The organism is Aeromicrobium sp. Root344 (assembly GCF_001425755.1).
Lineage (GTDB): Bacteria > Actinomycetota > Actinomycetes > Propionibacteriales > Nocardioidaceae > Aeromicrobium.
The window spans coordinates 2,556,915-2,597,624 of record NZ_LMDH01000001.1; the positions used below are offsets into that span (position 1 = coordinate 2,556,915).

Annotated in this window: 39 protein-coding genes (1 of these 39 cut by a window edge); 16 read left to right on the forward strand and 23 right to left on the reverse strand. The window is 69.7% G+C overall.

The genetic code is table 11. From position 1 onward, the window contains the following. The 7 genes from ASC61_RS12575 to ASC61_RS12605 all read right to left on the reverse strand — a co-directional run. Nucleotides 1-1,500, reverse strand: the 5' end (the start) of a protein-coding gene (locus tag ASC61_RS12575; protein ID WP_056212404.1) for a LamG-like jellyroll fold domain-containing protein. 2,163 nt of this gene lie to the left of the window's left edge; the window shows 1,500 of its 3,663 coding nt (coding positions 1-1,500); the start codon lies at nt 1,498-1,500; its stop codon lies beyond the left edge, outside the window. Nucleotides 1,501-1,502: 2 nt separating this feature from the next. Then, nucleotides 1,503-3,467: a glycoside hydrolase family 127 protein gene (locus ASC61_RS12580; protein WP_056212405.1), complete on the reverse strand. Its 1,965-nt coding sequence runs from the start codon at nt 3,465-3,467 to the stop codon at nt 1,503-1,505. After that, on the reverse strand, nt 3,464-5,470 hold the full coding sequence (locus tag ASC61_RS12585) for a glycoside hydrolase family 31 protein (RefSeq protein WP_056212407.1): 2,007 nt from the start codon (nt 5,468-5,470) through the stop codon (nt 3,464-3,466). Before ASC61_RS12585 ends, ASC61_RS12580 begins: the two co-directional genes overlap by 4 nt. A gap of 33 nt (nt 5,471-5,503) precedes the next feature. Further along, nucleotides 5,504-6,322 carry a carbohydrate ABC transporter permease gene (locus ASC61_RS12590; protein ID WP_056212409.1) on the reverse strand — a complete coding sequence of 273 codons (819 nt, stop codon included), beginning with the start codon at nt 6,320-6,322 and terminating at the stop codon, nt 5,504-5,506. Next, the gene (locus tag ASC61_RS12595; RefSeq protein ID WP_056212411.1) at nt 6,319-7,275 is read right to left on the reverse strand and encodes a carbohydrate ABC transporter permease; all 957 of its coding nucleotides are present in this window, start codon (nt 7,273-7,275) and stop codon (nt 6,319-6,321) included. The genes ASC61_RS12590 and ASC61_RS12595 overlap by 4 nt, the downstream gene beginning before the upstream one ends. Nucleotides 7,276-7,304: 29 nt before the next feature. Next, on the reverse strand, nt 7,305-8,558 hold the full coding sequence (locus ASC61_RS12600; RefSeq protein ID WP_056212412.1) for a sugar ABC transporter substrate-binding protein: 1,254 nt from the start codon (nt 8,556-8,558) through the stop codon (nt 7,305-7,307). Nucleotides 8,559-8,630: 72 nt separating this feature from the next. Next, nucleotides 8,631-9,635: a LacI family DNA-binding transcriptional regulator gene (locus ASC61_RS12605; RefSeq protein WP_056212414.1), complete on the reverse strand. Its 1,005-nt coding sequence runs from the start codon at nt 9,633-9,635 to the stop codon at nt 8,631-8,633. A 180-nt stretch (nt 9,636-9,815) separates the two neighbouring features. Between ASC61_RS12605 and ASC61_RS12610 the strand changes: the two genes are divergently transcribed. Continuing rightward, nucleotides 9,816-10,439, forward strand: coding sequence for a class I SAM-dependent methyltransferase (locus ASC61_RS12610; protein WP_056212415.1), 624 nt, complete (start codon nt 9,816-9,818; stop codon nt 10,437-10,439). 7 nt (nt 10,440-10,446) lie between these two features. Here the strand turns inward: ASC61_RS12610 and ASC61_RS12615 are convergent, their stop codons facing one another. Both ASC61_RS12615 and ASC61_RS12620 read right to left on the reverse strand, forming a co-directional pair. Next, nucleotides 10,447-10,653 (reverse strand): hypothetical protein, encoded by a 207-nt coding sequence (locus ASC61_RS12615; RefSeq protein WP_056212418.1) that lies wholly within the window; start codon nt 10,651-10,653, stop codon nt 10,447-10,449. Between the two features lie 140 nt (nt 10,654-10,793). After that, nucleotides 10,794-11,153, reverse strand: coding sequence for a hypothetical protein (locus tag ASC61_RS12620; protein ID WP_056212420.1), 360 nt, complete (start codon nt 11,151-11,153; stop codon nt 10,794-10,796). Nucleotides 11,154-11,268: 115 nt separating this feature from the next. Between ASC61_RS12620 and ASC61_RS12625 the strand changes: the two genes are divergently transcribed. Further along, nucleotides 11,269-11,775, forward strand: a complete 507-nt coding sequence (locus tag ASC61_RS12625; protein WP_056215633.1) for an OsmC family protein — start codon at nt 11,269-11,271, stop codon at nt 11,773-11,775. Between the two features lie 37 nt (nt 11,776-11,812). Next, a complete protein-coding gene (locus ASC61_RS19765; RefSeq protein ID WP_157439486.1) occupies nt 11,813-11,974 on the forward strand; it encodes a hypothetical protein in 162 nt (53 codons plus the stop codon). A gap of 3 nt (nt 11,975-11,977) precedes the next feature. Here the strand turns inward: ASC61_RS19765 and ASC61_RS12630 are convergent, their stop codons facing one another. Continuing rightward, a complete protein-coding gene (locus ASC61_RS12630) occupies nt 11,978-13,228 on the reverse strand; it encodes a YibE/F family protein (RefSeq protein WP_056212421.1) in 1,251 nt (416 codons plus the stop codon). A 9-nt stretch (nt 13,229-13,237) separates the two neighbouring features. Here ASC61_RS12630 and ASC61_RS12635 point away from each other — a divergent pair, with 9 nt between their 5' ends. Both ASC61_RS12635 and ASC61_RS12640 read left to right on the forward strand, forming a co-directional pair. Beyond that, nucleotides 13,238-13,996: a phosphotransferase gene (locus ASC61_RS12635; RefSeq protein WP_235503551.1), complete on the forward strand. Its 759-nt coding sequence runs from the start codon at nt 13,238-13,240 to the stop codon at nt 13,994-13,996. Next, the gene (locus tag ASC61_RS12640) at nt 13,993-14,412 is read left to right on the forward strand and encodes a cupin domain-containing protein (RefSeq protein ID WP_235503552.1); all 420 of its coding nucleotides are present in this window, start codon (nt 13,993-13,995) and stop codon (nt 14,410-14,412) included. Before ASC61_RS12635 ends, ASC61_RS12640 begins: the two co-directional genes overlap by 4 nt. A 27-nt stretch (nt 14,413-14,439) precedes the next feature. Here ASC61_RS12640 and ASC61_RS12645 read toward each other — a convergent pair whose 3' ends face one another. From ASC61_RS12645 to ASC61_RS12655, 3 genes are read right to left on the reverse strand one after another with little or no spacing between them, the layout of a single operon-like run. Then, nucleotides 14,440-15,222: a YqjF family protein gene (locus ASC61_RS12645; protein WP_056212428.1), complete on the reverse strand. Its 783-nt coding sequence runs from the start codon at nt 15,220-15,222 to the stop codon at nt 14,440-14,442. Nucleotides 15,223-15,273: 51 nt separating this feature from the next. Further along, on the reverse strand, nt 15,274-16,527 hold the full coding sequence (locus ASC61_RS12650; RefSeq protein ID WP_056212430.1) for an FAD-binding protein: 1,254 nt from the start codon (nt 16,525-16,527) through the stop codon (nt 15,274-15,276). 21 nt (nt 16,528-16,548) lie between these two features. Beyond that, the gene (locus tag ASC61_RS12655; protein ID WP_056212432.1) at nt 16,549-18,120 is read right to left on the reverse strand and encodes an ABC-F family ATP-binding cassette domain-containing protein; all 1,572 of its coding nucleotides are present in this window, start codon (nt 18,118-18,120) and stop codon (nt 16,549-16,551) included. Between the two features lie 210 nt (nt 18,121-18,330). Here ASC61_RS12655 and ASC61_RS12660 point away from each other — a divergent pair, with 210 nt between their 5' ends. Further along, nucleotides 18,331-18,597 (forward strand): hypothetical protein, encoded by a 267-nt coding sequence (locus ASC61_RS12660; protein ID WP_056212434.1) that lies wholly within the window; start codon nt 18,331-18,333, stop codon nt 18,595-18,597. Nucleotides 18,598-18,670: 73 nt separating this feature from the next. On the opposite strand, the gene ASC61_RS12665 is transcribed toward ASC61_RS12660, so the two are convergent. After that, nucleotides 18,671-20,752, reverse strand: a complete 2,082-nt coding sequence (locus tag ASC61_RS12665) for a S9 family peptidase (protein ID WP_056212435.1) — start codon at nt 20,750-20,752, stop codon at nt 18,671-18,673. A gap of 55 nt (nt 20,753-20,807) precedes the next feature. Here ASC61_RS12665 and mshB point away from each other — a divergent pair, with 55 nt between their 5' ends. The 4 genes from mshB to ASC61_RS12685 are packed head-to-tail and all read left to right on the forward strand — an operon-like array spanning nt 20,808 to nt 24,665. Beyond that, on the forward strand, nt 20,808-21,713 hold the full coding sequence (mshB, locus tag ASC61_RS12670) for an N-acetyl-1-D-myo-inositol-2-amino-2-deoxy-alpha-D-glucopyranoside deacetylase (RefSeq protein WP_056212437.1): 906 nt from the start codon (nt 20,808-20,810) through the stop codon (nt 21,711-21,713). After that, entirely contained in the window at nt 21,713-22,048 is a 336-nt protein-coding gene (locus tag ASC61_RS12675) for a hypothetical protein (protein WP_056212439.1), read from the forward strand. The genes mshB and ASC61_RS12675 overlap by 1 nt, the downstream gene beginning before the upstream one ends. Continuing rightward, nucleotides 22,045-22,578: a flavin reductase family protein gene (locus ASC61_RS12680; RefSeq protein ID WP_056212441.1), complete on the forward strand. Its 534-nt coding sequence runs from the start codon at nt 22,045-22,047 to the stop codon at nt 22,576-22,578. The genes ASC61_RS12675 and ASC61_RS12680 overlap by 4 nt, the downstream gene beginning before the upstream one ends. Beyond that, the gene (locus ASC61_RS12685; RefSeq protein ID WP_056212443.1) at nt 22,575-24,665 is read left to right on the forward strand and encodes a VanW family protein; all 2,091 of its coding nucleotides are present in this window, start codon (nt 22,575-22,577) and stop codon (nt 24,663-24,665) included. The genes ASC61_RS12680 and ASC61_RS12685 overlap by 4 nt, the downstream gene beginning before the upstream one ends. Nucleotides 24,666-24,671: 6 nt before the next feature. Here the strand turns inward: ASC61_RS12685 and ASC61_RS12690 are convergent, their stop codons facing one another. Continuing rightward, nucleotides 24,672-25,514: a dioxygenase family protein gene (locus ASC61_RS12690; protein WP_056215636.1), complete on the reverse strand. Its 843-nt coding sequence runs from the start codon at nt 25,512-25,514 to the stop codon at nt 24,672-24,674. A gap of 42 nt (nt 25,515-25,556) precedes the next feature. Continuing rightward, nucleotides 25,557-26,525, reverse strand: a complete 969-nt coding sequence (locus ASC61_RS12695) for a GNAT family N-acetyltransferase (protein WP_056212445.1) — start codon at nt 26,523-26,525, stop codon at nt 25,557-25,559. Between the two features lie 94 nt (nt 26,526-26,619). Between ASC61_RS12695 and fdxA the strand changes: the two genes are divergently transcribed. Together fdxA and dapC are read left to right on the forward strand one after the other, a co-directional pair. Further along, nucleotides 26,620-26,943, forward strand: coding sequence for a ferredoxin (gene fdxA, locus ASC61_RS12700; RefSeq protein WP_056215639.1), 324 nt, complete (start codon nt 26,620-26,622; stop codon nt 26,941-26,943). A gap of 10 nt (nt 26,944-26,953) precedes the next feature. Next, complete coding sequence (dapC, locus tag ASC61_RS12705; protein ID WP_056212447.1) at nt 26,954-28,060, forward strand: succinyldiaminopimelate transaminase; 1,107 nt, start codon at nt 26,954-26,956, stop codon at nt 28,058-28,060. A gap of 79 nt (nt 28,061-28,139) precedes the next feature. Here dapC and ASC61_RS12710 read toward each other — a convergent pair whose 3' ends face one another. The 3 genes from ASC61_RS12710 to ASC61_RS12720 are packed head-to-tail and all read right to left on the reverse strand — an operon-like array spanning nt 28,140 to nt 31,057. Beyond that, nucleotides 28,140-28,964: a hypothetical protein gene (locus ASC61_RS12710; protein WP_056212448.1), complete on the reverse strand. Its 825-nt coding sequence runs from the start codon at nt 28,962-28,964 to the stop codon at nt 28,140-28,142. 5 nt (nt 28,965-28,969) lie between these two features. Next, nucleotides 28,970-29,914 carry a 2,3,4,5-tetrahydropyridine-2,6-dicarboxylate N-succinyltransferase gene (gene dapD / locus ASC61_RS12715; RefSeq protein WP_056212450.1) on the reverse strand — a complete coding sequence of 315 codons (945 nt, stop codon included), beginning with the start codon at nt 29,912-29,914 and terminating at the stop codon, nt 28,970-28,972. A 24-nt stretch (nt 29,915-29,938) separates the two neighbouring features. Next, on the reverse strand, nt 29,939-31,057 hold the full coding sequence (locus ASC61_RS12720) for an LCP family protein (protein ID WP_056212452.1): 1,119 nt from the start codon (nt 31,055-31,057) through the stop codon (nt 29,939-29,941). 157 nt (nt 31,058-31,214) lie between these two features. On the opposite strand from ASC61_RS12720, the gene ASC61_RS12725 reads away from it, so the two are divergent. Then, nucleotides 31,215-32,648, forward strand: coding sequence for an LCP family protein (locus ASC61_RS12725; protein ID WP_056212454.1), 1,434 nt, complete (start codon nt 31,215-31,217; stop codon nt 32,646-32,648). A 110-nt stretch (nt 32,649-32,758) separates the two neighbouring features. After that, nucleotides 32,759-34,162, forward strand: a complete 1,404-nt coding sequence (locus tag ASC61_RS12730; protein ID WP_056212456.1) for an LCP family protein — start codon at nt 32,759-32,761, stop codon at nt 34,160-34,162. Nucleotides 34,163-34,287: 125 nt separating this feature from the next. Here ASC61_RS12730 and ASC61_RS12735 read toward each other — a convergent pair whose 3' ends face one another. From ASC61_RS12735 to ASC61_RS12750, 4 genes are all read right to left on the reverse strand, one after another. After that, on the reverse strand, nt 34,288-35,076 hold the full coding sequence (locus ASC61_RS12735; protein ID WP_056212458.1) for an ABC transporter ATP-binding protein: 789 nt from the start codon (nt 35,074-35,076) through the stop codon (nt 34,288-34,290). Beyond that, nucleotides 35,066-35,941: an ABC transporter permease gene (locus tag ASC61_RS12740; protein WP_056212461.1), complete on the reverse strand. Its 876-nt coding sequence runs from the start codon at nt 35,939-35,941 to the stop codon at nt 35,066-35,068. The genes ASC61_RS12735 and ASC61_RS12740 overlap by 11 nt, the downstream gene beginning before the upstream one ends. A gap of 82 nt (nt 35,942-36,023) precedes the next feature. After that, entirely contained in the window at nt 36,024-36,689 is a 666-nt protein-coding gene (locus tag ASC61_RS12745) for a TIGR03089 family protein (RefSeq protein ID WP_056212463.1), read from the reverse strand. Then, nucleotides 36,686-37,459 carry a 2-phospho-L-lactate transferase CofD family protein gene (locus ASC61_RS12750; protein ID WP_056212465.1) on the reverse strand — a complete coding sequence of 258 codons (774 nt, stop codon included), beginning with the start codon at nt 37,457-37,459 and terminating at the stop codon, nt 36,686-36,688. Before ASC61_RS12750 ends, ASC61_RS12745 begins: the two co-directional genes overlap by 4 nt. A 116-nt stretch (nt 37,460-37,575) precedes the next feature. Here ASC61_RS12750 and ASC61_RS12755 point away from each other — a divergent pair, with 116 nt between their 5' ends. Beyond that, nucleotides 37,576-37,830: a WhiB family transcriptional regulator gene (locus ASC61_RS12755; RefSeq protein ID WP_056212467.1), complete on the forward strand. Its 255-nt coding sequence runs from the start codon at nt 37,576-37,578 to the stop codon at nt 37,828-37,830. A gap of 36 nt (nt 37,831-37,866) precedes the next feature. Then, nucleotides 37,867-40,665 (forward strand): glycosyltransferase family 2 protein, encoded by a 2,799-nt coding sequence (locus tag ASC61_RS12760; RefSeq protein ID WP_056212470.1) that lies wholly within the window; start codon nt 37,867-37,869, stop codon nt 40,663-40,665. Nucleotides 40,666-40,710: the final 45 nt, after the last annotated feature.

Consider the following 40,710-nt stretch of genomic DNA (forward strand, 5'->3'; position numbering starts at 1 on the left):
CTTGAAGTAGTCCGTGGGGTCGTCGAGCCAGCTGACCTTGTCGTAGCTCCAGTCGCCGGTGCCGAACATGTTGCCCTCGGGCTCGTTGAACGGCACGAACACCACGTGCTTCTGGTACGCCTTGGGCAGCGTCAGTACCTGGTCGACCTGGGTGGCGATCTTGGCCTTGAAGTCGTCCAGCTTGGCCTCAGGGGTGTCGCCGGGCCACTGGTACGGGAACCCGCGATAGATGTCGGTCATGTAGATGTAGGTGTCGCCGCCGGAGCTGTCGGCGAGGGGCTTCACGACGTCGAGCGCGTCCGCGCCCGGGTGCTGCTGGCCGTCCTGCGCCTTGGTCGCGACCGTGCGCAGGCGCATGCCCTCGAGCAGGTTGCTGGTGGGCACGCCCGCGCCGTACACGCCGTAGAGGGTGCCGGAGGCGCCGCCGTGGAACGCGCCGGTGTTCTTGCTGAGGTCGACCGTGAGCTGGTTGGGCTTGGTGACGGTGACCTCGGCCGTGATGTCCTGGCCGCCCGCGCTGCCGTGCACCGTGAACGTGCCCAGGGCCGCGTACTTCGCCGGGTCGACGTCGTCCCACGTGGTCGGCACGTTGCGGTCGAACCCGTCGCTGTACGTCGCACGGATGTTGGCCGGCAGGCTCGGCGCCTCGCCGATGTTGGTGCGGACGTCGAACGACGTGTCGGCCAGCTTGGTCAGGGTCGGCGGGGTGTCGACGAGCTGTGCGACCTGGTCGGCCGGCAGCGACGTGTCGTAGACCTGGAAGTCGTCGACGGCACCGCTGAACAGCGGATCGGCGCCGAACTGCGACTTGCCGATGTAGCCGCCACGCGTCGCGGAGCTGTTGAGCAGCTGTGCCGCCGTGACGTCGGTCGCCGCCTGGTCGACGTACGCGCCGTCGAGGTAGAGCGAGATGCGGTGCTTGGCCGTGTCGAGGGTGACCGTCACGGTCTTCCATGCGTCAGAGGGCAGCGCGGCATAGCCGGTCGTGTAGGACTCGTCGCCCGGCGGCGCGGCCTTGACGGCGGCACGCAGGTTGCCGTCGCCGTTGGTCGGCGCGGCGAACAGGTAGTGGCTGGTGTCCTGGCCGATGTCGAAGATGCGCTGCCACGAGCCGCCGGAGCCGTCCCACTTCACGCGGGCGGAGACCGTGAGGTCGGTGGCGCCGTCCAGCAGGTTCTTGGGCAGGTCGACGTACGCGCCGGTCGAGCTCTGCGAACCACCCGGCAGGTCGAGGGCCGAGTCGCCGGCCTCGGCACCCGGTACGGCCGACGCGGTCGCCTTGTTGACGACCGTGGCGTCGTGGCTGTGACCGCTGCGGTCGACGACCGTCCCGGTGGTGGCCGGGTCGCCGTCGAAGTCGTAGTGGGCGAGGAGATGCGCCGGATCCGGTTCGGCCGACGCCAGCGTGGCGTGAGCCGGTGCCGAGCCCAGGGTCATGGCGGCGAGCGCGCCTGCGGCGGTCACCGCGATTCCCCGTGCCCCCCGATTGAGATGTTTCATGGTTACTCCATTCCTGTTGTCAACCGTTGAAAACTGTCCGGCTCCTGGTCGCCGGCGTGGGCCGGTGTCCAGACCCGCATGGTGGAGGGCCCTCGATTGGCCCACTGGTGGTACGGCCGGAACGTCGCGACCGAGGGATCGTCGAGCGGTGCCCGGTCGACCGGGAGCTCGTCGCCGTACGGGAGCTCGCCGTCGGGCACGGTCACCTTGGTGAGCTGCACCGGCACGGTGGCGCCGCCACCCTCGGCGGCAACGACGCCCGCCGGGTCGACCGCGATGTCGTTGACCGTGACCCCGTCGGGCAGGTCGACGTCCTCGACGGCGAGGACGAAGGGTCCGCGCTCGAGCGCGACCTGGCCCCGGACTGCGTCGATGCGTGGATCGGGATGGGTGACACGGGGCGGCATCGGCAGCTGGAGGACGTACGGGCTGCCGGCGGGTCGAGGGCCCTTGATGACGACGGCGTCACCGGTGACCTCGACCTGCTCGAGCCCGTCCGACAGCACGGCGGTGCCGCGCGCCCAGGCCGGTATCCGCAGGCTCACCGAGGTGCCGGCGTCGAGGTCGCGCAGCAGCGTCACGGACACCGACGGCTCGTACGGATATCCGGTGCGCACCTGCACGGCGACCTCCGCGCCGCCGGCGAGCTGCGCCTCGATCGTCATGTCGCCGTACTGGTGGAGGTGCAGCGCATGGTCCGACGTGCTGGCGAAGTAGAGGCCGACGTTCGCGAGTGTCCGGGCCACGTTGGTGGGGCAGCAGGACACCTCGAACCACGGCGCTCGCAGGCTCGCAAGGGCCCGGGCGCTGTGACGGTCCTCGTCCGGCACGGTCCCGGCGACCCGCTGGTGGAGCGTGTTGACGTAGAAGAACGCCTTGCCGTCGGCGCGCGGCGAGCTGATGACGTTGTTGTAGAGGGTGCGCTCGATCAGGTCGGCATGCCGGGGATCACCGGTCGCGAGGAGGAGGCGCCAGCTGAGCATGACCGATGCGATGCCGGCACACGTCTCGGCGTACGCGCGGTCGGGCGGCAGCTCGAAGTCCTCGCCGAACGCCTCGTCCTGGTGGTGCGCACCCATGCCGCCGGTCAGGTACGTCCGGCGGGCCACGGTGTGCTCCCACTGGCGACTGACCGCCTCGAGCAGCTGCTCGTCGTCATCCTCGACCGCCACGTCCACGGCGCCGGCCGCGAGGTAGAGCGCTCGTACGGCGTGACCCCGCAGGGTGTCGGCGTCACGGACCGGGACGTCGTCCTGGAAGTACGCCGCGCCGAACTCGATCTCGCCGAGCGTGCCGTGGCCGCGCCGGTCGACGAAGCAGCGGGCCAGCTCGAGCAGCTCGCCGGTCGAGCCCGTCGAGCCGGTCGAGGGGGTCGAGCCGGTCGAAGCCAGCGCCCGGTGCAGCTCGACCAGGGCCAGCTCGATCTCCGGGTGCCCGCACACGGCGTTGCGGCCGGCCGGCCCGAACTCCGCGTGGACGTGGTCGGCCAGCGTGAGCGCGACCCGCGGCAGGTCGCTCTCGATCCCGGCACGGAGCGCGGCCGCAGCGGCCTGGAACAGGTGACCGAAGCAGTAGAGCTCGTGCCCCCACTCGAGGTCGGAGTAGCGGGCTCGCTGGCCGGGATGCCCGAACGCCGTGTGGAGATAGCCGTCGTCGTCCTGGGCCGCGGCGACCCGCGCGACGAGGTCCTTGTACTGCGTCGACAGGCCGGGCTCCGGCGCCCGACGCAGCTCCCAGGCCATGGCCTCGAGCAGCTTGTAGACCTCGGAGTCGACGAACTCGACGCCGGCGTGGGCGTACGGGCCCCCTCGCGCGACCGCGTCGAAGTTGCCGGCCCAGCCGATCCGCTCCACCCAGTGCAGGCAGTGCTGGATGATCGCGCGCTGGTTGAGCTCCTGGTAGTCGCCCCAGAAGCCACCGTCGATCGTCAGCTCGTGCGGCTCGAGCGGACGCAGTGGTGTCGTCACATGCTCTCCAGCACGGCCGAGCCGTCGACGACGAAGACCGGGATCGAGCTGAGCGGCGCGTCGGCGACGTGCGTCGACCCGCCGTCGAGCACCTCGCGCGTACGGACATCGACCCAGCGGTGGCCCGCGGGCAGGTAGACCTCGCGTGACGTCGCACCCGGCTCCGTCACCGGCGCGACGAGGATCGAGTCGCCGAACATGAACTCGTCCTCGACGCCCCACGCCTGCGGGTCGTCGGGGTGGTCGACGAACAGGGGTCGCATGGGCGGCAAGCCGGTCGCCGAGGCGATCGCCATGTGGTCGTGGATGTAGGGCCGCAGGCGCTCGCGCAGCCGCAGGACGTCCGAGATGATCCCGTACGCCTCGTCGCCGAAGGCCCAGACCTCGTTGGGCCCGCCGGTCTGGGCGTAGCTGGTGGGCGTACGCGGGTCGCGGTCGCCGTGCAGGCGGAACAGCGGGCAGAACACGCCGAACTGGAACCAGCGGACCATGAGCTCCTGGTACGCCGGGTCGCTCGCGTCGCCGCCGTGGAACCCGCCGATGTCGGTCGTCCACCACGGGATGCCGGAGATCGCGATGTTGAGCCCGGCGCGCACCTGTTGGGTCAGCGAGAGCCACGTGGCCGGGATGTCGCCGGACCACACCGCCGCGCCGTATCGCTGCGAGCCGGCCCACGCCGAGCGACACAGCAGGACCGTGGGCTCCTGCCCGGCCGAGGCCATCCCTTCGGCGAACATCCTGGCGTTGTCCCGTGGATAGATGTTGGCGACCTCGGCGCCGGGCCCGGCGAACAGGACGAGGTTGGCCGGGTGCGCCGGGTTGAGCTCGGGCTCGCACGCGTCGAGCCAGAAGACGCGGATGCCGAGGTCGAGGTAGTTCTGCTTGACCAGGCCCCAGACGTACGCCCTGGTCTCCGGGTTCGTGGGGTCGTAGAACGCCAACGGCAGGGGAGTGGTCATGCCCTTGTCCTGGATCGTCTGGTGGAACTCGACGCCCTGGTCGGACCCCACGAGCAGTCCACCGTCGCGATAGTCGGCGAAGTTCTCCGACAGTGGCGAGACCGTCGGCCAGATCGACACCATCAGCTCGATGCCCATGCCGGCCAGCTCGTCGACCATGGCCCGGGGGTCGGGCCACTCGGCCTCGTCGAAGCGGTAGTCGCCCATCGCCGACCAGTGGAAGTAGTCCGTCACGATGACCGACATCGGCAGCTCGCGCCGGCGGTGCTCGCGGGCGACGCCCATCAGCTCGTCCTGGTCGAGGTAGCGCAGCTTGCTCTGCCAGAAACCGCTCGCCCAGCCGGGCAGGTCGGGGACGTGCCCGGTCGCGTCGGCGTACCTGCCGAGGATGTCGGCTGGCGTCGGTGCCGCGGTGAACCAGTAGTCGAGGCCGCGCGCCTGCGTGGCGGTCCAACGGGTGACGTCGTCGTTGAACTCCGCGCGCCCGATGCCCGGCATGTTCCACAGCAGGCCGTAGCCGCGGCTGGACAGCACGAACGGGATGTTGACCTCGGCGTTGCGCTGGACGAGGTCGAGTGACAGCCCCTTGAGGTCGAGCCGCCCGTGGGTGCGTTGGCCCATGCCGTAGAGGCGCTCGCCCGGATATGCCTGAAACTGCTGGTGGATCTCGTACGCTCCGGCGCGGTTGCCCTGGAACACCCGTGCGCCGGGCATCCAGAAGTGCTCGCGGCTCTCGGCCAGCAGCTCCTCGCCGGTGCTGGTCCGCAGGAACCGGACGAGGGGCTCGGGGTATGCCTGCTCCCTCGCGAACGTGACCTCGACCGTCACCTCGCCGTGGATCAGCTGGGCGAGGTCGCCCTCGATCTTGATGACCGGGTCCTGCGTGCCCTCGGGCACGTCGTCGAGGGCGCCGACCGAGCTCGTGGGGATCGAGAACTGCGCCGCGCGGACGCGGACGGAGTCCTGCCCCCACGCCTCGATGCGCAGACGTTCGTGACGGTGCTGGACCTCGAGGGCGGATCCGGCGGTGCGGAACATGTTCATACGGGTGGAGCTCCTTGGGGAATGCGGGTTGGGTCAGTCCTTGACGGCGCCGGCGGTGACGCCGGCCGCGACGTAGCGCTGGGCGACGACGAGCAGGAAGGCAGCGGGGATCGAGGCGACGACGGCGGTCGCCATGATCGAGTTCCACTCCTGGTTGTTGTTGCCGATGTACTTGTAGATGCCGAGGGTGATGGGCTGCATCGAGCCGCCGCTGTTGAGCGTGCTGGCGAAGATGAAGTCCGACCAGCCCCACAGGAACGCGAACAGCGAGACCGTCACGACGGGGTTGCGGCTCACGGGCAGCACGATCGACGTGAACGTGCGCCAGCTGCCGGCACCGTCGAGCTTGGCCGCCTGCATCAGCTCGTCGGGGATGCCGGACATGAACGCCGTGAAGATCAGCACGCCGAACGGCACCGCGAGCGTCGAGTCGGCGATGATCAGGCCCCACCAGGTGTTGATGATCCCGACGTTCAGGAAGATGGAGTAGAACCCCATCGCCATGATGATCCCGGGGATCATCTGGGCCATCAGCAGGATGAACGTGAGGGACTTGCCGCCGGTCGGGCGCAGCTTGGCCAGCGAGTACGCCGCCGGCGCCGACACCGCGAGGGTCAGGGCGACCGTGCCGATGCCGATGGCCAGGCTCGTGCCGAGGTAGGGCAGCTGGTCCCTGAGCACGGCGCGGTAGCCGCTGAACGTCGGGTGCAGCGGGAAGAGGTAGGGCGGGTCGCGGCGCATGTCGCCGGTGCGCATGAGCGAGACGTTGACCATCCAGTAGACCGGGAACAGCATCAGTGCGGTCAGCACGATCCCGATGACGGTCCTGGAGGTGCTCCTCGTGGCGTTCATCGGTCGGCCTCGACCCGTTGGAAGCGGATGTAGAGCAGGCCGAACGCCAGCGCCACGACGATCAGGAGGTTGCCGACCGCCGCCCCGGGCCCGAAGTGGGGGAGCAGTGATCCGAAGCCGAGCTGGTACGACCAGGTGGACAGCGTCGTCGAGGAGGTGCCGGGCCCGCCCCGCGTCATGATCCAGATGATGTCGAAGACCTTGAGCGTGTAGACGAAGCCCAGCAGCAGGGTGATCGCCGAGACCGGCTTGAGCAGTGGCAACGTGACGTGCCGGAACGTCTGCCAGCCGCTCGCGCCGTCGAGCGAGGCCGCCTCGAAGAGGTTGTCGGGGATGTTCTGCAGGCCGCTGTACAAGATGACCAGGTTGAACGGGATGCCGATCCAGACGTTGGCGATGATCACCGCGACGAGTGACCAGGTCGGCGACGTCAGCCAGTTGATGTCCGGCAGCCCGAACGCGTTGAGCGCGGTGTTGACGACGCCCGAGTCGCTGTTGAGCATCCACGACCAGGTCGATGCCGAGACGATCATCGGCAGCAGCCACGGCACCAGGAACAGTGCGCGCAGGGTCGACGAGAGCCGGAAGTTGTTGTTGAAGAACACCGCGAGCGCGAGCCCGATGCCGTACTGGAAGGCGATCGAGACGATCGTGAAGATCGCGGTGTGGATCACCGCCGGGCCGAACGTGGGATCGGCGAACACCTCGCGGAAGTTGTCGAGCCCGATGAACGGGGCGTCGCCGGAGACGAACGACCTCACGGTGTAGTCGCGCAGGCTGAGCTCGAGGTTGCGGTACAGGGGATACGCGTAGAACGCGATCAGGTAGACGACGACCGGGACGAGATAGGCCCAGGCGACCAGGCGGGGAAGGCGAGGGCGGGGACGGCGCCCCCGCGCCGAGACCTGGGTCTCGACGCGGGGCGCCAGCGGCGCCGTTCTGGTGTTGCTCATGGTGAAGCTCCAGTCCGGTGGTGTGCGGGCTACTTGACCTTGGCTGCGGCGGCCTTCTGGGCCGTCTCCATCGCCGACTGCGGGGAGTCCGAGCCGCTCATGGCGTTCTGGAACGCACCCCACATCTGCTCGGAGATGATCGGGTAGTTCGTGCCGAGGTTGTCGCTCGTGCGGCCCTTGGCGTCGCCGACAGCCGTGACCCACGGCGCGAGCTTCGGGTCCTTGGTCGCCTGCTCCTGCTGGGCGCTGGCGATCGGCGCGATGTAGGACAGCGTCGCGTCGGTCTTCAGCAGGTTCGCCGGGCTGGTGAGGCAGTCGATGATCTTGGTCGTCTTGGCGTACCGGGCGCTGTCCTTCTGCACCGGCGCGGCGACGAACTCACCGCCGGTCGGCACGGGCGCGCCGCCACCGTCCTTCGCGGGGATCGAGATGATGCCGTACGTGAAGCCCAGCTTCTCGGCGTTGCCCATCTGCCAGGTGCCGTTCTCGACGAAGCCGAACTTGCCGGTCTCGAACTCCTGCCACGCGGTCGTCTGGGTGTTGTTGATGACCGAGTTGGGCGCGTAGCCCTTGGACAGCCAGTCGTCCCACAGCTTGACGGCCGAGACCGCCTCGGGGGAGGACAGGTCCTTGAGGTTGGCGCCGGCGCCCCAGAACCACGGCAGGAACTGGAACGAGCCCTCTTCGGTGCCGATCCCCGAGAACGTGATGCCCTTCGAGCCCTCGTCCTTGATCTTGGCGAGCGCTGCGTTGAGCGAGTCCCAGTCCTTGATCGAGGTGGGATCGACGCCGGCCTTCTTGAGCAGGTCCGCGTTGTAGTAGAGCGCGAGCGTGTTGGCACCGATCGGCACGCCGTACGCCTTGTCGTCGAGCACGCCGGCGGCCGCGATGTTCTTGGCGAACGGCGCGGTGTCGAGCTTGAGGTCGTCGGCCGAGGCCAGGACGCCTGCGTCGGCGAGGGTCGAGATCACGGGGTTGTCGATCACGAGGATGTCGGGCGATGCGCCTTGCTGGCCGGCGAGGAGCGCCTTGTTCGTGAGGTCCGACGTGTCGTATCCCGTGCGCTTGATCGACACACCGGCGTCCTCGCCACACGACTTGACCAGCTTGACCCAGTCGGAGGAGTTGTCGAACTGCGGGTACGGGTCCCAGAACGTGTACTGCTTGGCGCTGGATCCGCCAGAGCCGCCGGAGTCACTGCCGTTGGAGCAGCCGGCGACGGTCCCGGCGAGGGCCAGGCCGGCGAGGGCCAGGCCGAGCGGCCGAAGTCGAGAGTGGGTCATGAGTGAAACCTTTCGTTGTGTCGAACCGATTCGACAACGGGCGTCGAAAAGCGGCGGAGGGTGGGGGTGTTCTCAGCGGGTGCTGCCTCGGTCCACGAGCTCAGCGGCGATGAAACGGACTTCCGAGGGGTCCGTCGTGCCGGGGTTCTGGATGCGGTGCGTCAGGCGCTCCACCGCCAGTCGGCCCAGCTTGTCCGGAGAGGACTCGACCGCCGTGTAGGGCAGGGAGAAGCTCCGGGCAAAGTCCTTGGAGTAGAGGCTGACCACCGAGAGGTCGTCGGGGACGCTCACGCCCCGGCTGTGCAGCACGGCGGGCAGCACCGCGACCGAGGCGTCGTTGTGGACGATCAGCGCGGTGGCGTTCGGCGAGGCGTCGAGGATGCGGTTGAGGCTCTGGTCGATCGCCGGCTGCCGGGACTCGCCGTAGTGGGCGGAGAACTTCACCCCGTGCTTGGTGGCCTGCTCCATCGCGGCGTCGCGGAACCGCCAGGCGTACGAGCCGCCGCGCTCGTAGACGTGCCGCGGAGGCGTGATCAGGCAGATCTCCTCGTGACCGAGCTCGTGCAGGTGGTCGACGAGGGTGCGTGCGGCGTCCGGGAAGTCGAGGTCGAAGACGTCGAGCCCGTCGGTGTCGCCGGGGAGGCCGACCAGCACGCCGGGCTGCCGGGCGGCGCGCAGCGAGGCGAGGCGAGGATCGTCGTGGGCGACGTCGAGCAGGATCAGGCCGTCGACCATCCCGGACTGGGCCACGCGGGTCAGCGCGGCAGCGCCATCCGCTTCGGTCATCATCAAGATGTCGTAGCCGAGAGAGCGGGCCGACTCGGTGATCGGGAGCAGGTACTGCAGCATCGCGGGCGCGAACTCGTCCTCGTGGAACTGCAGCAGCAGGCCGAGCACCATGGTCTGGGAGGTCTTGAGCGCCCGGGCCCCGGCGTTCGGAGTGAAGTTCAACGACTTGATCGCATCGTCGATCCGGCGCCGGGTGTCGAGCGAGATCGTGCGCTTGCCGGACAGCGCGTAGGAGACCGTGCTGCGCGACACGCCAGCGGCTTTCGCGACGTCTCCGATGGTGGCCACCCGCTACACCCTTTCGCTGATCGAACCGGTTCGACGAACCGGTTCGATGAATGTAAGGCAGGTCACACCGGCCTGACAAGGGTCGCGTCCGGACTTTCTCGAATCCGGTGGCGCGGCCCGCCTGACTGCCGCTCAGATCACGCCCGCCGCGGTCCCAGAACCTGAGACGTACGATCAGGCATGGCTCTCTGGACGGATCGGATCCTGCCCCATCTCGTCGACAAGTCACTGTCGACAGGCGAGGTGATGAAGGCTCGGGAGCGGGTGTGCGCCGACCTCGCCGGGCAGGTCGTCGAGCTCGGCTTCGGGTCGGGGCTCAACATCGAGAAGTATCCCGATGCCGTCGAGTCCCTCGCGGCAGTCGAGCCCTCAGACGTGGCCTGGGGCATGTCGGCCGGTCGCCGGGCCGCCGCCCGTACGCCGATCACGCGGTCAGGTCTCGACGGCCAGTCGCTCGACGAGCCCGACAACGCGTTCGACGCAGCGTTGTCGACGTTCACGCTGTGCACGATCCCCGACGTGGAGCGGGCGTTGCATGAGGTCCGGCGCGTGCTGCGGCCCGGCGGCACCTTCCACTTCCTCGAGCACGGGCTCGCGCCGGAGCCGGGCGTCATGCGGTGGCAGAGGCGCATGGAGCCGGTCCAGAAGGCGGTCGCTGGCGGCTGCCACCTCACGCGCGACATCCCGGGCCTCGTGCGATCCGCCGGGTTCGAGATCACCGCGCTCGAGCAGCGCTACTTCCTTGGCCCCAGGCTCGGCCGGCCCTGGTCGTACGTCCACGCAGGCGCGGCCGTGCGCCGGTGAGGAGCAGTCAGGAGGCCTTGCGCTCGGAGGCCGGCTCCTCAGTGTCCTCGCGCTGGCGGATCAGGCTCAGCACGGGCGCCGGCAGGTTGCCTTCGCGGATCTGGGCGACCCATGCGCGTACGTGTCGGATGATGGTCGGGAGCGACAGGACGAGCGCTGCGAACACGGCGCACAGCAGCAGTCCGGCCAATGGGCGGATGACAAGGTCGATCATGGAACCATTCCTCGGCAGGGGGAAGCAGGTGACGATCGTCGTGACGACCGGCCCATCTGCTTGAGGCGAAACGTACCTACCCACATCTACCTGCGTGAATGCCGAGACTCAAGCCGACAGGCCCCGTACGGCGAACAATCTCAGATGAATCTTCGCAGCTGCTCCATCGGCACGAGCCTGAGCAGGCGACGGGGCAGGCCGAGCGCCGCGAGATAGGCGGTCCCCGAGGAGTCCGACGCGTACGGAACTCCGGCGGCCCGGGTCGTCTCGGTGCGCACGGCCAGCGCGTCGACGGCCATCACGACCTGCCGGGACCGCACTTCTGCTGCCGCCGAGGTGCACTCGATGACGATCATGCATGCCTCGGTGCGCGTCGTGCCGAGTGCCTTGATCCCCGGATGGTCGAGGCGGTGGATCGCGCGCAGGATGCGCTGCTGGCGGGTCTCCGAGGAGAGCTGGTACGTCGACGTCCACGCGGGGTGCTGCGGCGTCGACGTCATGCGTCCAGCCTAGGAGCGGTCCGTGGACGCCGACCTCGATTCGCTGGGCACGGCACGTGAACTTTGGGTGCCGATTCCGTGAACGGGACAGCCTGTGGACTGGGTACTGTCGAGCATGACCGACTCCACGCTGAGTGCTGTGCAGGGCCCGCTCAAGCAGCAGTACCGCGACGACCCGGGCTCGGCGGTCGTCACGCTGACGTCGTCAGGGCACCTCGGGGACGGGGTCAGCTGCTCGCTGGACACCGGACGTGCGATGGCGGCCGCCGGCCTGCACCCTGCCGCGGGCGGTGACGGCACCCAGCTGTGCTCCGGCGACATGCTGCTGGAGGCGCTGGTCGCGTGCGCCGGTGTGACGTTGAGCGCCGTCGCGACGTCGCTCGGCATCGATGTTCGCGGGGGAACCATCAGGGCCGAAGGGGATCTCGACTTCCGTGGCACCCTCGCGGTCGACAAGGAGGTCCCGGTCGGCTTCACCGACATCCGGCTGTCGTTCGAGCTCGACACCGACGCGGAGCCCGACCAGCTGGCCACGCTCGAGCGGCTGACCGAGCGCTACTGCGTCGTGCTCCAGACCATCCGGACGGCACCGCGCCTCAGCGTGTCGACGACCGCGAGCTGACCGCTTGACGCCTGCCCTGACGGGGTACGCCGGGCGTATGGCTGATCCCAAGGATGCGCGCAACGACAACACCGACGAGGGCGGCGAGCTCGCCAACCAGGGTCCGGTGCCGCCCGAGCCCGAGGACGTCAGCGACACGGGGGAGCGCCGCGGCGACCTCGCCCCGCAGGCCGGCGGTCCGGCGGAGGAGGACGACTGACGCTCAGGCCCCTGCGGGACCCGCGTGACTGCCGCGGCGCCGCCCGGGTTGGACCTGGCTGTTGTCGCGGTCGTCCTCGCCCTTGGGGGCCAGCAGCACCGCGAACGCCGTCGTGATCGGCACCGCCAGCACGAGCCCGATCGCGCCGACGATCGTCCGGACGATCTCGGTGCCGATCTCCTCGGTCGTCGCCATCGTGCCCAGGCTCTGCTGGTAGGCCGTGATGAGCAGCAGGATCGTCATGGCCGAGCCGGCGTACGCGAAGACGAGGGTGTAGACGCTCGACGCGATGTGGTCGCGGCCGATGCGCATCGCGGACGCGAACAGCGTCGTGGGCTTGATGCTCGGCTGGATCGCGCGCAGCTCCCAGACCGCGCTGGCCTGCGTCACCGTGACGTCGTTGAGCACGCCGAGCCCGGCGATGACCATCGTGGCCGCGACGACGCCGGAGATCTGGATGCCGGGCACCGTCGCGAGCAGGACCTGGTCGTTCTCGGAGCCGACGCCCGACAGGCTGGTCCACGCCGTCGCGCCGAGCCCCAACAGGCCGGTCAGCCCGATCCCGACGAGCGTGCCGAACAACGCCGATGTCGTACGTATCGACACCCCGTGAGCGAGGTAGAGCACCACGATCATGATCACCGTCGAGCCGACGATCGCCACCGGCACGGGTGACTCGCCGGCGAGGAACGCCGGCAGGACGAACTTGGTCAGCGCCAGCACCGTGACCGCGATGCCCGCGAGGGCGAACAGGCCGCGCCATCGGGCGACCGCCACCACCAGCACCGCGAAGATCACGGCGAGGGCCGTGAGGGGTACCCCGCGCTGGAAGTCGAAGAACTCGTACGAGACCGCCTGGCCCTTGGGTGCGATGCGGAGGATCTTGACCTCGTCGCCGGCCTTGATGCCGGCCTTGTAGCGCGCCGCGTCGAGGTCGAAGGTCGCCGTGCCGTCGTCGGTCGTCGCGGTGATGTGCGCGCAGTCGCCCTTGACCTGCGGCAGCCCGTCAGGGCCCTCGCCGCCGCTGTTGCAGTCGAACGGGTCGACGCCGGTCACCTTGGCGCTGACCGTGGTGACGCCCTGCCCGCCGTAGGGGTTCTTGTCGTGCGGCACCTTGTCGGCGTCGGGCCACAGGACGACCATCGCCGCGATCGCCAGGGTCGCGATGGCGAAGACGGCGACGGCGAGAGTGGCGGCGAGGCCCCGACGGGGAGGTCCGTGGTCGGCCGCGTCGTGCGAGTGAGAATGTGCCACGATGAAAGAGTGCCACGTGACGACACAGAGCCTGAGCACCTGCCCGGAGCGGTGGGCGGTGCCACGCGGGTCGGGCGCACCGTGCGGCGGCCCACCGGTCCGTGGACGCCAGCGGTCCATGAGCTGCTGACCTACCTGCACGACAACGGGCTGCGTGGCATCCCTGAGCTGCACGGCATCGATGACGAGGGCCGCGAGATCCTGGAGTACGTCGAGGGCCGTGGCGTGCCCGTCGACAAGGAGATCGTCCTCGACAACGTGCTGGCCGAGGCGGTCACGTGGCTGCGCGACTTCCACGACCTGGCCGACGGCTATCGGCCCGCAGGCGTACGCCAGTGGCGCGGCGGCGAGGCAGAGCTCGGCGACGGCCAGATCATCTGCCACCGCGACCCCGGGGCCTACAACTGGATCATCCAGAGCGGGCACTTCGTCGCGATGATCGACTGGGACATGGCCGGCCCGGGACGTCCGATCGAGGACCTCGCGTTCCTGGCGTGGACGGGCATCCCGCTCTATCGCGAGATCCCGGTCGACGACGTGGCCCGCCGGCTCGACCTGCTCGTGGACGCCTACGGCGAATGGGGTCCGATGACCGTCCTCGACGCTGTCATCGAGCGCATGACGACCGCGAGTGATCGCATCGAGGCCGGGCAGGCGCGCGGCGACCAGGGCTTCGTCAACCTCGGCAGGGTCGGCGAGCCGCAGCGCACGCGTGACCGCGTGGCCGCGTTCCGCGAGCGGATCCCGTCGATCGAGGCAGCGCTGTGAGCCGGCCGATGCTGGCGCAGGCGCTCGACCTCGAGCCGCACCCCGAGGGCGGCTGGTTCCGGCAGACCTGGGCCTCACCGGTCTCGGTGACGCTCCCCGACGGCCGTGTACGTCCGACAGCGACGCTGATCTACTTCCTGCTTGCCGCAGGCGAGGCCTCGGCGTGGCACCGGGTCGCGTCGGACGAGGTGTGGCTCGCCCACCAAGGTGCGATCGTCATCGAGCTCGGCGGTTTCGGCGACGAGCCGGGCCTCTTCGAGGCGCACGTGGTGGGTTGCGACCTCGAGGCCGGTGAGCTGCCGCAGGTCCTGGTCCCGGCTGGGGTGTGGCAACGGACCAAGGCGTCCGAGGACGACGCCCTCGTCAGCTGCCTGGTGTCACCCGGCTTCGACTACGACGACTTCGAGCTCGCCTGACCCTTCGACCTGCCACTTTTTGAAGCCTTACGCACGCAAGGACGCGCGGGAACCTGCTGAACGCTTCAAAAGTCGGCCGCTCGGGATGACAACGGGTGCGCCGAACTCGGTGCGGACCGTGTCGGCGTACATCACCGAGTCGGGCGCCCGGTCGACGATGCCCGGCAGCCCGGCCGCCGCGACCAGGCTGTCGTCGAGCGACTCGATCGTCGCGGTCCGCAGCGGCCACGGCGCGTGGTGGTTGGGGATCCAGAGCGTACGTCCGAGGTAGCGCGTGTGCAGTCCGAAGCGCGCCGTGACGAACTGCTGGACCTCGGATGGCTCGGCGATCGGGTCGCCGATGCGGACCGAGATGCGCGCTCCGGCTCCGCGCGGACGTGGCCAGCGACGCCGGGTCGTGTAGTCGATGCGGTCGCCGTGCTGGCGGATGCGCATGTGCGCCCACGTGTAGGGCGTGCCGAACGCGACCCGGGCACCCAGGGCGACGAGCAGCCGACTCGTCTCGAGCGACCGGAAGACGATGCCGTGGTGCCCCTCGTCGTCGACCGAGTAGAGCCGCACGTTGGTCTCGGCGAAGTCGCCGAAGAACGGCACCGCCGGGCCGCGGCCGAATCCCGCGCGCCGCATCTCGAACGGGATCAAGCCCACGTACGTCACGCCATCGAGCACGTCAGGACGGGTGCCGGCGGGCAGGAGAGGAGCCACCAGGGCGGGGTCGACGGCCCAGTGGATGAACGTCAGGCGGGTCCAGTCCTGCCGCATCAGCCGAGGGCCGACCAGCTCAGCGGGAACAGAATTGAACGTGTTCATATTCTGAGTGTGGCACGGTTCGGCCCCGGCGTCGCAGCGAATCGGGCACGACTACGTCACACCATCAGGGCCGAGCCACTCCGACGTCTGGTCGTTGCGGAACGAGCCGGTCGGGTCGAGGCCGGCGGCCAGCGCGCGGAAGTCGGCGATGCGCGGATAGGCGAGGTCGAGCCGCTCGCGGTCACTCGCGAAGACCTTGCCCCAGTGCGGTCGCGCGGCGAACGGCGCCAAGGCGGCGTCGAGCGCCGGCAGCAGCGCCGTCACCTCGGGCACGTGCATGCGCCAGGTGAAGTGGATCGCGAGGCAGTCGACGTCGTGGCTCGGGCTGAGCCAGAGGTCGTCGGCGGTGATGGTCCGCAGCTCGCTGACGAAGAGGTGCGGGCGGATCGCCGGTCCGAGCGCGCGTACGGCATCGATCGCCGCGAGGGCGTGCTGCCGTGGCACGAGGTACTCGGTCTGCAGCTCCTCGCCGTTGCTCGGGGTGAAGCCGAGGCGGAAGTGGGGGAGCCGGTCCCACCATGCGCCGGGCGCGCCGAGCTGGCGGGTCGTGAACTCGGCCGACTCGTCGGGCAGCGGGTGCAGCTCGCGGGTCGCCGCGGCGGCGCCGAAGAAGTCGGCTGGCGGAGTGGCGTCGGCGCGTGACTTGAGCCAGGCCTGCGCTGCGCCCGCCTCGCCCCAGTCGGTGAACATGCTGACGCTGTACGCACTGGAGGTGATCGCGTCGAAGTTGGCCGCGATGGCGTCCCACGACACGCCCTCGTAGACGTCCTGGCGCACCTGGAACGTCGGCACGATGTCGAGCGTCACCGCCGTGACGATGCCGAGACAGCCGAGCGACACCACCATGCCGGCGAAGTCCGCGTCGCCGCGGCGTGCGGTCAGCACCGTGCCGCCGGCGGTGACCAGCTCGAGGCCGGCCACGGAGCTGGCCAGGCTGCCGTTGTGGTCACCCGAGCCGTGGGTCCCGGTGGCGATGGCGCCGCCCACCGAGATGTGGGGGAGCGATGCCAGGTTGTGCAGCGCCCAGCCCGCCCGGTCGAGCTCTTCGACGAGCTCGCCGTAGCGGAGCCCGGCCGAGACCGTCACCGTCCGCGCCTCGGCATCGACCTCGACACGCTTCGGCAGGGCCGCGACCGACACCTGCACGCCGTCGGTGTCGGCAATCCGGTTGAACGAGTGCCGGGTGCCCAGGGCGCGTATGCGTGGCGCCGCGGCCACGACTTCGCACAGCTCGTCGACCGAGGTCGGCTCGAGGAGCGCCGAGGCGCCGTACGTCAGGTTGCCCGCCCAGTTGGTCCCGGTCATGTCACCAGTGTGCTGGGCGCCTCACACGTGGATCCTCCGGGTGAGCTCGAGGTCGTCGAGGAACCTCTCGTCGTGGCTCACGACGAGGAACGCGCCGCGGTATGACTCCAACGCCTCCACCAGGTGCTGGATGCTCGGCAGGTCGAGGTTGTTGGTCGGCTCGTCGAGCAGCAGGAGCTGCGGTGCCGGCTCGGCCAGCAGCAGGCAGGCGAGGGTCGCCCGCAGCCTCTCCCCGCCCGACAGCGTCGTGGCCGGCTGGTCCGCGGCACGCCCGCGGAACAGGAATCGGGCGAGCTGCGCCCGCCGCTCGTTCTCCGTCGTGCCCGGTGCGATGCGGGCGACGTTCTCGGCGACCGTGAGCGCGCCGTCGAGGAGATCCATCCTCTGGGGCAGGTAGCGCAGCGGGACGTACGCGCGTACCGTCCCGTCCGCCGGCTCGAGCTCGCCCGTGATCGTTCGCAGGAGCGTGGTCTTGCCGCTGCCGTTCGGGCCGGTCAGGCCGATGCGCTCCGGCCCTCGTACGTCGAGGTCGATCGTGAGGTCGCCGTACGCCGGACGGACCGCGTCGAGCATCAGGACGTCGCGGCCCGACGGGACCACCGTGTGCGGCAGGTCGACGCGGATCTCACGATCGTCGTGCACGAGCTCCTCTGCCTCGGCCAGCCGCGCCGTGGCGTCCTCGACCCGGTCGTCGTGCACGCCGCGCAGCTTGCCCGCGGACACCTGGGCGCGTCGCTTGTAGTTGCCCATCGCGATCTTGGGCATCCGCTTCTCGACCCAGGCCTTCTCGCCCTGCTTGCGCCGCGTCGCGAGCACCGACTCGGCCTCGATCCGGTCACGCCGCTGCGCCCGCAGGTCGGACTCGGCAGCACGGACGGCTCGCTCGGCGGCCTCCTGCTCGACCGCGACGGCGGCCTCGTAGTCGTCGTAGCCACCGCCGTACCAGCGCACCGAGCCGTCGCGCAGCGATCCGATGTCATCCATCGCGTTGAGCAGCTGGCGGTCGTGGCTCACCACGAGCAAGGTGCCCTTCCATGACGCGACGATGTCGATCAGCCGGTGCCGTGCGCCGGCATCGAGGTTGTTGGTCGGCTCGTCGAGCAGCAGCACCGACGGGCGGGTCAGCAGCCGTGCGACGAGCGACAGCAGCACGAGCTCACCGCCGGAGACGGATGCGACCGTCCGGTCGAGCCCGAGGTGGCCGAGGCCGAGCCGGGCGAGCTCTGCCGCCGTGCGCTCGGCGATGTCCCAGCGGTCGCCGATCGCGTCGAAGTCGTCGACGGCGGTCGAGCCGCCCTCGACGCGGGCGAGTGCGGCAAGGGTCCCGGCGATGCCGAGCACCTCGGCCACCGTCTGGCTGGGGTCGGCACCAGGGTCCTGGGGCAGGTAGGCGACCGCGCCGTCGACGCCGATCGTGCCGCTCTGAGGGGTCAGCTCGCCGGCGATCAGCCGGAGCAGGGTCGACTTGCCGGAGCCGTTGAGGCCGATGAGGCCGTGGCGTCCGGGACCCATGCCCAGGTCGAGGCCGGAGAAGACCGGCGAGCCGTCAGGCCAGGTGAAAGAGAGGTCGTTGACAGAAAGTGATGCACGCATGTGCGCTCCATGAGGTCGATGGGTGCGCAGGCCGCTGTTGGCTGCTGCGCGGGATCTGACCTCAGAGCTTCAACGTTCCGGCTACCTGTCCTCGGGGATGCGTACGGCATCCATCATACGATCGACACGTGCGCGAGCGCCAGCGAGCGGACCATCAGGGCCCTCACGGCACGGCCTTCGTATCGTGGGTCTTCTAACGGAGGTTGTGCCGTGACAGGAATCTACTTCGACTCCGACGAGGATGCCGTCGAGCTGGTCAAGGCCCTCGAGAGCGAGGGCTATGCGACGACGCTGACCCGCGAGGCGTTCGCCGGTGAGGAGGACTGGGAGGACCGCGCGTGGGTCCTCGTGGTCGAGCCGTTCGACGACCGTGTGGTGGAGATGGTCGACGTCTACGGCGGCTGGCTGCCCGGGGACGACCGCCTGCCGGACGACCCGCCCGAGCTCCCCGGAGCGCCCAAGCGCCTCAAGGACTGACTCGACCCGAGATGTCGGCACTTTTGGAGGCCGAAAGGCCATCTACGCATCCACAAGTGCCGACATCCTGGGGCTACGCGCCGAGGTGGTCCTTGAGGAACTGCACCTGCAGCAGCTTGAGGTTCTCGGCCACGACCTCCTGCGGCGTCATGTGGGTGACGCCTGACAACGGCAGGACCGTGTGCGGCCGGCCCGCGGCCAGCAGCGCCGAGGACAGCTGCAGCGTGTGCGCAGCGACGACGTTGTCGTCGGCGAGGCCGTGGATGATCATGAGCGGCCGCTCGAGCCCCGGCGCCAGAGGCAGCAGCGAGTTGCGGTCGTAGACCTCGGGCTGCGTCCGCGGATCGCCCATGTAGCGCTCGGTGTAGCACGTGTCGTAGAGCCGCCACTCGGTCACGGGCGCACCGGCGACCGCCGCGTGGAACACGTCGGGCCGCTTGAGCACGGCGAGTGCGGACAGGTAGCCGCCGTACGACCAGCCGGTGATGCCGACCCGTGTCGTGTCGACGTCGTCGGGATAGGCCTTGGCGACCGCCTCGAGCGCCGCGACCTGGTCGTCGAGCGTGACCGTGGCGAACTCGTGCAGCACCGCCCGCTCCCACGCGTGCCCGCGCCCCGGAGTGCCGCGCGGGTCCGAGACGATGACGCAGAATCCCTGGTCGGCGAGCCACTGCGGCTCGAGGAAGGCCCGTGCCGAGGCGATCACGCGCTGGCCGTGCGGTCCGCCGTACGGGTCCATCAGGACCGGGAGCCGGCGTGAGCCCGGCTCGTGGCCGGCGGGGAACAGGATGGCCGTACGCAGCTGGTGCTCGCCGGCGGCGACGATCGTGACGACCGGCTCGTGCGGGGCGGGCTCGGCAAGCACCGCGACGGGAGCCGGCTCGGCGTCCTCGCGGTGCACCATGACGGTCGTGCCGACGACGTCGAGGCCGGATCGCACGACGACGGTCGTCGGACCGCCGATCACGGCGCCGTGGACCGCCGCGCCCTTGGTGATCTCGGTGATCGTGCCGTCGAAGCCGAAGCGCACCACGTGCACCTCGGTGGGTTCCTGGGACGCGGTCGCGATCACACAGTCCTCGAACACGTCGACGAGACCGCGTACCTGCCAGCCGTCGGGCGAGATCGCCACGCCGTCGCGCAGCACCCGGCGCCAGCCGGCGGCGTCCTCGACGGTGACGAGGGAGCCGTCGGGCGCGAAGCGCGGCGCCGACGAGAGCTCGACCCAGGCCACGTCGGCGAGCTCATGACGTACGTCCGTGCGCCCCGTGGTGACGTCGACGGTCAGGATCTGCGAGGACTTCTGGTCGCGGCTGAGCACCTGGATCACGGGAGCGCCGTGCGGGTTCCACGACACGCGGCCGAGGTACTCGTACGTCGCGCGGTCCCACTGGACCTGCGTGCGGGTGCCGTCGAGAGCGACGTGCCACAGCGTGACGTCGGCGTTGGGCGTGCCGGCGGCCGGGTAGCGCTGGGCGACGGGCTCGCGCTCGGGGTGCTCGGGGTCGGCGATGTGCCAGGTCTGGACCGGCGCCTCGTCGTAGCGCTCGACCAGCAGCGACTGCCCGTCGGGCGCCCACCAGAAGCCGCGGAAGCGCTCCATCTCCTCGGCGGCGATGAACTCGGCCTGGCCCCAGACCTCGGTCGCCGAGCCGGGCTCGACCAGCGCGCGCTCGTCCTGGCCGTTGACGCCGATGACACGGAGCGCGCCACCCGAGGCGTACGCGATGAGTCGTCCCGTCGGGTCGAGGTGCGGGTCGATCACCGCTCCGACGCTCGGCAGCGAGTGCACAGCCTTGGCGCCGAGGTGCACGGCCCAGAGCTGCCCCGACAGGGTGAAGCAGGCCCAGCGACCGGTCTCGTCGACGTCGTAGCCGACCAGTCCAGCCGCCGACTCACGGCTGCGCTCGCGGCGTGACCGCTCCTCGGCCGACAGCTGCTCGCCGGCCTCGCCGAGCAGCTCGACCGGGTCGACGAGGACCGACTCGGTGCGCGTCTCGACGTCGTACTCCCACAGCTGGCCGGTGCGGGTGACCCCGTCGGGCGTACGGATGAAGCGCACCGTGCGGCCGTCGGGCGACACCGTGATGTTGCGCGGGATGCCGAGCGTGAAGCGCAGGGTGCGGGCAGCCAGACGGGGATACGAGACGGTCATGCCCTCGATCCAATCACGTCGACGTGCTGTCGGTGCCGGTCAGTAACCTGTCCTCATGACCTCGACCGACCGACGCCTGTTGCTGGTGCACGCCCATCCGGACGACGAGTCGATCGGCAACGGCGCGACGATGGCCAAGTACGCCGCCGAGGGCGCCCAGGTCACGCTCGTCACGTGCACGGCCGGTGAGGAGGGCGAGATCCTCACGCCCGAGATCGCTCACCTCGCCGCGGACCGCGAGGACGGGCTCGGGCCGCACCGCATCGAGGAGCTCGCGGCGGCCATGAAGGTGCTCGGCGTCACCGACCACCGGTTCCTCGGCGGTCCCGGGCACTTCCGTGACTCCGGCATGAAGTGGGCCGACGACGGCAGCGCGACGGCCGCCGACGAGACCCGCCCCGACACGTTCTGGCACGCCGACCTCACCGTCGCCGCCGACCTGCTGGTCGAGATCATCCGCGAGACCCGGCCCCAGGTGCTGGTGACCTATGACCAGTTCGGCGGCTACGGGCACCCCGACCACGTGCAGGCGCACCGCGTCGCGACCTACGCGACGTCGCTGGCAGCCGTACGCTCCTACCGCCCCGAGCTCGGCGAGGCCTGGGACATCCCCAAGGTCTACTGGGGTGCGATGTCCAAGTCGCAGATGGCCGAAGGCATCCGCAAGCTCCGCGAGGCCGGCGACGAGACGAGCTTCGAGGGCTGGGACCCCGACAACCTGCCGTGGGGCGCGGCCGACGACGAGCTCGACGCCAAGGTCGAGGCGGACGACTTCGCCGAGGCCAAGATGGACGCCATGAAGGCGCACTCCTCGCAGATCGCGCTCGACGGGCCGTTCTTCGCTTTGTCCAACAACGTCGGCTCGCAGGTGTGGGGCACCGAGTACTACCGGCTCGCCAAGGGGCAGCGCGGGCCGGTCGGACCGGACGGTCTCGAGGAAGACCTGTTCGCCGGCCTCTAGTGACTCGGGCAGCCCTCGCCGTCCTCGGCGTCTACGTCGGCGTCCTCGGCGCCTTCGTCCACCGACACGTGTGGCGAGCCCACGGGATCGACTGGCCGTGGGGCCTCCTGCTGGTCGTCGTGGCGACGTACGCCGTGGTGCTCGCCGCCGAACGTGTCATCCCGGTCGGCGGGGCATGGTTCGGGCTCGGCTGGGGGATCGTGCTGCTGGCACAGCCGTTCTCTCCCGGAGGCAGCAATCTCGTCAGCTCCGACTGGCTCGGCTGGTCCTACACCCTGGGGAGTGTGGGGGCCATCGTCGTCGGGGTCGTCCGCACTCCTAGGCTGGGTCAATGACCGCGCCGGTGGACCAGCAGGCCTTTCGCGGTGCGTTGGGACGGTTCGCCAGCGGAGTCACCGTCGTCTCGACCGTTCAGGACGGCGTCGATCACGCCATGACCGCGAGTGCGTTCACGTCGGTCTCCCTCGACCCTCCCTTGGTGCTGGTGTGCTCCCACAAGTCGAGCCGCTTCCACGAGGCGGTGCTCGAGACCGGGTTCTGGGGAGTGTCGATCCTGGCCGAGGAGGGCATCGCGGCCTCCGCGTGGTTCGCCCATCGCGGCCGGCCACTCGACGACCAGATGCAGGGGATCGCCTTCCATCGGGGTGAGTCCGGTGCGGCCCTCCTCGACGAGTCGCTCGCCTGGCTGGAGTGCGACACGGTTTCCGTCACGGACGGTGGTGACCATACGATCTTGGTCGGCGCGGTCACCGGAGCGGCGGTCAACGACGTCATCGACGATCCGTTGCTCTACTACCGCTCGCACTACGGCACGATCGTGCGCCTGCCTGACTCGGAGAAGACCGTCTACGGGAGCAACACATGACCGACAAGCCTGACGAGGACCTCACGCCGGACGAGCCGTCCGAGAGCGAGCCGACGGCGGCCGAGCCCGCACCGGAGACTGCGTCGGTCGACGACGAGCCGGCCGGGTCGAGCCTCGCCGACGAAGGCGATGGCACCGTCGAGCCCGGCCTGGTGGTCGAGCACGACGAGGAGATCGAGCTCGACGACGCGCCGGATGTCGAGCCTGCCTACGAGCTGCAGCCCGGCGACGACACCGTGCTCGCCGAGGCGGCCACGACCTACGACGACGCGCCGGACGACGACTTCGACGACGTCGTGGTGCCACCAGCGGAGGACGAGCCGGCGGCCCACGACGCCGGCGACGACAGCCGCGACCTCCGGCCGCCCACGAACGACGACGACGGAGGGTCCGCCCACTGGGGCCGGCGCATCCTGCTCGGCCTGGTGCTCGTGGCCGGTGCTCTCTACGTCGCGGGCTACTTCCTCACCGGCAGCCGCATGCCCGCCAACGCGACGATCGGTGGCGTCGACGTCAGCGGGATGTCGCCGGCGGACGCGCGCGCCGCGGTCGACAAGGCGCTGACGCCCCACGTCGATCGCGAGATCGTCCTGACCCATGGCAAGACCGAGTTCCGCGTCAAGCCCAAGGCCGCCGGACTCGCGTTCGACCTCGACCGCACGATCAGCGAGGCCGGAGGTGAGCGCAGCTGGAAGCCCGCCGACATCGCCGGGCTGTTCTTCGGCGACCACCCGTCCGATCCGGCCCTCGACGTCGACGACGCCAAGCTGCAGAGCTCGATCGGCACGATCGGCGAAGCCGTCAACCGTGAGGTCGTCGAGGCGCAGATCACCTTCCCCGACGTCAAGCCCAAGGCCCGCGAGCCCCGGGCCGGTCGGGTCATCGCTCGATCCGACGCGGCCGAGGCCATCCGCAAGGCGTACCTCGTCAGCGACGAGCCCGTCAGGGTGCCGACCGCGGTCGTCGAGCCTGCCGTCGACTCCGCCGGGCTCGCCGATGCCATGAAGACCATCGCCAAGCCGGCGGTGAGCGGACCGATCACGATCCGGGTCGGCGACAAGAAGGTCGCGTTGCCCGTGACGGCATACGCCCCGGCGCTCGTCGTCCGGGTCAAGGACAACGCGCTGCGGCCGTTCCTCGATCCCAAGAAGCTGGCCGGCCCGCTGACCGACTCCACGACCGGGATCGGCAAGAAGGCCGTCGACGCGACCGTCACGATCAAGAACGGCAAGCCCGTCGTGATGCCGGGCAAGGAGGGTGTCGGTCTGCAGCCCAAGGAGATGGCCGTCAAGCTGCTCCCGGCGCTGACGGAGTCCGGATCGAAGCGTGCCGTCCAGGTGGAGGCCAAGGTCGTCGAGCCGCTGTTCACGACGGCCGACGCCAAGGCGCTCAAGATCAAGCAGAAGATCAGCAGCTTCGAGACGCACTTCCCCTACGCCGAGTACCGCAACACCAACCAGAGCCGCGCCGCCGAGCTGATCGACGGCACGATCCTCAAGCCCGGCGAGACGTTCAGCTTCAACAACATCGTCGGCGAGCGCACGGCCGCCAACGGCTTCGTCACCGGCACCGTCATCAACGGCGGGGTGTTCCGTGAAGAGCTCGGTGGCGGTGTCTCCCAAGTCGCCACGACGACCTACAACGCCGGCTTCTTCGGCGGCATGGACGACGTCGAGCACCACCCGCACGCGTTCTACATCAACCGCTACCCGGTCGGCCGCGAGGCGACGGTCTACTTCGGCAGCCTCGACCTGCGGTTCAGGAACCCGACGAAGTACGGCGTGCTGGTCCACGCCTACGTCATCAAGAGCACGCCGTCCTCACCCGGCACGATGCACGTCGAGCTGTGGAGCACCAAGGTGTGGGACATCAAGGCCGGAGAGTCTGCCCGCCGCAACGGCCGCACGCCGGGCAAGCAGTACGACGACACCGATCGGTGCGTGCCGCAGGATCCGATCCCGGGCTTCGACATCGACATCTACCGCTACTTCTACAAGGGCGGCAAGAAGGTCAAGACCGAGACCGACACGGCGACCTACCAGGCCGCCGACCACGTCATCTGCGGCAAGAAGCCGAAGGGCGACTGAGTCAGCTCACACCGCGACGTTGAGCTGGATCGTCATCCCGTCGTCGACGTTGCCGGTCACGGTCGCCATCTGCAGCGAGTGGCCGTCGCTGAAGACCATGTCGCCGTCGAGCGGCGTCTGCGCCAGGTTCGTGCTGCTCTGCTCGTAGCCGGACGTCGCATAGACGAGCTTGCAGGCGTCCTCCGGCAGGGCGATCTGCGAGGTGCGGAGCTTCCCGGTCGCCTTCTGGGCGTCGGCGGCGGTCTTGTAGACCTCGAAGTGGATGTGCGGCCAGCGCCCGCTGTAGGCGCCGGGAAAGATCGTCGTGAACGCCAGCTTGCCGTCGGTGTCCGCGGCCTGGACGCCGCGGAGGTAGTTCTCGCCGGCGAGCTGCGAGTCGTACATCGAGTAGCGGCCTTCGCGGTCGCAGTGCCAGACGTAGACGGCAGCGCCCTCGTACGGGGTGACGGCGCTGCCGTTCAGGTCGAGGATCGTCAACTCGAGCTTCGCGGTGACGCCCTGGGCGGTCGTGCTGGCGCCGGCGAAGCTCGACCGGATGTCGCTGCGCACCACGCCGCTCTCGGTCAGCACGTTGACCCCGTTCGATCCGTCGCCGGGGAACGGTCCGCCGGTCTCCTCGGGCACCTCGTCCGTGACGGTCGCCGTGGTGCCCGTCGACGACGAGGACGACGCGGGGGTCGACGTCGTGGCCGGTGAGCCCGACGAGTCGCTGCCGCTGCACGCCGCCAGTGCGGCCGCCAGCCCTGCGCCGGTCAACAGGCCGAGGGCGCGGCGGCGGTTCAGCAGTGTCGGCAGGTCGTGGGACAGGCCGAGGTCGTGCTCGTGGGGTCCGTCGTGATCGTGGGTCATGCCCTTCACCGTACGGAGCACGGCCTGGCGACGGCCATGCCTTCACTGTGAGGAGACTGTGGTCCCGGGCTCGAGGTAGCGGTAGTCGTGGTGGTCGACGAATCCGTACGGCTCGTAGAGCGCGAGCGCGGCGTGGTTGGTGCGCATCGTCTGCAGGTACGCCTTGTCGGCGCCGCGCTCCACGGCCCAGGCGAGCGCGGTCTCGACGATCCGTCGGGCCAGGCCCTGTCGGCGGTGGTCCGGAGCGACCTCGACGCACGCGATTCCCGCCCACTCGCCGGTGACCGCGACGCGGCCGATCGCGACGGCCGGGGAGCCGATCGAGACGAACCCGACCGTGGCAGGGCCCTCGAGGACGGCACGCGCGGCGGCCGGGTCGTTGACGCGGCCGTAGTTGGCCAGCCAGTCGTCGTCGGCGGTCGACGCGATGCGTGCGGAGGCGTCGGCGTCGTACGCGGGGTCGAGATCGGCGACCTGCACGACCGCCCCACCGTGGTATCCCGCCATGGGCGTCCACCCGGCGTTGATGAAGTCACGCTCGGCGGCGGAACCCACGACGACCTGGGCGAGCGCCGGGACCTCGCGAGAGGCGTAGAACTCGACCACCCGGTCGAGCGCGACGTCGAAGGCGACACCGGGGTCGCCGTGCACCGCGACCGAGTTGGCCCGGCCGGTGAACCGCCGGGACGTACGCAGCTCCCAGTCGCCGAGAGCGAGCGACTCGATCGCCGGCCAGCCCAGCGAGGTGATGCGGGTCAGCTCGTCGGCGCTGGCGTCCGCGGCACGACGGCGCCTCAGGGGGCGATCCGGGACCGGCTTCCAGGTCACGACGTCCGTGAGCGCGACCACCTGCGTACGTCCGTCGCGACGCTCCAACGTGACGGCCGAGAGGTCGACCGCCCGCACCCGTCCGATCACGTCGCTCATGGCGGGTCCGCCCGACGGGCCGGTGCCCCCTACGGCGTACCGGACGACGATGCGTTGCCCGATCGAGGCGGCGTCAATTGGCATGTCCCCAGCGTTCCATGTCATGAGGTGGACCTCATGTGCGGGAGTCGAGGTGGAGGCGTGATACTAGTGCCAGCCCTTTGAAGGAGAATTGCTCGTGACGTACGTGATCGCCCAGCCGTGTGTGGACCTCAAGGACCGCGCTTGTGTGGACGAATGTCCCGTGGACTGCATCTACGAAGGCAAGCGGATGCTCTACATCCACCCCGACGAGTGTGTCGACTGCGGTGCGTGCGAGCCGGTCTGCCCCGTCGAGGCGATCTTCTACGAGGACGACACGCCGCCGGAGTGGAAGGACTACTACACCGCCAACGTCGACTTCTTCGACGACATCGGCTCGCCCGGTGGTGCGGCCAAGCTCGGCGTGATCGACAAGGACCACCCGCTGATCGCGGCACTTCCCCCGCAGCCCCAGGACTAGACGCCACCTGATGGCACAGCGAGGCAACGTCTCGGCGAAGTTCCCGGACTTCCCCTGGGACACCCTGGCGGCCGCCAAGGCCCGTGCCGCCGCACATCCAGGCGGCCTGGTCGACCTGTCGATCGGTACGCCGGTCGATCCCACGCCGGACGTCGCCCGCGACGCCCTGGTGGCTGCCGCGGACGCTCCCGGCTATCCGACGGTGTTCGGACCGGAGTCGCTGCGCCAGGCCGCGGTCGACTGGATCGAGCGCCGCTTCCAGGTCACCGGGCTCAGCCCCTCGCAGGTGCTGCCCACGGTCGGCTCCAAGGAGCTCATCGCCAACCTGCCGATGCAGCTCGGTCTCGGCGCCGGCGATCTCGTCGTCGTCCCGGAGCTGGCCTATCCCACGTACGAGGTCGGCGCCCGCTACGCCGGCTGCGAGGTCGTCGCGACCGACTCGACGCTGTCGCTCGGCCCTCGCGTGCCGGCGATCATCTACCTCAACTCGCCCGCCAACCCGACCGGCCGCATCCTGCCGCCCGAGCACCTTCGCAAGGTCGTCGAGTGGGCCCGTGAGCGCGGCACGCTCGTGGTCTCCGACGAGTGCTACCTCGAGTTCGCCTGGGAGGGCACGCCCTGCTCGGTCCTGCACCCGGACATCAGCGGCGGCTCGTCCGACGGCATCCTCGCGGTGCACTCGCTGTCCAAGCGGTCCAACCTCGCCGGCTACCGCGACGCGTTCGTCACCGGCGACCAGGCCGTCGTCAGCGAGCTGCTCGAGGTCCGCAAGCACCTCGGCTTCATGGTCCCGACGCCCGTCCAGGCGGCGATGGCCGCGGCCCTCGCCGACGACGAGCACGTCACCCTGCAGCGCAAGACCTACGCCGCGCGGCGCCACGACCTGCGCCGGGCGTTCGAGTCGGCCGGGTTCAGCGTCGAGCACTCCGAAGGCGCGCTCTACCTCTGGATGACCCGTGGCGAGCCGTGTCGCGACACGATCGACTGGCTCGCCGAGCGCGGCATCCTCGCGGCGCCCGGTGACTTCTACGGCGCCGCGGGCTCCCAGCACGTACGCGCCGCGTTCACCGCCACCGACGAGCGCGTCGCCGAGGCCGTCACCCGCCTCACGGCCTGATCGATCCCCGCGTTTCGTGACGGAACTCGTCACAACCTGCTCGATCAGTGACGAGTTCGGTCACAAAGCTTGGGGGTGGTTAGTTCGTCGAGACGCGGACGGTGTCGGAGTCCGTGCCGGAGCGCGGGGTCCAGCCCTGGTCGGAGTCCTCGGCGCTCCACTCGCGGTTGCCGAACGAGATGCCCGTGATCCGCAGCCGCGACGCGTTGCCGACGAGGTAGTGCGCGAGCGCCCAGCCTCGCGCCTTGACGTCCGAGGCCTTGCCGGTGAGCGGATATGCCGCGTCGTCGCCGTTCGTGGTGAACGGGACGTCGCCGAACGCGGCCTTGACGTCCGCGGTGACCCGGGTGATCGTCCCGCTGCCCCGGGGGTTGATCTGGCAGGTGAACCGCGCCGGGCTGTAGCCACGGAGCGCCGACGCGAGCGCGCGGGCGTAGTCCTCGTGCTTCGCGTACGCGCCGGGGAACGCGGAGCGCTGCACCCTCTGCGCGGCCTCGGTGATCGGCATCGACTCGTAGCCCTTGACCTTGGCGAGGGCGTCGTAGAACCGGCCGATCGAGTAGTGCGGGTCGCTGATCTGCTCGACCGTGCCCCAGCCCTGCGAGGTCCGCTGCTGGAACAACCCCACGGAGTCGCGGTCGCCGTAGTCGATGTTGTGGATCTTGGACTCCTGGAACGCCGTCGCGATCGCGATCGAGGTGGCGCGCGGAGGCAGGCCCCGGCGCTGCGAGATCGCCGCCATCAACGACGCCCACCTCGCCTGCTCGAGGTCGATCTCGGCCCTGACCTTGCCGACCTCGGCGACGCAGAACTCGGTCCGCAGCGGCTTGCGGTCGCGCAGCACCGTGGCCACCAGGATCGTCGCGACGACGAGCCCGAGGACGACGAACCAACGAAACCGCACAGGAGCTAGTTGGCGTGCAGGTCGGCGTTGAGCTCGATGCCCGTACGCTCGCCGCGCGGGCGCGCCTCGATCGCGCCGCTCTGGCTGTTGGTGAGGAACAGGATGCCGTCCTGCCCGGACAGCTCCGCAGCCTTGATGACGGAGCCGTCGGGCATCGTCACCTTGGACCCCGCCGTGACGTAGGTGCCGGCGGCGACGACGCAGTCGTTGCCGAGCGAGATGCCGATACCGGCATTGGCGCCGATCAGGCTGTTCTCGCCGACCGTGATGACGGCCTTGCCGCCGCCGGACAGCGTGCCCATGATCGAAGCGCCGCCGCCGACGTCCGAGCCGTTGCCGACCGTGACGCCGGCCGAGATGCGGCCCTCGACCATCGCGGTGCCGAGCGTGCCGGCGTTGTAGTTGACGAAGCCCTCGTGCATCACGGTGGTGCCTTCGGCGAGGTGGGCGCCGAGGCGTACGCGGTCGGCGTCGGCGATGCGGACACCGGACGGGACGACGTAGTCGGTCATGCGCGGGAACTTGTCGATGCTGGTGACCTGGACGTGCAGGCCCGCGCCGCGTGCCCGGGTGCGAATCGCCTCGAACCCGTCGACGAGGCAGGGGCCGAGCGACGTCCAGACGACGTTGGTCAGCAGCCCGAAGATGCCGTCGAGGCTCTGGCCGTGTGGTGCGACGAGCCGGTGCGACAGCAGGTGCAGGCGCAGGTAGATGTCGTACGCGTCGGTCGGCGGCGCCTGCAGGTCGTCGATCACGGTGTGCACGACGACCTTGTGCACCTCGCGGATCGCGTCCTGACCGGCCAGCGCCGTCAGCTCCGCGGGCTCCGGGTCGCCCTCAGGAGCGGCGCCGAGCCTGGGCTCGGGATACCAGACGTCGAGGACCGTGCCGTCGAGGGTCAGCGTGGCGACGCCATAGGCGTACGCACCGGGATGATCCGCAGAAGTCATGCCGACAAACCTATCGGGGCGACGCTAAGACTTGGGCAGGCCGTCCTTGGTGCACAGGCTGCCGATCTGGTCGGTGCGGTCCCGCTTGATGTAGTCGAACATCTTGGGCGCCCGTTCGGGGTCCCACGTGACCGCGAAGTCCCTGAGCGGCACGGTGCAGTTGAGCCCGTCACCGCCCATCGAGGCCGACAGCGCGAGGGCGAACTTGAACAGCGCGAGGGGGCTGACGTCGTCGCCGATGCGCAGCGAGCCCGAAGCCCCCTTGGCGACGCTGACGTAGCGGAACGGGTTGATGACGGTCCACGGCGACTTGGCCTTGTCGGCGATCGAGCCGAGCACCTCGCGCTGGCTCTGCACGCGCTGGATGTCCTGCGTCGCGTACGAGTGCCGGTTGCGGGAGTAGGCGAGGGCGACCCGGCCGTCGGCGGTCTGGCAGCCCTTCTGCACGTCGAGCCCCGAGTCCTTGTCCTTGATGCGCTCCTTGGGGCAGATCGTGACACCGCCGAGGGAGTCGACGACCTTGACGAGACCGCCGAAGCCGACCTCGACGTAGTCGTCGACGCGGATCCCGGTGTTCTTCTCGATCGTGCGCACGAGCAGCTTGGGACCGCCGTAGGCGTACGCGGCATTGATCTTGGTGCGGCCGTAGCCGGGGATGTCGACGAGCGAGTCGCGGGGGAGCGACATCAGGATGCTCGGCCCGCTGCCGGTGTGGAGCAGCATGATCGTGTCGGTGCGGCCGCGGCCGCCGGTGTCGCCGCCGGTCGCGAGCTCCTTCTGCTCCGCCTTGGTGAGTCCGCGGCGGCTGTCGGAGCCGACCAGCAGGTAGGTCGTGCCGGGCTGCTCGGCGGGACGGCCCGAGGCGGGGGAGGCGTCGACCTTCTCGATCTGGCCCCAGGCCCACCACGGCACGGCGACCAGGAACACGACCCACGCGAGCACGAGGATGCCGAAGATCCGACGGCCGTTGTGACGCTTCCTGGGCTTGCGCGGGCCGCTGGGCGGCTCGTCGCCGACGCGGCGTCCAGGTGGCGGCAGGTTGGGCGGGGGGAGGTCGGAGGCGGCCTCGCGGGGCACCGGGCGGGTCGGCTTGTCCTCGCCGTACAACCACCCGTACTCGCCGTCGGGGCGCTGGTCTGACATGAGCACGACCGTACCTGACCTCGGCTCATGCGCCCGGCAGCCGCTCGTGCCCTGCCTTCGAAATTCCGGGCCACCTCCGGCGCGCCCTCAACCTCAACTCGAGAGTTTGTGTGGATACTGAGAATCGCCTCAGCCTCTTCCCCCACGTGAGGACACCATGTCTGACGTTCGCTCGAGCGTGATGGGTGGGTCGTACGCCCGCCCGGCCGACACCTCTGCTCGCATCCAGTTCCGCCGCGCCCTGACCCTCACGGCGATGACCCTCGTCATGCCCGGCTCGGCCCAGCTCGTGATGGGCAACAAGCGGATCGGCCGCATCGCCGTGCGCGTGTGGCTCGGCTTCCTCCTCGTGGGTGCCGTGATCCTGTTCCTCGCGATGAACTCCCGCAAGCAGCTGTTCTCGCTGGCGATCGAGTCGCCGCTGCTGCCGGTCGGCCGCTGGATCCTGATCGCCGGTGCCGTCGCCTGGGTCGCCCTGATCGTCGACGCGTGGCGCCTGGGGCGTCCCCTCGAGCTGCGCCGCAAGCACCGGCTCTGGATGACCGGGATCAACGGCGTCCTGTGCTTCGTGACCGCCGGTGCGCTGTTCTTCGCGGCCCATCTCGTCGCGGTCCAGACCTCGTTCGTCAACAGCGTCTTCGTCGCCGACACCGTCTCCAAGCCGCAGCACGGGCGCTACAACGTCCTGCTCCTCGGTGGCGACTCCGGCCCCGAACGCAGCGGCCTGCGCCCCGACTCGCTGACCGTCGCAAGCATCGACAAGGACACCGGACGCACCGTCCTGATCGGCCTGCCGCGCAACCTGCAGAACGTGCCGTTCCCCAAGGGCTCGGTCATGGCGAAGGCGTTCCCGCAAGGCTTCAACGGCGAGGGCCAGTACCTCAACGCGATCAACACCTGGGCCAACGACCATGCGTCGCTGTTCAAGGAGAAGAACCCCGGGCTCAAGGCCACGATGGGCGCCGTCGAGGAGATCACCGGGCTCAAGCTCAACTACTACGCGATGGTCAACATGCACGGGTTCTCCAAGCTCGTCAACGCCGTCGGCGGCGTACGCGTGAACGTGCAGCAGCGGACCGCGATCGGCGGGATCGGCTCCCCGATCCGTGGCTGGATCGAGGCCGGCGAGCAGAAGCTGACCGGTGACCAGGCGCTCTGGTACTCCCGCAGCCGGGTCCAGAACGACGACTTCTCGCGCATGGGCCGGCAGAAGTGCGTCATGAACGCGATGCTGCACCAGCTCAGCCCGCAGAAGGTGCTGTTCAACGTCGAGAAGATCGCCAGCTCCAGCAAGGCGCTGCTGACGACCAACATCCCCAAGTCCGACCTCGACGAGTTCGTCGACCTGGCCCTCAAGGCCAAGACCCAGAAGGTCTCGACCGTCTCGCTGGTGCCCCCGGTGATCTACACCGGCAACCCCGACTTCGCCAAGGTCCGGCGCCTCATCGACCGGGCGATCGACCGGGCCGAGGGCCGCTCGTCGGTGCCGAGTGGCCTCACCAAGGCGAAGCTCTCGATCCCCAAGGTCAGCGACGGCGCCAAGGATCCGCGCATGGCCAACCAGAGCTCGGACCTCGGCGCAGCCTGCTGACCGAGGCTCGCGGCGACCTGAGTTGTCGCTGAGATCACTGACGCGATGTCACGGAAGCCGGGGGTGTCAGTGATAATGGATGCTTCGTCGGCCACACCGTAAGGGATCTCATGTCGCACCGCGCGAGTCTCTTGGGCCGCGGCTACCAGGACAACCATCTGGACTCGCCGCGCGTCCGTTTCCGGCGCGCCCTGCTGCTGTGCTTCATGACGGTCGTCGTCCCCGGCTCCGGGCACATCGCGGTGGGCAAGCGCGCGGTCGGCTGGTTCGCCCTCACGATGTGGCTGGGTGCCATCGGCGGCGGCGGCTACCTGCTCTGGAAGTACCGCACCGACCGCGCCACGGTGCTCAGCTGGTTCACCGACACCGACGTCCTGCTCCTGGCCCGGGCGGGCATCGTCGCCGTCGCGGTGCTCTGGGTCATCCTGTTCATCGACGCCTGGCGCCTCGCGTCGCCGTTCCGGCTCAACTTCATGCGCGCCGCGCTCATCACGGTGCTCAACCTCGCGATCATCGGCGGCGTCGCGGGCTCCACCGCGTACGCCTCGCAGCTCATCAAGGTCTCGCGCGACACCGTCAAGGTCGTGTTCAAGGCGACCAAGACGTCCGAGCCGCTCAAGGGCCGCTACAACATCCTGCTGCTGGGCTCTGACGCGCGCGCCGACCGCACCGGCATCCGGCCCGACTCCATGACGGTGGCCAGCATCGACGCCAACACCGGCAAGGTCGTGCTGGTCTCGCTGCCCCGCAACCTGCAGAACGTGCCGTTCTCCCCGGGTTCGCCGATGCTCAAGGTTTATCCCAACGGCTACAACTGTGGCCCGACCTGCCTGCTCAACGCCGTGCACACCGCCGCGCAGAACCGCACCGACCTCTATCCGCACGCCAAGGACCCGGGGCTCGACGCGACCATTGACGCGATCCAAGGCGTCACGAACCTCAAGATCAACTACTACGTCATGATCAACCTCAACGGCTTCAAGGGCCTGGTCAACGCCGTCGGCGGCGTCACGATGGACGTCAAGACCCGCATCGCGATGTTCGGCCACGACGACGCCTGGAAGAACACCTACATCGAGCCGGGCAAGCAGAAGCTCGATGGCCAACAGGCGCTCTGGTACGCCCGCAGCCGCGTGCAGTCCGACGACTACACGCGCATGGGCCGGCAGAAGTGCCTGATGGCCGCCATGGTCAGCCAGCTCAGCCCCCAGACGGTCCTGCTCAACGCCACCAAGATCGCCAAGTCCGGCAAGCAGCTGCTCAGCACCAACATCCCGGCCAAGGAGCTCGGCCAGTTCGCCGACCTCGCCCTGAAGGCACGCGGACAGAAGATCCGCACGGTGTCGGTCGTACCGCCACGGTTCAGCACCGTGACGCCCGACTTCCCGGCGATCCAGGCCGCGATCCAGAAGGCGATCGACAAGTCGGAGTCGACCGTCGCGCCGACCAAGAAGCCCAAGGACGACTCGGGCAACGCGGCCAACCAGACCGACGACCTCCAAGCCGCCTGCTAGGCCCAGCCATCTCCTAGCGGGATGACCAGCCAGTCCGGAAAGTCGTCTTCCCGGTTCACCAGGAGGAACGTCAGAGCAGCTCCCGCGCTCGCTCCACAGTCACATGGTGAACTCCGGGAGCGAAGCTACTTGTCCTGTGCCTCGTTGTAGGCGTCGATGACCTCTTCGGGATCGCCGTCCATCACGAGCGTGCCCTGGTCGAGCCAGATGACCCGGCTGCAGGTGTCCAGGATCGACTGCATCGAGTGGCTGACGAGGAACACCGTGCCGGCGTTGTCGCGAATCTCGCGGATGCGCGCCTCGCTGCGCGCCCGGAACTTGCGGTCACCGACCGCCAGGGCCTCGTCGACGATCAGGATGTCGTGCGTCTGGACGCTGGCGAGGGCGAACTTGAGGCGCGCCGTCATGCCCGAGGAGTAGGCCCGCATCGGCAGGTCGATGAACTTCTCCAAGCCGGAGAACGCGACGATGTCGTCGAAGTTGGCCTCGATCTCGTCCATCGAGAAGCCCATCGCCAGACCACCGAGGATGATGTTGCGCTCGCCGGACAGGTCCTTCATCAACGCCGCGCCGACGCCCAACAGGCTGGGTCGCGACGAGGCGTATATCGCGCCGCGGCTGGTCGGGGTGAGGCCGACGATCGCCCGCATCAGGGTCGACTTGCCCGAACCGTTGGTGCCGATGACGCCGATGCTGTCCTGCTCGTACGCCGTGAACGACACGCCCTTGAGCGCGTGGACCGTGCGCATCTGCTTGCCGCGGCCGCGCAGCACCTTGGAGCGGCGGTCGGCGGCGGTGGGGCGCTTGCCGGTCGCGAACACCTTGTACTCGACATGCACGTCGTCGACGATCACGACGGGCTTGCGGTCCTTGGGGGGCTGCGGAGCCTGGACCTGGGTCTCGTCAGTCGACACGGCCGTACCTCTCCTCGGCGCGCCAGAAGAACCAGACACCGAACGCGAACAGGCCGAGCGACCAGGTGCCGGCGAACAGCCAGTAGCGCTCGTCGATCGTGTAGGAGTCGCCGGCGAGGAGCGCAGAGCGCGCCAGGCTGAGGAACTCGTGGATCGGCTGGAAGTCGCTGATCTTGATGATGGTGGGGTGACCCTTGTGCCCGTCGCGAGGGCCGAACCGTTCCTCGACGCTGAAGAAGATCCCGGTCGTGTAGAAGAAGAACCGGGTCAGGAACGGCAGGAAGTTGTTGAGGTCGCGCCAGTGCGCGGCGAGCCGGGCGGTGACGAGCGCGAGCCCGCAGCTGAACACGAAGTAGAGCGCGAAGATCGGGACGATCAGCAGCCAGTGCAGCTGCGGCCGGTTGCCGCTGGCGAGCAGGAACACCAGCATGATGCCCACGGTCGGCAGGAACTGCAGGAAGCGCTGCGTCACGGCGGCCAGCGGCAGCACCATGCGCGGGAACGCGAGGCTCTGCACCAACGAGGCGTTGTTGGTGATCGACTTGCCGCCTGCGGTCCAGGACTGGGCGAAGAACTCGAACACGAAGACGCCGATGAGCAGGAACTCGACGAAGTGCGGGGGCCGGGTGTTGCTGGGGAGCAGCAGGCCGAAGATCAGGCCGTAGACCAAGGCGTTGAGCAACGGCTTGAGGATGACCCACAGCATGCCGAGCGAGTTCTGCTGGTTCTCCGACTCGATCTTGAACCGGGCCATCGAGTAGATGAAGGTCCGTCGCCGCCAGACATCCGCGACGTAGTCGCGAAGTGGTGGGCGGCCGCCGACCTTGTGAAGGCCCAGGCGCGCCGCGTCCTCGGCAGTTGTCATCCGTGTGATGTCCCTACTGTTCAGGCATTCGGAGGTGCCTGACGACCTGCCGTCGAGGCATCGTCGAGTGTAATGGATCGACCTACCGGGTCTCGGCGCCCTCCTGCGCGCCCACGCGTGAGATCTGCTCCGGTGTGGCAGACGCCACGATCACGAGGGAGCCACCACCGAGGCAGGCGGCTGCGATGAGCTCGGCGTCTCGCCGAATCGTGCCCGGCGCGACCAGCCGCCGAGCGCCGTCAGGAACGACTGAGGCGAGCAGCTCGGCGTGCGTGCTCGTCACCCCGTCGAGGTCGAGCGCGACCGTGGACGGCTCCGGGGGATCGAGTGCCAGGAAGTGGTCGCCGTGGCCGGGCACCTCGGCGCCGAGGTCCAGGAAACCGTCGGGCGGCTGCGGGAAGCGGCCGCCGAGGGGTCTCAGCGACGCGGCGACGCGGTGGGGCTCCTCCGCCACGAGATCGGGACCGCTGAGGCCGACGTCGGCGGTGTGGTCGACGACCGCCGCACCGATGTTCCATGCCGACAGGATCCAGACCGTCGTGAGCCAGTGGCTCGGCAGCCCGACACGGATGCGCGTCCCGGGGCCGGCGTCGAGGTCGTCGACGAGGAAGTTGCTGGTCTTGGCGACCCAGTTGGCCGTCGTCGTCGTGCTGAGCTCGACGCGTTCGCCGGTCGCCATGTCGTAGTAGGTCACGAGAGGCTGCGACGGATCGGCCGAGGTCCGCAGGAGCTGGTCGAGGGTTCTCACGCCGCCACCACCTTGCGTGCTGCTTCGAGCACGGCGCCGGCGCCGGCGTCGGCGGGCACGGGCACCGGCCGGCCCGGATCGGTCTCGCGCAGACCCGCAACGCGTACGAGCCCGGCCGGCGCGGTGTCGGCATGGTCGACGACCAGCACCGGCAGGTCATCGTTCACCAGGTCGCGGAAGCCAGGCGTACGCAGGACCGGATCGATCGCGAGCGTACGGCTCGACGGGCCGAGCACGAGCGCGTCGCAGTCGAGCAGCGCCGTGGAGACGGCTGCGGAGACCGAGATCTGGTCGGCGATCAGGAGCAGCTGCGTCGGTTCGTGGGACGAAGGATCGGCGAGGTACTCGTCGACCGGGATCGCACGAGGCTCGTCCGAGCCGACCACGACGCGGAACTCGGCACGGTCGTCGCACACCGGCAGCAGGCGGTAGGGGAGTGCGGCACGCAGACCGGCGGCGATCGTCGCGTCGGTGAGGGTGGTGCCGGTCAGGACGAGCTCGGTGCGGACGAGCCGCGCGGCCACGGCCTGGTCGCTGGCCCGTTGCCAGGTCGGCGTGTAGCCGACCGACTCGAGGGCGTCGGCGACGGCGTACGTCGGGTCGACCGACACCAGCAGGCCGTCGAGGTCAGGACTCGCCTGGAGCCCGGCCGAGACGTGCCCGCGAACCGTGGGAGCGACGACGGTCAGCTCGTCGTCGGGCCCGAGGAGGCCACCGAGGGTGCGGGCGAAGGGGGCGCCGTCGGCGCCGATGACCAGCAGGATGCGCATCCGGCCATTCTGTCTTGCCTGTTCAGGCGTCCGGCACGGGGGCGACACGCCGGGGATTTCATGAATCTTGCCATTCGGCTTGACTTGTGACAGGTGACAGGACTGTAATTCCATGTATGTCATTCGATCTGGGTCTGCCGCAGGAGCTCGATGAGGAACTCATGTGGCAAGAGCGCGCGCTGTGCGCTCAGACGGACCCCGAGGCATTCTTCCCTGAGAAGGGCGGATCCACACGTGAGGCCAAGCGAGTGTGCCTGACGTGCGACGTCCGTGGAGAGTGCCTCGAGTACGCCCTGGCACATGATGAGCGGTTCGGCATCTGGGGCGGTCTGTCCGAGCGTGAGCGTCGCAAGCTGAAGAAGCGGGCCTAAGACTCCCGCTTTCCTCGTCCACTAGGGTTGACCCTCGTGGACGAGACCAGCACGACGCGCCATTGGCTCGACGATCCGCCCACCGTGGGTGCCATTCTGGTCTCCCACAACGGCGCCACCTGGCTCCCCAAGGTCCTCGCCTCGTTCGCGCACATGTTCTACGCACCCACGACGTGGCGCGTCGTCGATGTCAGCTCGACCGACGGCAGCGCTGACCTGCTCCGCGACTCGTTCGGCGCCGAGCGCATCACCTACGCCCCGTCCGGCACCGGCTTCGGCGAGGCCGTCCGCCTCGGCCTGGAGTCCATGCCCCGTACGGACTGGATCTGGCTCCTGCACGACGACTCGTCGGTGCTGCCGGGCACGCTCTCGGGCCTGCTCGACACCGCCACGTCGGCGCCCGACATCGCCGCCGTCGGCCCCAAGATCCGGGAGTGGCCCTCCCTGCGCCGCCTGCTCGAGGTCGGCCTGACGATCACGGCGACGGGCTCACGCGAGACCGGGCTCGAGACCGGTGAGCCCGATGCGGGGCAGCACGACCGGCCCCGCGAGGTCCTGGCCGTCAACACCGCGGGCATGCTGATCCGCCGAGACGTGTGGGACAAGCTCAACGGCCTCGACCCCAACCTGCGGCTGTTCTACGACGACATCGACCTCGGCTGGCGGATCGCCCGCGCCGGCTACCGCACGATGACGGCGCCGACCGCGGTGCTGTTCCACGCCGAGTCGAGCCGCCGCGGCACCCGCGCGCGTACGGCCGGGGACGTGCCGCACTGGGAGGAGCGCCGAGCGGCGATCTACACGTTGCTGGCCAACACGCCGATGCCGCGGTTCCTGTGGCAGTACGTCCGGCTGTTCTTCGGCTCGCTGCTGCGGGTCGTCGGCCTGCTGATCGGCAAGGATCCCGAGGCCGCGAGTGACGAGCTGCTGGCGCTGCGCTCGGCCTACACGCATCCGTTCAAGCTCATCAAGGCGCGGCGTCGCCGACGCGCCACCGCCACGCGGTCACACCGCGCGATCCGGCATCTCCTCGCCCCGTTCTGGCTGCCCTACCAGCACGGCTTCGACATGGTGCGGGACACCGCCACCGCGCTCATCAAGCCCGAGGCGGTCGAGTCGGTCGGTCGCCGGTCGACGACGCTCGACCAGGCGCCTGATGAGGCGGAGGACCTCGACGACGGACCGTCGCTCCTGCAGCGCCGGCCGTGGCTCGCCACGGTCCTGGTGCTCGTCGTGCTCTCGGTGATCGCGGGTCGCGGGCTGTTCGGCGGTGGCCTGCACGGCGGCGCCCTGCTGCCGGCACCCGGTTCGGCCGGAGGGTGGTGGGACCTGCTCCTCGGCGCACGCCACGACGTCGGGCTGCCGAGCGACACGCTGGCGCCGGTCTTCGCCTTGCCGCTCGCCGCGCTCTCGACGCCGGTGTGGTTCCACCCCGGACTCGTCATCACGGTCGCGATGGTGTTCGCGGTCCCGCTCGCGGCCCTGACGGCGCACCGCTTCGGACGGCAGATCAGCTCGCACCGGGTGCCCCGCATGGTCTGGGCGGTCTCCTACGCCTTGTGCGTCGTCGCGACCGGCGCCGTCAGCCAGGGCCGGCTCGGCACGGTCGTCGCACTCGTGGTGCTGCCGATCATCGCCAACACGGCGTGGCAGCTCGCGGAGAAGCCGGGCTGGCAGCTCGCGCTGCGGCTCGGCATCTGGATCGCGTTCGCCTCGGCGTTCGCCCCGATCGTCCTGCCCATGAGTCTCGGCGGCCTGCTGATCCTCTGGTACGCCGAAGGGCGCTGGGTCCGGGGTCAGCTCGTGGTCGCGGCCGTCGTGCCGCTCGTGCTGCTCGGTCCGTGGCTCGCCCAGCGTGCCCTGCGCCCATGGCGGATGTGGTGGGAGGCGGGCTATCCGCTGCCCGGCTCAGCCACCGTCCGCGAGGTCGTCCTCGGCCGCGCGGGAGGACCCGGAGCAGCGCCGGAGTGGTTGACGGTCGGCGTGCTCGTGCTGGCGCTCGTGGCCTTGGTGCCGCGCCGTACGCGCACGGGCGTGCTCCTCTCGTGGCTCGTCGCCCTGCTGGGCCTGGGTGCGGCGCTGACCGGAACGCTCGTGACGTACTCGACGCATGCCGGCCCCGCCGACATCACGCCGTGGGTCGGCATCCCGACTGTCGTGTGGATCGGCGGTCTGCTGACCGCGGTCCTGCTCGCGGTGCCCGCAACGCTGTCGTGGCCGCGCCCGGCGCTCACGGCGGCCGTGGTCGTCGCGCTCGTGCTGCCCGTCGGCACGCTGGGCTGGTGGGTCGCCCGCGGTGGCGCCGACCCCCTCGACGACGGCCGGGACGACGTGGTGCCGGTCTTCCTCGCCGAGCGTCCCGGCGACACCTTGATCCTGACCGGCACCATCCGCGGTGGCGTCGACTACCGCGTCGTCGCGGGTGACGGCCCCTTCCTCGGGCAGGAGGCCGTCACAGCGTCCTCGTCGCAGGCGGACCGGCTGACCGCCATCGTGCGGCGTGTCCTCGCGCAGGCGACGACGGCCGACATCGACTCCCTCGGAGAGCTGGGCATCGACTCGATCTACGCACCCGGTGCCGACCCGGAGGTCAGCCGTCGAATCGACGCGGCCCCCCGGCTCTCGCCCGCGGGCAGCGACCAGCCCGGTTCGCGGGTCTGGGCCCTCGCGCCGCAGCCCAAGAACGACACCGCCGACGTGCCGTGGTGGCACCGGGGGATCGGCGTCCTGCAGGCCCTGGCCTGGCTCGTGGCGATCGTCCTGACTGCGCCCGTACGTCGTCGCGCCGCCCCGGAGCCGCTCGACGACCAGGAAGACTCGGAGGTGACGGCATGAGCGAGCGCCAGCGAGCGAACAAGACGGCTTTCATGCCGGCACCTC

Excerpts from the sequence above, each read along its gene's own strand:
- ASC61_RS12585 (WP_056212407.1), bottom strand. The coding sequence starts at position 5,470 with ATGAACATGTTCCGCACCGCCGGATCCGCCCTCGAGGTCCAGCACCGT.
- ASC61_RS12590 (WP_056212409.1), bottom strand. The coding sequence starts at position 6,322 with ATGAACGCCACGAGGAGCACCTCCAGGACCGTCATCGGGATCGTGCTG.
- ASC61_RS12595 (WP_056212411.1), bottom strand. The coding sequence starts at position 7,275 with ATGAGCAACACCAGAACGGCGCCGCTGGCGCCCCGCGTCGAGACCCAG.
- ASC61_RS12600 (WP_056212412.1), bottom strand. The coding sequence starts at position 8,558 with ATGACCCACTCTCGACTTCGGCCGCTCGGCCTGGCCCTCGCCGGCCTG.
- ASC61_RS12610 (WP_056212415.1), top strand. The coding sequence starts at position 9,816 with ATGGCTCTCTGGACGGATCGGATCCTGCCCCATCTCGTCGACAAGTCA.
- ASC61_RS12615 (WP_056212418.1), bottom strand. The coding sequence starts at position 10,653 with ATGATCGACCTTGTCATCCGCCCATTGGCCGGACTGCTGCTGTGCGCC.
- ASC61_RS12620 (WP_056212420.1), bottom strand. The coding sequence starts at position 11,153 with ATGACGTCGACGCCGCAGCACCCCGCGTGGACGTCGACGTACCAGCTC.
- ASC61_RS12625 (WP_056215633.1), top strand. The coding sequence starts at position 11,269 with ATGACCGACTCCACGCTGAGTGCTGTGCAGGGCCCGCTCAAGCAGCAG.
- ASC61_RS19765 (WP_157439486.1), top strand. The coding sequence starts at position 11,813 with ATGGCTGATCCCAAGGATGCGCGCAACGACAACACCGACGAGGGCGGC.
- ASC61_RS12645 (WP_056212428.1), bottom strand. The coding sequence starts at position 15,222 with ATGAACACGTTCAATTCTGTTCCCGCTGAGCTGGTCGGCCCTCGGCTG.
- ASC61_RS12650 (WP_056212430.1), bottom strand. The coding sequence starts at position 16,527 with ATGACCGGGACCAACTGGGCGGGCAACCTGACGTACGGCGCCTCGGCG.
- ASC61_RS12655 (WP_056212432.1), bottom strand. The coding sequence starts at position 18,120 with ATGCGTGCATCACTTTCTGTCAACGACCTCTCTTTCACCTGGCCTGAC.
- ASC61_RS12665 (WP_056212435.1), bottom strand. The coding sequence starts at position 20,752 with ATGACCGTCTCGTATCCCCGTCTGGCTGCCCGCACCCTGCGCTTCACG.
- mshB (WP_056212437.1), top strand. The coding sequence starts at position 20,808 with ATGACCTCGACCGACCGACGCCTGTTGCTGGTGCACGCCCATCCGGAC.
- ASC61_RS12680 (WP_056212441.1), top strand. The coding sequence starts at position 22,045 with ATGACCGCGCCGGTGGACCAGCAGGCCTTTCGCGGTGCGTTGGGACGG.
- ASC61_RS12685 (WP_056212443.1), top strand. The coding sequence starts at position 22,575 with ATGACCGACAAGCCTGACGAGGACCTCACGCCGGACGAGCCGTCCGAG.
- ASC61_RS12690 (WP_056215636.1), bottom strand. The coding sequence starts at position 25,514 with ATGACCCACGATCACGACGGACCCCACGAGCACGACCTCGGCCTGTCC.
- ASC61_RS12695 (WP_056212445.1), bottom strand. The coding sequence starts at position 26,525 with ATGCCAATTGACGCCGCCTCGATCGGGCAACGCATCGTCGTCCGGTAC.
- dapC (WP_056212447.1), top strand. The coding sequence starts at position 26,954 with ATGGCACAGCGAGGCAACGTCTCGGCGAAGTTCCCGGACTTCCCCTGG.
- dapD (WP_056212450.1), bottom strand. The coding sequence starts at position 29,914 with ATGACTTCTGCGGATCATCCCGGTGCGTACGCCTATGGCGTCGCCACG.
- ASC61_RS12720 (WP_056212452.1), bottom strand. The coding sequence starts at position 31,057 with ATGTCAGACCAGCGCCCCGACGGCGAGTACGGGTGGTTGTACGGCGAG.
- ASC61_RS12725 (WP_056212454.1), top strand. The coding sequence starts at position 31,215 with ATGTCTGACGTTCGCTCGAGCGTGATGGGTGGGTCGTACGCCCGCCCG.
- ASC61_RS12730 (WP_056212456.1), top strand. The coding sequence starts at position 32,759 with ATGTCGCACCGCGCGAGTCTCTTGGGCCGCGGCTACCAGGACAACCAT.
- ASC61_RS12740 (WP_056212461.1), bottom strand. The coding sequence starts at position 35,941 with ATGACAACTGCCGAGGACGCGGCGCGCCTGGGCCTTCACAAGGTCGGC.
- ASC61_RS12750 (WP_056212465.1), bottom strand. The coding sequence starts at position 37,459 with ATGCGCATCCTGCTGGTCATCGGCGCCGACGGCGCCCCCTTCGCCCGC.
- ASC61_RS12755 (WP_056212467.1), top strand. The coding sequence starts at position 37,576 with ATGTCATTCGATCTGGGTCTGCCGCAGGAGCTCGATGAGGAACTCATG.